Below are 51,657 nucleotides of genomic sequence, written 5' to 3' on the forward strand. Positions count from 1 at the left end.
TCGACTGATCGTCGTCGCCGACGCAGCAGATGTTCCGCGCGCCCTGGGCCAGCAGCCGGAGCCAGAGATACTGGGCGACATTGGTATCCTGGTATTCGTCGACCAGGATGTAGCGGAAGCGGCGGTGATAGTCGGCCAGCACGTCCGGATGGTTGAGGAAGAGCTCGGTCGTCAGCAGCAGCAGGTCGCCGAAATCGCAGGCGTTCAGCGTCTGCAGACGATCCTGGTAGAGCTTGTAGAGGGCCTTCGCCTTGCCGTCGGCGAAGCCCGAATCGCCTTCCTGCACCTTTGCGGGCGTCAGCCCCTTGTTCTTCCAGCCGTCGATGACCGAGGCGAAGGCCCTGGGCGGCCAGCGCTTGACGTCGATGTTCTCGGCCTCCAGCAACTGCTTGATCAGGCGCTGCTGGTCGTCGTCGTCGAGAATGGTGAAACCGGAGGTGCGGCCCACCAGTTCGGCGTGGCGGCGCAGGATGCGGACGCCGATGGCGTGGAATGTGCCCAGCCAGACGCCTTCGACGGCCTGGCCGATGAGCTGGCCGACGCGGTCGTGCATCTCGCGGGCGGCCTTGTTGGTGAAGGTCACCGCCAGCACTTCCCAGGGCCGGGCCTTGCCGAGATTGAGCAGGTGCGCCAGCCGCGTGGTGAGCACGCGCGTCTTGCCGGTGCCGGCGCCCGCCAGCACCAGAACGGGACCGTCCAGGGCCTCCACCGCCTGGCGCTGGGGCGGATTCAGCGTTTCCAGATAGGGGAAGCGCGCCTCGCCGCGTCCGGCCGGCTCCGCGGCGCCGAGATCGAAAGGGTCATCCATGGCCCCTGTATAACAGCCCCAGCCGGACGATTCGAACGCTCACGCCCTCAAAAGGGGCGAATTCAGGATGCGGAGGCGCGCCAGAAGGCGATCGCCTCGTCGATGCCCCGCAGTTCGGCGCATTCGTGCGTCGGCGAGAGCGCATCGGCCAGCGCCCGGACGGTGGGGTCCGCCCGCACCGCCTCGGAAAAGACGATGTCGCCGCCCCGCGACTGGTCCTGCAGGCGAGCGGCCAGGTTCACGGTCTGACCGAAATAGTCGAGCCGGCGGTTGAGCGTCACCGCCAGACAGGCCCCGGTGTGGATGCCGATCTTGACCACCAGCGCCGATTGCTCGCGGAGGTTGAAGGCGTCCATGCCGCGCTGGATGGCGACGGCGCAGGCCAGGGCGTCGCGCGGCTCGGCGAAGGCGGCGAGCACGGCGTCGCCCATGGTCTTCACCACCGCGCCGTCATGGCGGCGGACATGATCGGCGAGATAGACGAAATGGCTGCGCACGGCGGCGTAGGCGGGTGCGTCGCCGGCGCTGCGGTAGAGCCGGGTGGAGCCCTTCAGGTCCGTGAACATCAGCGCCACCTGGCTGATGCCGGCCCCGTCGCCGGGACGCAGTGTGTCGGCGGCGCAGAGGTCGCGGAAGGCGTGCAGCGCGGTTGCGCGTTCCGCCGTCAGCGCATCGATGGCCCAGTCGCGGCGTTCGATCACGGCGTAGCGGGGCGTGCTGTCGTCGTTGCGGAAGGCGATGCGTCCCGGCGGCGCCGGCGCGCCCAGCGTCACCGCATCCTCGGCCAGCGCCACGGTGGGCAGCGCCCCGCCATCGTGCTCGAACTCGGCATAGGGGCCGCCGCGCAGTTCCCGGGCGCGGTAGGGACCCGGCGGCAGTTCGCCCGGCCAGTCCCGCGCCGCGCGGGGATCCAGGCGCACCTGCGCCATGACGTGCGGCGTCGTCATTGGTCCGCCCAGGCAGTATTCGCCGTCATAGACCGGCCGCAGCGCCGGAGCGGGCGTGAAGGTCAGCTCCACATTGCGCGCGAAATCGCGTTCGTAGTCGACATTGCAGGCCGCGCAATGGGCGCGTTCGGGCAGCCTGTCGAGCCCGTCGGCGGCGAGCTTGGCGCCGCGGCAGCGCGGACAGAGGAGGTCCCAGCGCTGCTGCAGCAGGCCCTCGCGCACCGCCTGCAACATGGTTTCGACCATCGCCCGCGGTTCGGCGCCGAGCAGGGGGGCGAGCGCCAGCGGGCGGATACGCACCAGATCGACCTCCTGCGCCGCCAGCACCCAGTCCACCAGCGTCTGCCCCAGGCCGTGACCGTAGGGGCTCGCCTCCAGCCGCCGGACCATGGCGTCGATCCGCATCCGTTCCGCCGCCGACGGCGCGTGCCCCGGCACCCGGTAGGGCACCCTTGCGACCCCCTCGGCCCATTCGGCGACCTGCCCGCAGAGACTGCGGAAATCGTTCTCGGCGCGGGCGAAGAAGCCCCAGTTGAGGATCACCCAGCCGAAGCCGGTGCGCGGCGTCGCGCCCACCTCGTAGTGACAGAGACAGCCGGGACCGTCTTCGCGCGGCTCGAAGGTGACCATGGCGCCGATGGTGGCGAATGGGCCCTTCGAGAACACACGCCAGTGCCAGAACCACTGGCCCATCACCCATTCGACGGGGAACTCCTCCCAGGCCAGCTCGACGCCCTTGACCGCGCCCTCGGCGAACAGCCGGATCGAGCCGTCGGGCTGCGCCTCCTCGCGGATGCGGTGCTTCGGGAACCCGGCCGCCTCGTTGAAACGCGCGGTGTCGGCGAGCGCCGGCCAGACCGTCTCGACGGGGTGATCGAAGGCGTGGGTGAACCTGCGGCGGTAGGTGCGAGGCATGTCGGTCAACATACGGGCCGTCGCCGCAACGGTTCACCGCATTTCTGCGTGATGACCGTCGGGTCCCGCCGCTGCTGTCAGCCTCGGGGGAAGTCCAGCCCCATCTCCCGGTAGCGGGCAGGGTCGTCGAGCCATTTCTCGCGCACCTTGACGAAGGTGAAAAGATGCACCGGCCGCCCCAGCAGTTCCGAAAGCTCCTCGCGCGCCATCCTGCCGATCTGGCGGATGGTCTGGCCGCCGTGACCCAGGACGATGGCGCGGTGGCCCTCGCGGGCGACGTAGATCACCTGGTCGATGCGCACCGAGCCGTCGGGGCGTTCCGTCCAGTTCTCGGTCTCGACGGTCAGCGCATAGGGCAGTTCCTGATGCAGGCGCAGGAACAGCTTCTCGCGGGTGATCTCGGAGGCGAGCAGCCGCTCCGGCATCTCCGAGACCTGGTCCTCCGGATAGAGCCACGGCCCCGGCGGCATGGCCCGGGCGAGGGCCTCGCGGAGATCGGCGACCCCGTCGCCGGTCAGCGCCGAGACCATGAAGACCTCATCGACGAAACCCGTCCGGCCGAGTTCCGCCGTCATGGCCAGCAGGCTGTCCTTGCGCACCAGGTCGATCTTGTTCAACACCACCCAGATCCGGCGGCCCAGCTTGTCGAGACCCGCCAGTATCTCGCGCACATTGCTGTTGAGGCCCCGCTCGGCGTCGATCAGCAGGACGGTCAGATCGGCGTCGGCGACGCCGCCCCAGGCAGCATCCACCATCGCCTTCTCCAGCCGCCGCTTCGGCCGGAAGATGCCTGGCGTGTCGACGAAGGCGATCTGCACCGCGCCCTCCAGGGCGATGCCGACGACCCGGGCGCGCGTCGTCTGCACCTTCGGGCTGACGATCGAGACCTTGGTTCCGACCAGCTGGTTCAGCAATGTCGACTTGCCCGCATTGGGCGCGCCGGCCAGGGCGACGAAGCCGGCCCGGCTCTCCTGCTCTCCGCCGCCTTCCGTCTCAGCCGTCACGGCCGTTCTCCACCTTGCCGAGCAATGTTTCCGCCGCCCGCCGTTCCGCCACCTTCTTCGACGACCCGGTGGCTTCGGCCTCGCCGCGCGCGAACCGCGCCCTGACCGTGAACTCGGGCGCATGATCGGGGCCGCGGGCGGCTACAAGCTCGTATTCCGGCGGCTCGATGCCGTGGGCGTGGGCCCATTCCTGCAATGCCGTCTTGGAATCCTTCGGCGCCTTCTCCAGCCCCGCGATGCGCGCGCGCCAGCGCTCGCCGATGAACCGTTCCGCGGCCGGCAGGCCGCCGTCCAGATAGAGCGCGCCGATCACCGCTTCGCAGATGTCGGCGAGGATGGCCGGCTTCTCCAGCCCGCCGGTCTCGCGCTCGCCGGGCGACATGCGGATGTGTCCGGCGAGGCCCGTCTCCAGCGCGACTTCCGCCAGCGTCTCCTTGCGCACCATCTCGTTGTAGCGCCGCGCCATGTGGCCGGCATTGGCGTCCGGGTATTCGCGGAAGATGGCCATGGCGATGACCAGGCCCAGCACGCGGTCGCCCAGGAATTCGAGGCGCTCGTAGTCGCCGCGCTCGGCGCGGCCGCGCTGCAGCGCCGAAGGGTGCGTCAGGGCTTCCTGCAGCCGCCCGCGATCGGCAAAGGCGTGACCCAGGGCCCGCTCGAGTTCTGCCATCGCCTGCGGAGGTCTATTCAATCACGTCGCCCAGTCTCGAGTACCGGATGTTGGTGACCAGGTTCCAGATCTGCCACCAGCGGAAGTCCGTGTCGATGGAGAAGAATAGCACATCGGCGCGGCCGACGAGATTCTCCGCCGGCACGAATCCCACGCCGCTGTTGCGCACGGAGACCCGGCTGTCGGTGGAGTTGTCGCGGTTGTCGCCCATCATGAAGTAATGCCCCTTGGGCACCGTATAGACGGCGGTGTTGTCCAGGGGCCGGCGGGCACTCTCGTCAAGAGTGAGATAGCTGCGGCCGTTGGGAAGGATCTCGCGGTATTGCGGAATGAAGCGCAGCCGGCCCGTGCCGTCGATGTACTCGAAGTCCTCCACACGCTCGCGCTCCACCGCCTGATCGTTGATGTACAGCACGCTGTCGCGCATCTGTATGCGGTCGCCGGGCATGCCGATGACCCGCTTGATGAAGTCGGTCTCGTTGTCCAGCGGCGTCTTGAACACGGCGACGTCGCCCCGCTCCGGCGCGCTCTGCAGGACGCGGCCGCCGAAAAGGTCAGGGCTGAAGGGAAGACTGTGGCGGCTGTAGCCGTAGGAGAACTTGGAGACGAACAGGAAGTCGCCCACCAGCAGCGTGGGCACCATGGACCGCGACGGAATGTTGAAGGGCTCGAAGGCGAAGGTGCGAAATACCATCGCGATCGCCACGGCATAGATGACGGTCTTGATGGTCTCTTTGAAGCCACCCTTGGATCTGGAAGCCATTAGAACGCCTTGTCTTGCCGGGGGATTGCGTCGTTCGGACGACGCCTGGCGGAGCGACGCCGTGTTGAAGCTGAAAGGCGGCCGTTAGTCAATTGCGATCCGCCGCCGCCGGCCGCGCCTCCAGCACCACATAGGCCAGTGCATAGGGCGCCTCGTCGCTGATGGACAGATGCGCGAAACCTGCCGCGCCGGCGGGACAGAGCCCCGCCAGGGTCGCCGCCGCCTGGCCGCTGAGGATCAGGTCGGGCTTACCGTTGGGACGGGAGATGACCTCGATCTCCTTCAGGCCGGCGAACTCGCCGATGCCCGTGCCGAGCGCCTTGGCCGCGGCCTCCTTGGCGGCATAGCGGCGGGCGAAGCGGGCCGCGGTGTCCGCGCGGCCGCCGCAGGCCGCCTGCTCGCCGCCGGTGAAGCAGCGGTCGAGAAAGCGCTGTCCGAAACGCTCGATGGAGCGCTCGATCCGGCGGATGTCGCACAGATCGGCGCCGATACCGACGATCATGGGCTGCTCATGCGCTGGCGCTGCCCGTGGCGGCGGCGCGCGCCTTGTCCATCAGGCTGCGCATGCGGGTAATGGCGGAGTTGAGGCCGGAGAAGATCGCCTCGCCGACCAGAAAGTGGCCGATGTTGAGCTCGACGACCTGGGGGACCGCGGCCACCGGCGAGACGGTGTCGAAGGTCAGGCCGTGACCGGCATGGACCTCGAGCCCCAGATCGGCGGCGTATTCGGCGGCATGGATGATACGCGCCAGCTCGCCCTCCCGGTCCGCGTCCCCGGCGTCGCAATAGGCCCCGGTGTGCAGTTCGACAACCGGCGCGCCCAGCGCCTTGGCGACGTGGAGCTGTACCGGCTCCGGATCGATGAACAGCGACACGCGGATGCCGGCGTCGACCAGGCTGCGCACGACCGGCGCCAGGTGCCGGTGGTGCGCGGCGACGTCCAGGCCGCCTTCGGTGGTGACCTCCTCGCGCTTCTCCGGCACCAGGCAGGCGGCGTGCGGTTTGTGGCGGAGCGCGATGCCCAGCATCTCCTCGGTCGCCGCCATCTCCAGATTCAGCGGCAGGTCGATCTGGGCGCTGAGACGCTCGATGTCGTCGTCGGAGATGTGCCGGCGGTCCTCGCGCAGATGCGCCGTGATGCCGTCAGCCCCGGCCTCGGCCGCCTGCCGCGCGGCGCGCACGGGATCGGGATGGCCGCCGCCGCGGGCGTTTCGGATAGTGGCGACGTGGTCGATGTTGACGCCGAGACGCAGCCTGCCGGTCATGTTCCAAGCCTCCTGATCCAGCCTGACCGCCGAACCATACATATTTTCGCCGCGGAAGGGGATGGTTGCATTTCCCCCTCCCGGCCGCGATTCCGGTTGCCTTTCACGCGCGCCGCGGCCAAGGCTGCCGCCGGATGCAACCGGGCGGGAGACAGCGCGTGGCGGAGCCTGCGGCGGATACGGAGAAGGCGGCGACGACGCGCTGGGCGGTCGTGCTGACCGCGGTGGGCGCGGGCGTGCTGATTGGCGCGCAGGTCGGCAAGGCGCCGCCGATGATCGCCCAGATCCGCGCCGACCTTGGCCTCGACCTGGTGGCCGCCGGCTTCTTCATGTCGCTGATCAACGGCGTTGCCGTCGCGACCGGCATTCTGGCCGGCGTCTTCGCCGACAATGCCGGCCGCCGCCGCGCGGTGCTGCTGGCGCTGGCGGTTCTGCTGGCGGGCAACGTGCTGGGCGCCACTGCCGCCGGCGCGCCGCAAATCTTCGCCTCCCGGCTCTGCGAGGCATTCAGTTTCGTGGTTATCGTGGTCGCGGCCCCCGGCCTGATCCTGGAGGCGACGGCGCCCCGCGACGTGCGCATGGCCCTGTCGGTCTGGAGCACCTACATGCCGGCCGGCTTCGCCGCGATGATGGCCGCCGCGCCGTTCATCGCCGCGCCGGAGCACTGGCGCACGGTCTGGTGGTTCAATGCGGGTCTGACCGTGGTCTATGCCGCGGTCTTCCTGACCATGACCCGCGGGCTGGGACGGCGGCCGACGGGCGCGGGCCGGCTGCGCGGCCTGGCCGAGGTGGTCCGCCGGCCGGGGCCCTGGCTGATGGGTGTCGCGTTCATGCTCTATACGGTGCAGTGGTTCGGCGTGCTGACCTGGCTGCCGACCATCCTGCAGGGCGTGGGCCTGACCGCCGCGGCGGCGGGCGGCGGCGTTGCCGTGGTGGTGGCCGCCAACATCGCCGGCAATCTCGCCGCCGGCGTGCTGCTCAGCCGCGGCGCGGCGCGCTGGACGATCATCGCCGCCTGCAGCCTGGCGCTGGGCCTGCTCACCCTGGGGATCTACGACAGCGGCCTCGACCCGGCGGTCCGGCTGATCCTGGCGGGCCTGTTCTCCGCCATCGGCGGCGCCATACCCGGCGCGGTGCTCGCCGGCGCGGCGACGCACAGCCCCTCCCCCGCCCAGGTCGGCATCACCAACGGCGTCATCGTCCAGTGCACCAATCTCGGTTCCCTGCTGGGACCGCCAGCGGTTGCGTGGATGGCGGCCATGGCCGGCGGCGACTTCACCGCCGCGCGCTGGCTGACGCTCGCTGCCGGGGTCGCGGGCGTCGCCGTGGCGCTCGCGCTGCGCGGCGTGGAGCGGCGACTGGGAGAGGCCCCGGCCGCCGCGCCGTGATAGAGTGCGGCGCATGATCCGCCCGGCCCTGATCGCGATCGCTGTTCTTCTTTCCGGATGGGCCGCGGCCCGCGCCGAAACCGTCGATGTGGCGATCGTGCTGGCGGTCGACGCATCCTCTTCGGTCAGCCATGGCGAGTTCGGTCTGCAGATGGACGGTATCGCCCAGGCCCTGCGCGACGGGGAAGTGGCGCGGGCGATCGCCGGGGGCCCCAGCGGCCGCGTGGCCTTCACCCTGGTGCAATGGTCGGGCCCCGGCCAGGTCCGCCAGGCGCTGGACTGGCGCGCGGTGGACTCACCGGAGGGGATCGAGACGCTGGCCCGCGACGTGGAACTGACGCCGCGCTATTTCTCCGCCGGCGGCACCGCCATCGGTCAGGCCCTGCTCTATGCGGCCAGCCAGTTCGAGAACCTGCCTTGGCCCGCGGGCCGGCGGGTGATCGACATCTCGGGCGACGGACGCAACACCGACGCGCCCGCCGTCCAGGGCGCGCGCGAGGACGTCATCGCCGGCGGCATCGTCATCAACGGGCTGCCGATCCTGAGCCAGGAGCCCGGTATCGAGCGCTACTACCGCGAGGAGGTGATCGGCGGCTATGGCGCCTTCGTGGAGGTGGCGGCCGACTACGACGCCTTCGCCGCCGCGATGCGCCGCAAGCTGCTGCGCGAGATCCGCACCGACCCGTTGATCTCCCGGCGCCCGCCCGCGCGCGTTGACCGCCCCGGCGGGCTCGACTATTTCGTGGCGGCAGGGGAGAGTCGGCATTCGGGGAGGATGAGATGACGCAGGCGCTGACCGAGGATCAGCTCGCCTTTCAGGATGCCGCGCGCAGCTTCGCGGACGCCGAGATGGCGCCCCATGCCGCGAAATGGGACGCGGAGAAGATCTTTCCCGAGGACACGCTGCGCCAGGCGGCGGCGCTCGGCTTCGCCGGCATCTATGTCGGCGAGGCGCATGGCGGCTCGGCGCTGACCCGCCTGGACGCCGCCATCATCTTCGAGGAACTGGCCGCCGGCTGCACATCGACCGCCGCCTATATCTCGATCCACAACATGGCCGCCTGGATGATCGACCGCTTCGGCGGCGATGCGGTGCGGGAGAAATTCCTGCCGAAGCTCTGCACCATGGAGCACTTCGCCAGCTACTGCCTGACGGAGCCGGGCGCGGGCTCCGACGCCGCCAGCCTCAAGACGAAGGCGGTGCGCGAGGGCGACGAGTACGTCATCAACGGCGCCAAGGCATTCATCTCCGGCGGCGGCCGCGCCGACGTCTACGTCACCATGGTCCGCACCGGCGAAGAGGGCGCGGGCGGGGTCACCTGCCTTGCCATTCCGAAGGACGCGCCCGGCATCAGCTTCGGGGCGCAGGAGCGCAAGATGGGCTGGAATTCCCAGCCGACGGCGATGGTGCTGTTCGACGACTGCCGCGTGCCGGTCGAGAACCGGGTCGGCGACGAGGGTCAGGGATTCCGCATCGCCATGGCGGGCCTGGACGGCGGGCGGATCAACATCGGCGCCTGCTCGCTCGGCGCGGCACGCGCCTGCCTGGAACGGACGGTCGACTACGTGAAGGACCGCAAGCAGTTCGGCCGCGCCATCGCCGATTTCCAGAATACGCAGTTCCGGCTGGCCGACATGGCGACCGAGCTGGAAGCTGCGCGCTACATGATCCGCGGCGCCGCCGCGAAGCTGGACGCCGACGCGCCCGACAAGACCCAGGCCTGCGCCATGGCCAAGCGCTTCGCCACCGACGCGGGCTTCGACATCTGCAATCAGGCCCTGCAGCTGCACGGCGGCTACGGATACCTGATGGACCATCCGATCGAGCGCTATCTGCGCGACTGCCGCGTCCACCAGATCCTGGAAGGCACCAACGAGATCATGCGCGTGGTGATCAGCCGGAAACTGCTCGCGGACTGACGGCCGCAGCCTCCGGACGTCACCCCCGCCTTGTACGGGGGTCCGGAAACGGCGTCGCCGGCGGCACTTCATCAAACCGGATGCCCGCGCGGGGGGCGGGCATGACAACCAGGGGCGAACACATGACCGATACGGATGACGAGATCGTCTTCGGGCGCAAGGGCGCGCTGGGCACCATCCTGCTGAACCGGCCGAAGGCGCTGAACGCCCTGACCCACGAAATGGTCGTGGCGATGCATCCGCAGATCCGGGGCTGGGCGAAGGACGACGGCGTGAAGGCGGTGCTGATCCAGGGCGCCGGCGAGAAGGCCTTCTGCGCCGGCGGCGATATCCGCAAGCTCTACGACGAAGGCCGCGCCGGCGGACAATATCCGTACGACTTCTACCACGACGAATACCGCCTCAACGCCGACATCCACTACTACCCCAAGCCGTGGATCAGCTTTCTGAACGGCATCGTCATGGGCGGCGGCTGCGGCGTGTCGATTCCCGGCAGCCACCGTATCGCCACCGAGAACATCATGTTCGCCATGCCGGAAACCGGGATCGGCCTGTTCCCCGACGTCGGCGGCTCCTTCTTCCTGTCGCGCTGCCCGGGCCGCGTCGGCGAGTATCTGGCGCTGACCGGCGCGCGGCTGAAGGCCGCCGACTGCCTCTACGCCGGCGTCGCAGACCACTACGTGCCGGCGGCGAAGCTGGAGGCGCTGGCCACGGCGCTGGAAGGCACCGACGGCAGCCACGAGCACGTCGGCGCCACCATCGCCGGCTTCGTCGAGGACGCGGGCGCCGCGCCGCTGGCCGAGGTCCGCGACGTGATCGACCGCTGCTTCGCCGGCGCGACTGTGGAGGAGATCGTCGCCGCGCTGGAGTCGGAAGGCGGCGAATGGGCGGCGAAGCAGGCGAAGACCATCCGCACCAAGTCGCCCACCTCCAGCAAGGTGGCGCTGCGCCAGGTGCGCGAGGGCGCCCGCCGCGACTTCCGCGACTGCATGGTCATGGAATGGCGCATGGTGAACCGCATCATCGCGGGCCACGACTTCTACGAGGGCACGCGTGCCACGGTGGTCGACAAGGACCAGTCGCCGAAATGGGATCCGCCGACGCTGGAGGGCGTAACCGATGCGGATGTGGACGCCTATTTCGCACCGCTGGAGAAGGGCGATCTGACCTTCGACTGAAGAACGGCAGGGCCGGATTCCCGGCCGCCGTCTACCCGGCTGTGTTCGTGGCCGATCTGACCTTCGCCAGCACCTCTTCGCACTGCGCCGAGGTCTCTGCGATCCAGGCCCCCGCGGTGCCGTCCGCGCGCCGCGCCGCCAGTTCCTCCGCCAGGCGCTCGCGGCGCCAGGGCACGCCGTCCCAGCCTTCCTCGCGCGTCTGCAGCCGCGCCAGTTCCGCCGCGGTCGCCAGCAGCCTGGCCTGGCCGGCGTTCAGCTCGGCGCGATCCCCGGACCCGGCCTCCGCGGCCATGAGCCCGTGGAAGGCCGCGCAACGCTCCAGTTCGTGCACCGGGGCGACGATCTCCGGTTTCGGCTTGCCGAGAACCGTGTGACCCAGCGTCGAGCGCAGCCGGCCATCAGGCCCGGTCGAGCAGGCCGTGAGCGCCAGCGCCAGGGCCGGCAACATCCAGGACAGGCGTCGCATGATCATTCTCGTCTCCGGTCAGCGGTCGGAAATGCTGCATCCGAATCTGGGACGTGCGCGCCCCGGGCGCAATCGGAACCGCCCGTCCGTCTGCGTCGAAGGGCGGCCCGTTCAGTCCGCCGCGGCCCGTATCGCCACATCGCATGCGTCGATGCGGCCGGAAACCCACTGGCGGGCCTCTCCGGCCGGCGTGTCCGGCGCGAGGGCCTGTTCCAGCTCCGCCGAGAGCCGCGTGTAGTGCCGCTCGAGCGCCGGCGGTTCGGTATGGTCGGTCTTCAGCCGCTCCACATCGGCCGTGGTGGCCAGCAATTCCGACTGGTTCCGGTACATCAGGCCGAGCTGGCGCGACTCCTCGGTATCGCCGCCCAGCCGCGTCGCGTTCTCGGACATCACGCGGAAGAAGGCCGCGCAGCGTTCCAGATCCGCCCGGGAGCCCGGCGCCGCCTCGACGTTCGCTGCCGCGCCGCCGTGAATAGCCAGGCCCGCCGCGAACGCCAGCGGAATGGCCAACTGTTTGTAGCGTCTCATTTTTCGCTCTCCCGTGTTGTTGTTCTCGTTCGTTCGGGGTCCATAGATTGATCTGGGTGTTGCGCCGGCGGCGGCAATCGCAGTGGCCAGCTTGTCCCCGAAAGGTCACGCTCGCCGCGATGTGACCGGCCGAGGCTCCGGCTTCCGCTCCACCGCCCTAGATCATGCCTCCGACGGTCAAGCAGGAAGAGGACGGGCCCCATGAAGATGGCCTCCACGGACATCGCCTTCTCGCCTTCGGTCAAGGCGGCGCAGGCGGCGCGCGGATCGCGCGCAACCTACCGGCGCGTCGAGGACAAGGGCGGCTGGCGCGCCGAGATCGACGACGACCTCGCCGCCTTCATCGCCGCCCGCGACAGCTTCTATCTCGGCACGGTCAGCGCCGACGGTCAGCCCTATATCCAGCACCGCGGCGCCCCGCCGGGTTTCCTCAAGGTGCTGGGACCGGCGACGCTCGCCATCGCCGATTTCGCCGGCAACCTCCAGTACATCACGCTGGGCAATCTGGCGGACAACCCGAAGGCCTTCATCTTCCTGATGGACTACGCCAACCGCCGCCGGGTGAAGCTCTGGGGCAAGGCGCGGATCGTCGAGGGCGATGCGGAACTGGAGGCGCGGCTGGCCGACCCGGCCTACAAGGCGAAAGTCGAACGGGCGCTGGTCTTCGAGGTCAGGGCCTGGGACGTCAACTGCCCGCAGCACATCACGCCGCGCCATGACGAGGCGATGCTGCAGATGGTGAACGGTAAGCTCCTGGAGCGTCTCGCCGCGCTGGAGGCGGAGAACGCCGAGCTGAAGGCGCGGCTGGAAGACTAGGAGCGGCCGCTTTCGCCGGACTCGCGCCACCGTCGCCGAGGGCCTATGCTTTCCACACAAGCCGTTTGTCATTGGGGAGGACGATCATGGCCGACACCGCACCTGCCAAGGCCTGGGAAGACATCACCGAGCCCGAAAGCTATGACTGGAACGCCATTCTGGACGGGCTGAACACCTATCTGCGCCTGCGCACCACGCCGATCGGCATGAAGCTGTTCGAGACCGTCGAGGAGATGGAGGCGATCAAGCGCATCCGCCGCCCGGGCTCGATCCACACCACCGACCAGATCGTCGGCCAGGCGTCCCGTCTTGGCTGGACCGTCGGCATCACCGTCGAGGACCTGGTCGGCGCCCAGTGCGGCGCGGTCATCGGCCTGCATCCGCAGGACGATGAATGGCTGGGCGGCGAGCGCATGAAGGGCGTCTGGTACGAGACCGAAACCGACACCGCGGCCCACCAGGCGGCGATGGAAGTAGTGCCCTATGGCCGCTACAAGGCGATGGCCGTCTCGCCGCTGGCCGCCGGCCGGCTCGACCCGCCGGACATCGCGCTGATCTACGCCACGCCGGCGCAGATGATCCTGTTCATCAACGGCCTGCAATGGGCCGGCTACCGCAAGCTGGAATGGGGCTGCGTCGGCGAGAGTTCCTGCGCCGACAGCTGGGGCCGGGCGCTCAAGACCCGCGAGCCGAGCCTGTCCATCCCCTGCTTCGCGGAGCGGCGCTATGGCGGGGTGATGGAGGATGAACTGCTGATGGCCATCCCGCCGAAATTCCTGCCCAAGGTGATCGAGGGACTGGGCCACCTGTCGGCCAACGGCCTGCGCTATCCGATTCCGCCCTACGGCATCCAGTCGGACGCCCGCGCCGGCCTCGGCGCCTCCTACAGCGACAAGTAACCGCCGCGCCGCCGCCGGGCTTCAGCCACAGGCCCGGCGGATCGCGCCGTGCAGTTTCTCCAGTTCGTCGGCCATGGCGTCGACGCTGCGCGCCCCGGCCTGGAAGATCGCCGTGGCGTTCAGCGCCACCGCGCCGAAGCCCATGTCTTTCAGTTCGGCGGCGCGGGCAGCGACCCGTTCGTGGTCGGCATAGAACGCCTTGCCGGCGTCATCGCCTTCTCTGGGCGGCGGCGCGATCATGGACTGGAAGCCGAGCTTCGCCGGGTCGCGGCCCGCCTTCACCGCCGCTTCCCGGATCCGGTCCATGGCGCTTGCGGCATAGGCGGCGTCCGTCACCCGGCTGGCCAGCCAGCCGTCGCCGACCCGGCCCACTCGGCGGAAGGCGGGGCCGGAATTGCCGCCGACCCACAGCGGCACGCCCGGCGCCTGCGGCGGCTTCGGCTCCATCGCCATCGCATTGACGGTGAAATGCCTGCCGCGGTGGTCGATGCGCTCATCGCGCCAGCAGGCGCGCACCAGGTCGATCGCCTCGTCCATCCGCTCGCCGCGGTCGGCATAGTCGAAGCCCAGCGCCTCGTACTCCGAAGGCTGCCAGCCGACGCCGACGCCGAGCCGCATGCGACCGCCCGACAGCGTGTCGATGGTGCTGATCTGCTTGGCGACCAGAACCGCATCGCGCTGCGGCAGCACGAGGACCTCGGTGCCCAGGCCGACCCGCTCGGTCAGCGCCGCCAGATGCGCCGCCAGGGTCAGCGCCTCCAGGATCGGCATCTTCGCCGGATAGGGCGACGGTTCGCGGCCCTCGACAGGATAGCCCATGACGACATGGTCGAAGATGTCGATGCGGTCATAGCCGATGCGCTCGATGGCCCTGGCCATGCGGGCGACGCCTTCGGGGCCCTCGCGGTAGGCGATGGACGGGAATTCGACGGTCAGTTCCATGCTTCACTCCTCCCTCATTGCCGTCATTGTTTCACGGCCCCGCCTTGCATGTCCGCCCCTTTTTGGCGGATACAGGCATGACATCGAGCCTGAAGGAGCCCCGACGATGTCCAGCCGCGACCGGATCCTGAACAAGGTCCGCGACCGGGCCGCCGGTCTTCCCGGCCGCCAGGACCCGGAAACGCTCACCCGGCGCATGGCCGAACACCGCCCGGGCCTGATCCCGGCGCGCGCCGATCTGCCGGAGCCGGAGCGGCTGGCGCTGTTCCTCGCCAAGTGCGCCGAGCTCGGCGTCACCGTCGACCGGGTGGGCGCAGCCGAACTGGCGCCGGAAGCCATTGCCGGCTGGCTGAAACAGCACAACCTGCCGACGGAGCTGCGTCTCGCGCCCGCCGCCGAGGTGGCGGACCTGCCATGGGCGCGCGCGCCCATGCTGGACGTGGAGACCGGCGCCGCGGACATCGGGGATCAGGTTTCGGTAACCCCGGCGGCGGCGGCCATCGCCGAGACCGGCACCCTGGTCATGACTTCCGATCCCTCGACGCCGGCGACGCTCAACTTCGTGCCCGACAACCATGTCGTGGTACTGCGCCGCGGGCAGGTGGTGCGCGCCATGGAAGACGCCTTCGCAATGATCCGGGAACGGTTCGGCGAGGGCCGCATGCCGCGCACGGTCAACATGATCTCCGGCGCCTCGCGGACCGGCGACGTGGAGCAGAAGATCGTCATGGGCGCCCACGGGCCGCGGCGGCTGCACATCGTGCTGATCGACGACGGCGGGTGAGCGCATGGCGCGCCGCAGAGGTCTCAGCGACGACGACCTGAAGCTCTGGCGGCTGGTCGCCCGGGAGATCGAGCCATCGCGCTCCACCGAGAAGCGGCTGAAGGCGGAGGCGCGCCGCGCAGCCGAAGCCGCCGCGGCGGCAAGCAAGCCGGCGGCGGCTCCTCCGAAGAAACCGCAACCCGCGAAACCGGCTCCGCAGCGGCGTGCGGCCCCCGCCCCAGCGCCGCCCGCGCCGCCGGAACGGCCGGCTGCGCCCGGTCGCGGCCGTCTCGCCGGCGTCGACCGGCGGACGGCGGAACGGCTGCGGCGCGGCCAGTACCCGATCGACGCGCGCCTCGACCTGCACGGCATGACCCAGGCCCAGGCGCATCAGACACTGGCCCTGTTCGTCCGCCAGTGCCACGCCGCCGGCAAGCGCTGCCTGCTGGTGATCACCGGCAAGGGCGGCCGCGTGCGCGAAAGCGCCGACGGTCCCTTCGTCAATCCGGAACCGCCGGGCATCCTGAAACGCCGGGTGCCGGAATGGCTGAAACAGGCTGATCTGGCGCCGCTGGTGCTGGCGACGGCCGCGGCGACGCCCGGCCATGGCGGGCACGGCGCGCTCTACGTGCTGCTGCGCCGGCGGCGGGAGCCGTGACCCCTTTCGGCCAGAGGGTCCGGGAACTGCGCGAGGCGCGCGGCGTCTCGCTCCGCGCCATGGCCGGCGAGCTCGGCGTCACCCCGGCCTATCTTTCGGCCCTGGAGCACGGTCACCGCAGCCGGCCGAGCTGGGCGCTGGTGCAGCGGATCATCACCTATTTCAACCTGATCTGGGACGACGCCGACGAACTGCAGGACCTCGCCCGCATCTCCCATCCCCGGATTGTCATCGACACCGCCGGCCTCAGCCCGGAGGCGACGCGCGTCGCCAACGAACTGGCGCTGCGCATCCGTACCCTGGAGGAGGCGCAACTGACCGAGATCGCCCAGTCACTGGGTCTGGAGGAGGGCCTCGATGGCGGCGAAGCCGGCGAAGGCGGGACCGAGTAAACGCCAATTGCCCGGACCGACGCCGCCCATGGCGTAGACCGGCAACCCTGCGGCGCGCGCGATCGCCCGGGCGCGTTGCAGGCCCAGCGTCCGCCCGCCGGGATGGCTGGCGGTGGGAAAGACCGGGGACAGCAGCACGGCATCCGCCCGGACGCGTTCGGCGCGGCGGATGGCGGCGAGCGAATGCGCCGCCGCCGTGGTGAACCGCCAGGGCGCGATGCGGCCCACCTCGCGTTCGGCCAGATGCAGCCCGTCGGCGTCGACCGCCCGCGCCAGATCGGGATCGTTGGCGATCAGCAGCATCTGGCCCCGCGCCGCCGTGACCTGCCGCAGGCGCTCCGCCCAGGCGCGCCGCTCCGGATGATCCCGGTCGCGCAGGATCACCGCCGCACCGGCCGGCAGGCGGGCCGCCGCCGCGGCCGGATCGGACAGCCGCGCGAGATCGGTCGGCATGATAACCTCGGGCAGGGGAATTCGGCTTGCGGTTCGGGACACCGTCGTCAATCCTCGGGCGCATGTCGGAACTGGACCATAGCATCGCGGCCGGGCTTTCCGAGGTCCGCGAACGCATCGCCGCCGCGGCCCGCGACGCGGGCCGCGATCCGGCCGAAATCACGCTGATCGCCGTCTCCAAGACCTTCGGGGCCGAGCGCATCGAGCCCGCGATCGCCGCCGGCCAGAGGGTGTTCGGCGAGAACCGCCTGCAGGAATCGGAGGAAAAATGGCCGGCGCTGCGGGCCGCTCATCCCGGCCTGGAGCTGCACATGATCGGCGGGCTGCAGAGCCGCAAGGTCGAAGGCGCGGTGGCGCTGTTCGACGTCATCCACACCATCGACCGCGACAAGGTGGCAAAGGCGGCTGCGAAGGCCATGGCCGAGCAGGACCGCCGCCCGTCGGTCATGGTTCAGATCAATACCGGCGAGGAGCCGCAGAAGTCGGGCGTGCCGCCGGCCGAGGCGGACCGCTTCATCGAGGCCTGCCGGGAGGTCCACGGCCTGCCGGTCACCGGCCTGATGTGCATTCCACCGCTGGATGAAGAGCCCGCCCCTCATTTCGCCCTGCTGAAAAAGATCGCGGAGCGGAACGATCTGCGACAGTTGTCGATGGGCATGAGCGCCGATTTCGAGGTCGCGATCGCCTTCGGCGCGACACATGTACGCGTGGGCACGGCGATATTCGGCCACCGCGGCTGAATATCCCGTCGGAGCGCACGCCGCCACTACCTTGCTTCGGGACCGAAAATACTTGAACCTGCCGCCGCGAGACGGCGAAATACGCGCCTGTCGGGCGGTGAATGGTATCGTGCCGCGTACATCTACAATGAAACAGGGAGCGACCTGATGCTCACGCGCAGATCGGCACTTTACGTGATGATCGGAGTTGGCGCCGCGGCGTGGCTGTCCACAGCCGCCGTCGGCCAGGAAGGCGAACCCATCAAGGTGGGCGAGATCAACAGCTACTCGGCCCTGCCGGCGTTCACCGAACCCTACAGGAAGGGCTGGCAGCTCGCCGTGGAGCAGATCAACGAATCGGGCGGCGTGCTGGGCCGGCCGCTGGAGGTCATCAGCCGCGACGACGGCGGCAAGCCGGGCAACGCGGTCACCATCGCCGAGGAACTGCTGAGCCGCGAGAAGGTCGATCTGCTGGCCGGCACGTTCTTCTCCCATATCGGCCTGGCCGTCAGCGACTTCGCCCTGCAGAAGCAGGTGGTCTTCCTGGCCTCGGAGCCCCTGACCGACGCGCTGGTCTGGGAGAAGGGCAACCGCTACACCTTCCGCCTGCGTCCCTCCACCTACATGCAGTCGGCCATGCTGGCGCGGGAGGCCGCGGACAGCGAGGCCAAGCGCTGGGCGTTCGTCGCGCCGAACTACAAATACGGACAGGACGCGGTGGCCGCCTTCAAGAAGCTGCTGAAGGAGCAGAATCCGGAAGTCGAGTTCGTGGGCGAGCAGTGGCCGGCGCTGCGCAAGATCGACGCTGGCGCCACCGTTCGCGCGCTGGAGGCGGCGAAGCCCGACGGCATCTTCAACGTGCTGTTCGGAGCCGATCTCGCCGAGTTCGTCCGCGAGGGCAATCTGCGCGGTCTGTTCAAGGACCGGACGGTCGTCGGCCTGCTCACCGGCGAGCCTGAATACCTGCTGCCGCTGGGCGAGGAAGCCCCGCGCGGCTGGATCGTGACCGGCTATCCCTGGTACGATATCCAGGATCCGGCCCACAAGAAGTTCGTCGCCGACTACCAGGCGCGCTGGGACGAGGATCCGATGACCGGCTCGCTGGTCGGCTTCAATACCATCCTGTCGATCAAGGCGGCCATCGAGGCGGCAGGCTCCACCAAGACCGAACTGCTGGTCCAGGCTTTCCGCGGCCTCAGCGTCGAGACGCCGATCGGCACCATCATCTACCGCAAGGTCGACCACCAATCGACCATGGGCGCCTGGGTCGGCATCACCCGCTGGCGCGAGGGCGGCGGCTACATGACCGGCTGGCGCTACGTGCCCGGACAGGACGTCCTGCCCTCGACGGAGGTCGCCGACGAGATGCGGCCCGACGACAGCGTCGACAGCGTCAAGTAGCGGCGCGGACATCATCGCACGGCCCGCAGGGCCGGTTCCCGGGAACGGGAACCGGCCCTGCGCTTTTGCGCTATGATTGCCATCGGCGTCGGGTTCACACTGGTGTCGCCGACCGGCGCCAGGATGCCGCCGTCACGACCAGGCAGGGGAGATCTCGCCATGACCCGCATTCCGTACCGACCGCTTGTCCTGGGCCTGGCCGCGGCGCTTGTCGCGACCGTGGCGGCGGCGAAGACCGATATCGTCATGGGGATGCAGCAGGAGCCGACGGTGCTCGACCCGACGGTCGACGCCACGGCCGCCATCGACGGGATCTTCGCTCACAACGTCTATGAATCGCTCACCTCGGTCACCGAGAGCGGCGAGGTCGTCCCCGCGCTGGCGGAAGCGTGGACGATCAGTCCTGACGGCCTCGTCTACATCTTCGATCTCGCCGATGACGTGACCTTTCACGACGGCACCGCCTTCGACGCCGCCGACGTGAAATTCACCTTCGACCGGGCCATGGCCGAGGACAGCGTCAACCCGACCAAGGGCATCTTCAAGCCGATCCGGAGCGTCGAGGCGGTCGACCCGGGCACGGTCCGCATCACCCTGTCGGAGCCCGACGCCTTCTTCCTGTTCAACATCGCCCAGGGCGACGCCGCCATCGTCGCGCCGGAGACGGCAGCGACCAACAAGACTGACCCCGTCGGCACCGGCCCTTACCGGTTCGAGGACTGGACCCGGGGCAGCGCGCTGTCCCTGGTGAAGTACCCCGCCCACCGCGACGCAGCGGAGGTGGCGATCGAGAAAGTCACCTTCCGCTTCATCGCCGACGCGGCCGCGGCTGTGGCCGCCCTGATGGCCGACGAACTGGACGCCTTCCCCAGCATGCCGGCGCCGGAGGTGCTGGAGCAGTTCAAGGCCGATCCGCGGTTCGACGTCGTCGTCGGCACCACCGAGGCCGAGGTGATCCTGGCGCTCAACAATTCCCGCCCGCCTTTCGACGACATCCGGGTCCGCCGCGCCGTCAACCATGCGCTGGACCGCAGGTCGATCATCGAGGGCGCCTATTACGGCTATGGCGAGGCCATCGGCTCCTTCTTCCCGCCACACCACACGAGCCATGTGGACCTGACCGGCCGCTATCCCCATGACGTGGAGAAGGCGAAGGCGCTGCTGGCGGAAGCCGGCGCCGGAGATCTGCAGGTCACGCTGCGCACGCCGCATTTTCCCTATGCTCGCCGGTCGGCCGAGATCATCCAGAACCAGCTCGCCAGGGCCGGCATCGCCGTGGCCATCGAACAGGTCGAGTGGGGCTTCTGGATCGGCGAGGTCTACAAGAAGAAGAACTACGACATGACCATCATCGCCCACCCCTCGCCCAACGACATGGGCAATTTCGCGCGCGGGCCGGAATATTTCTACGGCTACGACAATCCGGACTTCAACGCGCTCTACGAGCGGATTCGGACCGAGACGGACCCGGCGAAGCTCGACGCGCTGCTGAAGGAAGGCCAGCGCTTCCTGGCCGAGGATGCGGTGCACGGCTTCCTGTTCCAGTTGCCGAAGCTCGGCGTCTACCGCAAGGAACTTTCCGGCTACTGGGCCTCCTCGCCGGTGCTGTTCGCGCCGCTGAAGGATTTGCGCTGGAACTGAAGCCGCCGGAATGGCACGGCGCGCGCGCGGGCGTTGCCCGCCGCCCCGGTGCGGCCCGGTAAGCCCCGATGGTCCGCTTCCTGCTGTTCCGCCTGGGGACCCTGTTCCTGACGCTGCTGGCGGTATCGTTCGTCGTCTTCTGGGTGATGAACGCCCTGCCCGGCGATCCGGCCATGGTCATTCTGGGCCTGGACGCGACAGAGGACGCCCGGCTGGCGCTGCGACGGGAGCTCGGTCTCGACGCGCCCTTCCTGACCCGCTACCTGGACTGGCTGAGCGGCGTGGTCACAGGCGACTTGGGCGACAGTTACAGCTTCGGCGTGCCGGTAGCCGAGCTGATCGTCGAACGCCTGCCGGTCAGCGCGCCGCTGGCGCTGATCGCCACCGCGGTGACGATAGTCCTGGCGCTGTCTCTCGGCGTCTACGCCGCTTCCCGCCACGGCCGCGCCGGCGATATCGGCGTCATGGCGCTCAGCCAGTTCGGCATCGCCATCCCGGCCTTCTGGCTGGCCATCATCCTGATCATCGTCTTCGCGGTGAACCTCCGCTGGCTGCCGGCCGGCGGCTTTCCCGGCTGGGAAAGACCCGGCGCGGCGCTCGCCGCGCTGATCCTGCCGGCGGTCGCGCTGGCGCTTGTGCAGTCGGCCATCCTCGCCCGGGTGACGCGCTCCAGCGTGCTGGAGGTGATGCGGCTGGACTACGCCACGACCGCCCGCGCCAAGGGGCTGAGCCGCGGCCGCGTCATGCGCGCCCACGTGCTGCCCAACGCCCTCGTGCCGATCATCACCATCATCGGCCTGCAGTTCGCCAACCTGGTCACCGGCACGATCGTGATCGAGAACGTCTACCACCTGCCCGGCCTGGGCCGGCTGATCTTTCAGGCCATCACCAACCGCGATCTGTTCGTGGTCCAGGGCCTGGTGCTGTTCTTCGCCGCCGTGGTGGTGATCGTGAACTTCGCCGTCGACATCCTCTATGTCGTCATCGATCCGCGCCTGCGCGAACGGCGCGCCAGGAGCGGGCCGTGAAACGGCTGGGCCTCTGGACAGGCGCCGGGCTGGTCGGGCTGGTGGCCGCGGCCGCGGCACTGTCGCTGCTGTGGATGCCGCACGACCCGTCGGCGATCCAGGTCTCCCGCCGCTTCCTGCCGCCGTCGGGCGAGCACTGGCTGGGCACGGACCAGCTCGGCCGCGACCTGCTCAGCATGCTGATGGCCGGGGCGCGCAGCTCGGTCCTCGTCGCCCTGCTTTCCGTGGGGCTGGGCGGCAGCGCCGGCGCGCTGCTCGGTCTGCTGGCCTCGGCCAGGGGCGGTCTCGCGGAGGAGGCGGTGATGCGCACGGCCGACCTCGCCTTCGCCTTCCCGGCCCTGCTGTTCGCCATCATGCTGGCGGCGGTCTACGGGCCGTCCCTGACCAACGCGGTGCTGGCCATCGCCTTCATCAACGTGCCCATCTTCGCGCGCATCACCCGCGCCGCGGCCAACCAGGTCTGGGCCAGCGACTACGTGCTGGCGGCGCGGGCCACGGGGCTCACCACCTTCCGCATCACCCTGCGCCACGTCGTCCCCAACGTCGCCGCCATCCTGCTGGTGCAGGCGACCATAGAATTCGCCATCGCCATCCTGGCCGAGGCGGCGCTGAGCTATCTGGGCCTCGGCGTGCAGCCGCCGGTCCCCTCATGGGGCCGGATGCTGGCCGAGTCGCAGACTCTGATCTACCTCGCGCCCCATCTCGCCATCTGGCCGGGGCTCTGCATCGTGGCCGCGGTGCTCGGCTTCAACCTGCTGGGCGACGGGCTGCGCGATGTCACCGACCCCCGGTTGCGGCGCGCCGGGCGCTAGGCGCCGGCGCCTGGCTGCGACCATTGTGCACGGAGATTTTTGATCCAGATCAAATAGTTGGCCCGAGGATCGGTAAATCTACATCGGCCGCGCGTAATTTTGCGCGCATCCAGGAGGGGAATGACCGATGAAGGCACTGATCAACTCCGCCGCGGCGCTGACCATGCTCGCCGTCTCCGCCGCATTGCCGGCCGCGCCGGCGCTGGCCGAAGCGGGCGACCTGCTGGTCCGCTTCCGCGGCATCGCCGTGACGCCGACCGGCGAATCCGGCGGCGTGCAGCCGGCCTTCCCCGGTGGATCGCTGACGGCCCGCACGTCCGTGACACCGGAGTTCGACTTCACCTATTTCGTCACCGACAACATCGCCGCTGAGCTGATCCTCGCAACCAGCCGCCACCAGATCAAGGGCCAGGGGGCACTGGCCGGCGTGGGCAACGCCGCCGACGTCTGGCTGCTGCCGCCGACGCTGACATTGCAGTACCATTTCAATCCGGGCGGCGAGTTCCGCCCCTATCTGGGCGCGGGTCTGAACTATACCGTCTTCTACAACGAGGCGGCGAACTCGAACCTCGTGCGCGCCGTCGGCGCGACCTCGGTCGACGCCACGAACTCGCTCGGCTGGGCGTTGCAGGCCGGAATGGACTACGACCTTGGCGGAAACTGGGTGCTGAATCTGGACGTGAAGTACATCAATCTCGACACCAATGTGAAACTGACGACCGGCGCGGGAATCCAGCGCACCGAACTGAACATCGACCCGCTGATCATCGGCCTGGGCCTGGGTTACCGCTTCTCGCTGTGAAACCCCGTCCCGGCGGCGGCGTCCGGTGGGGCCTGCGCGGACCTTGTTTTCCCGGGCAGCGGCCCGGATTGCCGGCATGCGGCGTTCGGCCGCCGGATCGGTTCATTCCGTGTTAACCTGCGCCATCTTCTCTGGCAGGGAGACAAACGACTGGAGCGATCCGATCCATGACGGCTGACAGCGGCCTCGTCGAACGGCTTCGGCGGGAGCGCGACGAACTCGCCCGCGAACTGGAGCGCGCGCGCGCCGGCGCGACGTTCGCCGAGGCCGTCGAGAACAGCTCCGAGGCGATCGTCGTCTACGACGCCGACGGCCTGCTCGTCGCCTGTAACCAGAACTTCCGCGATCTCTACGGCTATACCGCCGAGGAAGCGAAGCCCGGCGTTCATTTCGCCGAACTCGGGCGGATCGACGTGGAACGCGGCAATGTCGTGGTCGGCGACGAATTCGGCGGCGGCGAGGCCTATCTGCAGCGCAAGGCGGAGTACCGGGCCCGGCTGCAGGGCTCCTTCATCGTCCGCCTGAAGGACGGCCGCTGGATCAAGACCACGGACCGGCCCATGCGCCGCGGCGGCTTCGTCAGCGTCCAGGTGGACGTCACCGACATCAAGAACAATGAGGAGGAGCTGCGTCTCGCCAAGGAGCAGGCGGAGGAGGCCAACCGGCTGAAGTCGGAGTTCCTGGCCAATATCAGCCACGATCTCAGGACGCCGCTGAACTCCATCATCGGCTTCTCCGACATGATCCTGAGTGAGGCCTGGGGCCCCGTCGGACACGAGAAGTACCGGGAGTACATCGACGCCATCAAGTACAGCGGCGAACTGCTGCTGGGGCTGGTCGGCGACATCCTCGACACCGCCAGGCTGGAGAGCGGGCGCTACCGTCTGGACGAGACGGAGGTCGACCTGCCGGCGCTGTCGCGCGCCCTGGCGGCAACCTTCGAGCCGGTGGTGGCTTCGAAGGATCTCGACCTTGCCGTCGAGGCGGCGCCCGGCTTCCCGGCGACGGCGCGCGCCGACGAGCGGGTCGTGGCGCAGGTCGTCAACAACCTGGTCGCCAACGCCTGCAAGCACACCGGTCCGCGCGGGCGCGTGCGCGTTCAATGGTCGCTCCGCCCCGGCGGCCGAGTACGGCTGACCGTCCGCGACAACGGCCCCGGCATGCCGCCGGCCCTGGTGGCCAAGGTCGGCGAACCGTTCCTGCAGCCCGGCGCCTATGTGGCCCAGGACGGCCCCCGTGGCACGGGCCTCGGCCTGTTCATCTGCAAGCGCTTCGCGGAGATCATGGGCGGCGTCATGGAGATCTGTTCCAGCCCCGGCGCCGGCACCGCGGTCAGCGTGGAGTGGCCGCTGAGCGAGACCGCCGAAAGGCGCGCGAAGAGCGGCTGAATCGCAGCTCCGAGCGTCAATTTTCCGTTGGCTTGACCTGAATCAAGCCGTGGCCTGGCTACAGCCTTATCCTTTTCCAGTGTGAATATGTGAAATGACCGGTTCCTGCCGGTTCGACCTCCTGGAGAATTTCCGATGGACCCAACCGCCTCCATGCAGCCGGCCATGCCCCGGCTGAACGAACCCGCCCCGGACTTCACGGCCAGGACCACCCATGGCGAGAGATCCCTCTCTGACTATCGCGGCCGCTGGCTCGTGCTGTTCTCGCATCCGGCCGATTTCACGCCGGTCTGCACGACCGAGTTCATGGCCTTCGCGCGGAACCATGACCGCTTCAAGGCGCTGAATTGCGACCTGCTCGGTCTTTCGATCGACAGCACCTTCGCGCACATCGCCTGGGTGCGCTCGATCGAGAAGAACTTCGGCGTCAAGGTGCAGTTCCCCATCATCGAGGACCTGTCCATGAAGGTCGCGCAGGCCTATGGCATGATCCAGCCGGGCGCGAGCGACACGTCGGCGGTCCGCGCCACCTTCATCATCGACCCCGAAGGCATGCTGCGCGCCATGGTCTACTACCCGATGACCAACGGCCGCTCCATCGACGAGTTCCTGCGCGTGCTGGAAGCCCTGCAGACCAGCGACAAGCACGGTGTCGCGACGCCGGAGAACTGGAAGCCCGGCGACAAGGTCATCGTTCCGCCGCCGCAGACCCAGGAAGCGGCGGAGAAACGCGAAAAGGAAGGCTACGAGTACGTCGACTGGTACTTCTCCAAGAAGGACGTGGCCTGAACATCGACCGGCGGCGCGGGCATCGCTTCCGCGCCGCCCTTTTTCCCGCAGGAGAACAACATGGCGAACGGCCAGAGCCGCCCGAGGCTGATGCCCTGGGTCATCGGCGTCATCATCATCATCATCGCCGACATCTTCATCGCCACGCGCATGCTGTCGGCGGAATGCGAAGCCCCCGGATTCGCGGAGTTCCTCGTCCTGATCGTCGTCCCGGCGGTCTACCTGGCGCTGATGTTCCTCACCTTGCGCAGCCAGAACGGCAACACATAGGACCGGGGCCAGGGTCATGTCGCTGTCCCCGGCGACCCTCAGGGCCGTCCACGAGGCGCTGGATGACGAGTACAAGGCGCGCGCCACCTATCGCGCGGTGATCGACGCCTTCGGGCCGGTGCGTCCCTTCGTCCACATCGTCGAAGCCGAGGAACGCCATGCCCGGGCGCTGATCGCCTTGCTCCGCCGGCACGGGGCGGCGGTGCCCGATGACCCCTGGCCGGCCCGGGTCCCGGCGCCGGCCTCGATCGATGCGGCGTGCAGGGCGGGCGTGGAGGCCGAGATCGAGAACGAGGCGATGTACGCGCGTCTGCTGGCGCAGATCGACGCCCCGGATGCGGTCCGCATCATGCGCCGCCTGCAGGCGGCGTCCCGCGACAACCATCTCCCGGCCTTCCGCCGCTGTCTTGCCCGCGAGCACGACGGCAAGGGGCCGCAGGACGGCAAGGGACGGAAAGTGGGCCGGCGACACCGCTGGCGCGGCGGCGGCTGAAGGAGTTTCCGTGCGATGACGGGCAGTATCTGGGTTCCGCTCGCCGCCAGCCTCGTGGCCTGCGCCGTGACGGCAGCGGGCATCGTGGCGGTCCGCAGCTTCCGGGAACGCGCCGAGCGGCACAGCGGCTACTTCGTCTGTTTCGCCGCCGGGGTGCTTATCGCGGTCTCGGTCCTGCACATCGTTCCCAAGGCCGGGGAGATGACCGAGTCAGCGCCGTATCTGATCCTCGGTGGCTACCTGCTCATGCACGCCCTGGACCGTTTCCTGACCGCCTATGTCTGCGACCGCACGGACCATGCGGACGCCACCCTCGGCCTCGTGCCCCTGATCGGAATCGGCCTGCATTCCCTTCTGGACGGGGTCGTGTACGCCGTCAGTTTCACGGTCAGCGCATTTACCGGCGTTCTGGTCGCTATCGGGATGGTGCTGCACGAGTTTCCGGAGGGCGTGGTGACTTACACCCTGCTGCGGGCCGGCGGCATCCCATCGCGGCGGGCATTGCTGCTCGCGCTGGCCGCCGCGGCGTTCACCACCCCGCTCGGCGTCCTTGCCTCCTACCCCTTCGTCAGCCGCATTGGCGCCCCCCTGCTCGGCGGCCTCCTTGCCCTGTCCGCGGGCATGCTGATCTATGTGGGCGCGACGCACCTCCTGCCGCAGGCGTTGCGCGAACAGGGACGCTACAGCGTGACCGCCCTGCTCGCCGGCGTTGCCGTGGCGATCGGCATCGCCATCAGCGGAGGCTGAAGCGTGGCCGAACGCATCGACACAGGAAAACCCTGGGTGCGCGGCGATGGTGCGAGCGAACGGAGTGTCGGTCGGATATGACTGCGGATGAACGGCGAACGAACGGGATGGCGCCCGGGTCCGCCCCCCATGCGACACCCGTCGAGGCCGTCCTTGCGGCGGTCGACGGGCACGCGGCGGGCCTCACGGAAGCCGACGCGACGCGGCGCCTGCAGCGATATGGCGCCAACACGCTGACGGAGCCGCCACGGCGAGGGCCCGTTCTCCGCTTCCTCGCCCACTTCCACAACGTACTCATCTATGTCCTGCTGGGTTCGGCGGCGATCACCGCAGGTCTCGGTCATTTCGTCGATACGGGCGTCATCCTGGCCGTCGTGATCGCCAATGCGGTGATCGGCTTCGTTCAGGAAGGTCGGGCCGAACAGGCGATGAGCGCCATTCGCCGGATGCTCGCGCCGCAGTCCTCCGTCCTTCGAGATGGCGAACGCCGCAGCGTCGACAGCGCCGCGCTGGTGCCGGGCGATATCGTGCTGCTGGAGGCGGGCGACAGGGTGCCGGCGGACTTGCGGCTGACCGAGGCGGCCGGCCTGCGGATCGACGAGGCGATCCTCACCGGCGAATCTGTTCCTGTCGACAAGGGGACCAGACCCGTCGCCGCCGATGCGCCGGTAGGCGACCGCGCCGGCATGGCCTTCAGCGGCACGCTCGTTGCCGCCGGCGCCGGCCGCGGGGTCGTGGTCGCCACGGGCGGGGCGACCGAAATCGGCCGCATCAGCGGGATGCTTTCCAGGGTCGAGACGCTGACCACGCCGCTGGTCGGGCAGATGAACGCCTTCGCCCGCTGGCTGACAATGCTGATCCTTCTGATCGCGGCCGTGCTCCTGGTCTATGGCTATTTCGTCGGCCATCTGCCATTTGCGGAACTCTTCATGGCCGTCGTCGGCCTATCCGTAGCGGCGATTCCGGAAGGGCTGCCGGCGGTGCTGACCATCACCCTGGCCGTGGGCGTGCAGGCAATGGCGCGGCGCAATGCGATCGTCCGCCGCCTGCCCGCTATCGAGACCCTCGGCTCCGTATCGGTCATCTGCACGGACAAGACGGGGACGCTCACTCGCAACGAGATGATGGTGGCGACCCTCGCGGGCGCAAGCCACACCTATTCCGTGGCCGGCAGCGGCTATGCCCCCGAAGGCAGGATCTGCCTCGCCGACGCGGACATCGACCCCGCGGAGCATACACGGCTGATCGAGTTCGCCCGCGCGGCCGCCCTCTGCAATGACGCTGCCGTGCGTCGCCATGAAGACGGCTGGCGAGTCGAGGGCGATCCGATGGAAGGCGCGCTCAAGGCGCTCGCCGGCAAGATCATGCGCCAGAGCAACGGCGATCCGTTCGCCGGCTGGCGACGCTCCGACGCCATTCCCTTCGATGCCCGGCACCGCTACATGGCCGTCCTCCACCACGACCACGAAGGACATGCCTTCATCCACGTGAAGGGGGCGCCCGAAAGCGTTCTTGCCATGTGTTCGGCCGAGCGGGCTGCGGACGGCGAGGACGCCCCCCTGGATCCGGACCGCTGGCGCAGACGGATCGACGACATCGCCGCCCGGGGCCAGCGCGTGCTCGCACTGGCCGTGCGCCCGGTGCCGCAGGAGCACGTCGTTCTGAATACGGCGGATCTCGACGGAGAACTCGTGCTGATCGGTCTGGTGGGCCTCATCGATCCCCCTCGCCCCGAAGCCGTCGATGCGGTCGCGGAGTGCCATGGCGCGGGCATACGCGTGAAGATGATCACCGGGGATCACGCGGGCACGGCGGCGGCGATCGCCCGGCAGATCGGGCTCCGGAACCCCGATGCAGTACTGACCGGCGCAGACATCGAGGGCATGAACGATGCCGAACTCGCAGCGGCCGTCGCTGACACCGATGTCTTCGCCAGGACCAGCCCGGAACACAAGTTGCGGCTCGTGACCGCATTCCAGTCGAAAGGACTGACCGTCGCCATGACCGGCGACGGCGTGAACGATGCCCCGGCGCTGAAGCGCGCGGATGCCGGCATCGCCATGGGACGCAAGGGGAGCGAGGCCGCGAAGGAAGCATCCGATCTGGTGCTCGCCGACGACAACTTCGCCTCCATCGTCGCGGCGGTCCGCGAGGGACGCACCGTCTATGACAACATCAAGAAGGTCATCAGCTGGACGCTGCCGACCAGTGCCGGGGAATCGATGACCATCGTGGTCGCGCTGTTTCTTGGCATGGCCCTGCCGATCACGGCCGTGCAGATCCTATGGGTCAATCTGATCACGGCCACGACGCTCGGGATCGCGCTCGCCTTCGAACCTACCGAGCGGAACACCATGAAACGTCCGCCCCGTTCCCGCGACGCGCCGCTGCTGAGCGGCGAACTGGTTTGGCACATCATTCTCGTCTCGGTGCTGTTCCTTGCCGCCGTCTTCGGCATCTACGCCTATGCCATCGACAGCGGGCACGCCCCGGATCTCGCGCGAACGATGGCGCTTAATACCCTCGTCGTGCTGGAAATCTTCCATCTCTTCTTCATCCGGAACATCTACGGCACGTCTCTCACCTGGAAGGCGGCGAAGGGCACGCCGGTCGTCTGGGCCTGCGTGGCGACCGTCGTCCTCGCCCAGTTCGCGGTGACCTATGTGCCGCCGCTTCAGCAGGTTTTCGGCACACGTGCCGTGCCCCTGTTCGACGGCATGCTCATCGTGGCAGTGGGCGCCGTGTTCTTTGCCGTCATCGAGTTCGAAAAACAGCTGCGACTCGCCGTGCGCCGCATGAGATGAGTCCTCGCCGATGCCACCGATAGGCTGCGCATGGTCATTACCGAAGGCATACGCGGCATCGCAGCGGCGACCGCGCGGCCTGCCTTGAGGCTGGACTTCCCGCCCATTTCCCGCACGGGCGCTGCGCGGGATCGCAGGCAGCGTCGGAACCGTCACGCCATGACGATTCGAAGCGCCATCAGCGGCGCCCCATTGCGTCGGCGATTGTAGAATGAATGGCGCGCCGGGGAGGATTCGAACCCCCGACCCCCAGATTCGTAGTCTGGTGCTCTATCCAGCTGAGCTACCGGCGCCTGGGCCGTGTTGGCCGTGCGCCCGGACGCTGCCCGGGCGAGGCCGGACCTATACGCGATGCCTTTCCCCTTGGCAAGCGCGCTTTTGAAAGCTATGCCCCTTAGCCAACAAGGGTTTCTTGTGGCCTCTCGACGCCTCCGGTAACATCTGGGGTGATTCGCAGTACGGTCAAGTGTGGGTGGTGTTTCGATACCGAGATGGTCGACAAAGCCTTAGCGAAACGACAGTGATAGGCGGACAGACACGAATGTTGATGACCGGCCTGCGGGCCCTCGCATTGGGCGGTGCGATCGCGATCGCGGGCTGCTCGTCCGACGACATCTGGCCCAGCCTTGCCGGATCCGGCGATCAATCCACCGCAGCCAAGCCGGCGCGCGCGACGCAGCCGACCGCTACACCCATCGTGGCTCCCGCGGGGACGACGGCGGTGGGCCAGCCGGCTCTCGGCGACGGCGTCTTCAGGGCGCCCGGCACCTCGCCGCTCACGGACACCGGCACGGTCGTGGGCGCCAAGGTGAACCAGCTCGCCCGGGAACTCGCGGAACTCCAGACCCGCCTCAACCAGCGCAACGCGCGGCTGCAGCAGATCCGCCAGTCCACGATCGACAACGCCCGCGACTATCACGGCTCGGTCGGCGCCATCGAGGCGCGGCTGCAGGTCGGCACCACGCCCGGCAATCCCGAGCTGATCGCGCAGTGGAACCAGGCGCAGGACCAGCTCGATCAGGTAAGCCGCGACATCGCCGAGATGAATCAGCTCGCCAACGACGTGGCCTCCGATTCCAGCCTCGCCGCCTTCCTGCTCGAATCGGCCCGCGCCACCTACGGCATCTCCGGCGCCGTCGATCAGGATCACCAGAATCTCTCGGTGCTGGAGGACGACATCAACAAGACGCAGGTTGTCGTCGACCGCCTGCTGAACGAGATCTCGGAGGACGTGAGCCGCCAGACCGCCTATGTCGGCAACGAGCGGCGCAATCTCAGCGCCCTCGCCCTGGCGATCAAGAACGGCGAGCTCTACGGCGCCAGCCTCGCCTCCCGCGCCTACCTGCCGTCCAACGCGGCGCTCAACGCGCGCAACGTCACCCCGCAGCCGGCAACCGGCCGGCCCCTGGTGGTGATCCGCTTCGACCGCCAGAACGTGCAGTACCAGCAGGCGCTCTATACCGCCGTCAGCCGGGCCCTGGACCAGCAACCCTCGGCCAATTTCGATCTGGTCGCGGTTTCGCCCAGCCAGGGCTCGCCCGCCGACGTGGCGCTGTCGCGCTCGACGGCGCGCAAGCGGGCCGACGAGGTGCTCCAGGTCCTGACCGGCATGGGCCTGCCCGCCGACCGGATCGCCCTGGCGTCGACCACCAATGCCGGCGCCCGGGCGCCCGAGGTCCATATCTACGTCCGCTGATCTGCCGGGGACCGCCACTGGCGGCTCCGGCCGCGAACCGGTCTGGCGGCATCATCTGATGCGCGAGGGCGAACGCCCCGACCTCGCTCTCGCGGCGTATGACGGTGATGCGGCGAAGGCGGTGCTCGTCGCCGACGCGGAGCCCCGCTTCCACCGTTTCGCCGGGGCGGACGTGCTGGTTCTCAGGGGCATCAATCTCAACACCGGCGACCGCCCCGAAGACATGGTCTCGCTGCGGATCCTGATCGCCAATGGCCGCGTCGAGACCCTGGCGCGCCGCCCCGTCCGCGCCGTCGAAGCGACCCAAAGCTATGCCGCCGCCCATCCGGAAGCGCGCGCGGGCGAGATCGTGCTGCACCTGATCGAGAGCCTCGTCGCCCGGCTGAACGACAACGTGGACGAACTCTCGGACAAGCTGGACGAACTCGAGGACCGCATCGAGTCTCCCGGTCCCAATCCGGAACCCCAGCACCTGGCGCGGCTCCGGCGGCGGGCCATCTGGCTGCACCGCTTCTGCCATCCCCAGGCGCGGGCGCTGGACGACGCCGCCGCCGCCCATCCCGAATGGCTGGACCGCGCCGGCCGTGTGCGGCTGAACGAACAGCGCCACGCCATGGCCCGGATCGTCGCCGACCTCGCGGTACTGCGCGACCACAGCCGCATCCTGCAGGAACGCTCCGATCAGGAACTCAGGGAGCGGGCCCGCCGGACCTCATTCGCACTGACCCTGATCGCGGGCGTGTTCCTGCCCCTCAACCTGGTGGGCGCGCTGTTCGGCGCCAATGTCGGCGGCATCCCCTTCGCCGACGATCCGCTGGGGTTCTGGTATCTGCTGGGCAGCCTGCTGGCGCTGGTCGCGGTGGAACTCGCGCTGCTCCGCTGGCTGCGCTGGATCTAATCCGTCAGCAACGCGAGACAGCCTGTCTCGTCCAGAAGCGGATCCAGCCGCCCGCGGTCCCCCGGCGAGAGCCGCGCCAGCAGGGATTTCAGCCGCGTATAGCACTTCGCCTGATAACGGAACGGCGTCTGGGCGTAAGGCTTGCCGAAGATCTCCAGGCGGATCTCCTCCGCGCCATCCTCGATGCCGCGCAGATTGGCGGCAAGGAAGGGCAGATAGGCCTCGCCGCAGAGGCGGAGCAGTCCCGTCACGGCTTCGGGCAGCGGCGCGTCGGCGTCCATCCACTCGCCTTCCAGACCGGACAGGTCGTCGACGTGGCGGGTCCAGTGCAACACCGTCGGCGCCTCGCGCCGGATCGTGGCCCGGCCCGTGGGATCGTCCGACAGGGTCTTGAGTTGCCCGAAAAGGCCGAAATCGCCGAGCGACGGCCGCCCGCCGAACAGGAAGGAACGGTAGCCGAGCCGCGTCTCCAGCGCGCGCAGCAGGCGATGGAAGCTTTCCTCGATCACCGGCTTGTTCTCGTCGGTACAGCCCACCAGCGCCATGCGCCCGACCTGACGGTCGCGGATCCAGTCGGCGAACTGACGCCGCTTCTCCGCCGCGCCCTCGCCGGAGGGCGTGTTGTCGCAGGCGATCCAGAAAGCCGCGTATTCGCGGTCGTCTTCGTAGTGCCAGCGATAATGGAACATGGCCTTGGTCAGCCACTCGTCGGCCATGTCCTCGATCAGATCCGACAGGAACCGCTGGACCGGATCGGCCGGCAGGATCGAACGCGCGGTCTCCAGTTCCTCGAGTTCGTACGCCATGGGCGTGGAATCGAGGCGCCAGACGCCGTCCTGCGGAAATTTCATCATCGGGATCAGCCGCGGCTTCACGTTCGCGGTCTCGGGGTCATTGCCCGGGGTCTGCTGAATCCAGATATGGTGAATGCGCCGATAGCGCAGGATGGCTCTCATCTTCATGGAATAGGGCGATCCGTTCTGCCCCATGATCCGGTATGCGTCGCTCACGCTGTCCCTCCCCGGCCGCACTGTTATAGTCGTTCGATCACTCAAACTAGCAGGAATGGAGCGGCCGCAAAGCCATGCCGGAGACGTATCGTATATTCGGTTCCGAACTCTCGCCCTACTCGGTCAAGATCAGGTCCTGGTTCCGCTACAAGGGCCTGCCGCACGTCTGGACGCCGCGGACCGAGGCCAACATGGCCGAGTTCGAGAAATACGCCGCGCTGCCGCTGATCCCGCTGGTGGTGACCCCCGAGGACGAGGGGATGCAGGATTCCACGCCGATCATCGAGTCGCTGGAGAAGCGCCACCCGCAGCCGCCGACCGATCCGGCGGACCCCAGGCTGAGGTTCCTCTCCCGCCTGATCGAGGAATATGCGGACGAATGGGGCAACAAGCCGATGTTCCATTACCGCTGGGCCTTCGCCGCGGACGCGGAGAGCACCGGGCTGCGCATTGCCCGGCAGATGCTGGGCGACGACGCCGGCGACGAAGCAGTCAGGAACCGGGCCGTGGCCATCGTGGAACGGATGATGCCGCGGCGGAGCTTCGTCGGCTCCTCGGCGGAGACGGCCGGCGAGATCGAGGCCTCGCTGGAATCGCAGCTCCAGTTCCTGGAGGCGCGCCTGGACGGCCGCGACTTCCTGATGGGTTCGCGGCCCTGCCTGGGCGATTTCGGACTGTTCTCCCAGCTCTACGAAGCCTCGACCGACCCGACCGCGGGGTCGCTCATGCGCGACATCGCGCCGGGGACGCTGAAATGGATCGAGCGGATGCTGGACCCGACCGACGCCGGCGAGTGGGAAAGCTACGAGCAGACGGCGGAGGGCCTGCGGCCGCTGCTGGAGCGCGAGATCGGCGGACGGTTCCTGCCCTGGAGCGACGCCAATGCCGAAGCGCTGGCCCGCGGCGACAACGTGCTGGAGGTGGAACTGCCGAAAGGCCCCTTCCGCCAGCAGCCGCAGAAGTACCACGCGCGTTCGCTGAAGGTGCTGAAGGACAGATATGCGGCGGTCGCCGGCGACAGGGCTCTCGACGGCCTGCTGGCGGACACCGGCTGCCTGGACTGGCTCAGGAAACCGATGCCTTCCTAGTCCTGGTCCCGCTCGGCCTCGTGGTGGGCGGTCATGCCGAGCGCCGATTTGTAGAGCTCCAGAACCGCTTCCTGTTCCTGGCGGTCGCCGTTCTCCATCTTCCGCAGCCGCACAACCTGGCGCATGATCTTGGTGTCGAAGCCGTGGGCCTTGGCTTCGGCGTAGACCTCGCGGATATCCTGGCCCATCGCGGCCTTTTCCTCCTCCAGGCGCTCGATGCGTTCGATCAACTGGCGCAACTGATCCGCGGCGATGACGTCGCTCATGACTGGTTCCCCGATGGCTGGACGATTTGCAGGCGGCGGACATTAGCGAGGCAGCGGACGGCGCTCAACCGAGAAGTCCGTAAAGCGCGATGGCCGACAGGAAAACCATGGCGACGCGGCGGTAGAGCCGCTCCGACGACTGCCGGAACAGCCGGCCGCCCAGCCACGCGCCGGCCAGGTAGGGCGGGCAGAGCAACGCGCCGAGCACGGCGTACTCCGCGATGAACGCGCCGCCCAGCCACAGCGCGAACGGCGTGATCGCCTCCAGGATGGCGAAGTAGACGATGATGTTGGCGCGCACCCGCCGCGCCGGATCGTCGCCGGCCATCATGTAGATCAGCACCGGGGGACCGCCCACGCTGGTCGACGTGAGCAGCGCGCCCGACGCCGCGCCGACGCCGATGGTCACGGGCAGGCGCTTCGGCCCCCGATAGCGCCAGCCGACCGCCAGCACCAGGACGAAGAGCAGCACCAGGCCGGCGACGAACCTGGCGATGATCTCGGGCTCGACCGTGACCAGAGCCCAGATACCGAGAGGCATGCCGACGAGCGCCGCCAGGGTCACCGGACCGACGAAGCGCCACTGCACGTCGGGCAGAGCGCGCGGCACGAGCTGCACGCTGACCGCCACCTCCATCACCGCGATCGCCAGCACCGCCGTCGCCGGGCCGTAGAAATGCGCCAGCAGGGGCGAGAGCACCATGGCCGAGCCGAAGCCGGCGAAGCCCCGCATCAGCCCGGCCATTGCGGCGAAGCCCGCCATGATCCAGAACAGGGCGTCGAACTCGGGCATCCGATTGTCTCCGGCGCGCGTAGGAATGTCCCGGTGGCCCGTCCGGGACGGCAAGGGCGGCAATGTCGATCACGAAAAGGGCGCGATGACGATGGAACGGACGCATATGCCCGAAGGGCATCCGGAGATCAATCAGGGCCGGATCGGCGTCTTGCTGGTCAATCTCGGCACGCCAGACGGCGCGGACGTCCCCTCCGTGCGCCGCTATCTCAGGGAGTTCCTCGGCGATCCGCGGGTGATCGAGGTGCCGCGCGCCATCTGGTTCGTCATCCTCAACCTGTTCATCCTCACCCTCCGCCCGCCGAAGACGGCGCGCGCCTACCGCAAGGTCTGGGTGATCGAAACCGACGAGGGACCGCTGCGCTACCACACCCGGCGGCTGACCGAGGCGCTGGCCGGCCGCTTCGAGGGCGGCCGCGTCGCCGTCGACCACGCCATGCGCTATGGCAATCCGTCGATCCCGGACGTTTTGACACGGCTCAAGGCCGGGGGCTGCGACCGCATCCTGGTGGCGCCGCTCTACCCGCAGTACAGTGCTACGACCACGGCGACCGTCGTCGACAAGGTCGGCGAGGCGCTCCGCGGCATGCGCTGGCAGCCGACCATCCGCGTCGTCCCGCCCTATTACGACGATCCCGCTCATATCGAGGCGCTGGCGAAATCGATCGAGGCGGATTTCGCCGCCCATGGCCGCCCGGATGCGCTGGTCGCCTCCTTTCACGGCCTGCCGAAGGACTATTTCGAGAAGGGCGATCCCTATCACTGCCACTGCGCGAAGACCGCGCGCCTGCTGCGGGAGCGGCTGGGCATGGGGAGCGAGGACTTCCGCCTGACCTTCCAGAGCCGCTTCGGTCCGCGCGAATGGCTGCAGCCCTACACCGACGAGACACTGGCGGCCCTGCCGGCCGAGGGCGCGCGCTCGGTCGCGGCGGTCATGCCGGGCTTTCCCGCCGACTGCGTCGAGACCCTGGAGGAGATCGCCATCGAAGGCCGCAAGACCTTCGAGGACGCCGGCGGCACGGCCTTCCGCACGATCCCCTGCCTCAACGATTCGGACGTCCATGTCGACATGATGGAGACCATCGTGCGCCGCGAACTGGGCGGCTGGCTCTAGCGTTCGTTGATCAGATCGAGCGGGTAGATCGGCCGGCGCACATGCTGGTAGTCGAGCAGACGGTTGTCGGAGGTCGTCACCCCCACCCCGTCCAGCGTCAGCGTCGCCTTCGCCAGCGGCGCGAAGCCCGCGCGGTAGTGGATGCGCGACTTCAGAAGCAGGTACTTCTTGTGCTCGGGCTGGATGCCCACCGAGGTGAAGACGCCGGTGTCCCACGGTTCGTGATGCCGGCTGACGATCACGATCTGCATCCTGCCCGTATCCAGCACCGCGGTCGGTCCCATGCGCACGGTCACGCCGGTGTACATCGGCCCGCGGCAGACCCATTCGCCGTCGGTCAGGGTCTTCACCTTGCCGGTGATCTCCAGCGGCGCGCCCTCCCGGCCGATCGAGGGCATGTCGGTCCTGCCGCCGAGGCTGAGCGTCACCGTGCTGCCGATGCCGGCGCGCTGCATCTCCTGCACCGCCTGCGGGTCGTAGACGGCCGCGACGGCGACGTCCTCCAGCCCCTGGTTCAGCACCTCGGCGATCACCGTCATGACGTCCTGAGTCGCGCCCGAGCCGACATTGTCGGCATGGTCCAGCAGGATGACCGGCCCGTCGTACTCCATCGCCTTCGCCTCGGCGACGGCCTCCTCGAGCGGATGATGCTCGTAGACGAAGTCCGCCCGGCGGGTCCAGGCCGCTTCCAGGATCTCGTCGCGGATTTCCGCGGCCAGCGCCGGATCGTTGTCGGTGACGATGACGACCGATGTGCCCGACTGGGGCATGTCGGCCAGCGCGAAGCCGCCGAACACGGTCGCCGCCAGAACGCCGGGGCGGCGCTCTGCGCCGCGGCACATGGCGATCAGGGTCTTCATCGGCTCGTCGTCCGTGCCCTGGCGCAGCGTCTGGGAGAGCAGCGGCAGGTTGCCCCAGCGCATCACGGGACGGACCTTGCCGTCGAGGGTGTCGAACAGCACGCGGCCGATCTGCTCGCCGACCTCGTGCATGTCGACATGGGGATAGGTCTTGTAGCCGATCAGCGCGGTGCAGTTGTCGACCATGCGGGCGGTCAGGTTGCAGTGCAGGTCGCAGGTCACCGCGATCGGCAGGTCCGGCGCCACCGCGCGGATGCGTTCCAGCAGCAGCCCCTCGCCGTCGAAGTCGTGCTCGGCCACCATGGCGCCGTGCAGGTCGAGCAGCGCCGCATCGCAGCCGTCCTTCACGGCGTCGACGATGGCGCCGGCCATGGTCTCGTAGGCTTCCCGCTGCACCGGCCCGGACGGCATGGCCTCGGCGGCGACGGGGGTGACGATCTCGCAGCCGCGCGCCTTCGCCAGCTCCAGATAGGCGCCGAAGGGCATGGCCGTGCCTTCGTAGTGCGCCCGGGCCTCGTCGCCCAGGAAGCTGCCCCAGCCGGTGAACCGCGCCCAGTCGGTCACCACCGGCGAGAAGGTGTTGGTCTCGTGCTTCATCATGGCGATGACGACGCGCATGGCTGACGGCTCCCCTGTCCTGTCCCGACCATCAGCATAAAGAAAAAGCCCGGTGGCGGACCACCGGGCTTTCCCGTTCGATGCTTTCGCGTCGTCTACTCGTTGCCGCCGCCGAAGAGGTGCAGCAGGAACATGAACATGTTGACGAAGTTCAGGTAGAGCGCGACGGCGTCCATCACCGCCGAGCGGGTGGCCACGTCGCCTTGCATCCGATGCTGGATGTAGGTCGACTTGATGCGCTGGGTGTCGAAGGCGGTCAGACCGGCGAAGATCAGCACGCCCAGAACGGAGATGACGAAGCTCATCATCGTCGATTCCAGGAACATGTTGACCACCATCGCGATGATGATGCCGATCAGGCCCATGATCAGGAAGCTGCCCATGCCCGACAGGTTCTTCTTCGTCGTGTAGCCGTAGAGGCTGAGGCCGCCGAAGGCCGCCGCGGTGATGAAGAAGACGCGCACGATGTCGGCGGACGTGTAGACGAGGAAGATCGTCGACAGCGACAGGCCGAACAGCGCCACGAAGGCCCAGTACATGCCCTGCAGCACCGGCGTCGAGATCTTGTTGAAGGCGAAGTTCATCGCCAGCAGCAGACCCAGCGGCGCGAACATCACGACATAGGCGAGACCGGAGCCGAAGATGGTCTGCATGACCGCCGGCGAACTGGAGGCCAGCATGGCGACCACGGCGCTGACCAGCAGGCCGGACGCCATGTAGTTGTAGACCCCCAGCATGTACTTGCGGAGGCCAGCATCCATCTCCGCCGTCTGCGTCTGCGTCTGCGCGCGACCGGAGTAGCGAGTGTCGGCTTTCAGGGCCATGGGGCCGAAGCTCCTTTGTGCGGGTGTTGATTTCTGTCACAAATATCGGCGCAAACGGCATTTGAATCAAGTTGTCGCAGTGCGAAATCGACCGGGGAGGCCGTTCACATGAGCGTTGAATCAGTCAAGGTCGCAGAGAACCGCCGCCGGGAAAGCTTCGGCCGCTGCTTCGAAGACTTCGAAACGGGCGTGATCTACGAGCACCGGCCCGGCCGCACCGTCTCCGAAAGCGACAACACCTGGTTCACCCTGCTGACCATGAACCAGCACCCGCTGCACTTCGACCATGCCTATGCGGCGAAGACCGAGTTCGGCCGCCCCATCGTCAACTCGGCGCTGACACTCTCGATCGTCACCGGCCTGTCGGTCTCCGACGTCAGCCAGAAGGCGATCGCCAATCTCGGCTGGACCGACATCAGGATGCCGGCGCCGGTGTTCCACGGCGACACGCTGACCGCCGAATCCGAAGTGCTGGAGAAGCGCGAGAGCGCCTCGCGCCCGACCCAGGGAATCGTCACGGTCGAGACCCGCGGCTTCAAGCAGGATGGCACGCTGGTGATCAGCTACCGCCGCACCGTGCTGGTGCCGAAGCGCGGCCACGAGGTGGAATAGAGTCGCGGCGTCAGGCGGCCTCGATGTCCAGCTTCTCGTCGCGGCGGCGCAGCAGATGGACGAAGGGGATGGCGATCAGCACCATCCACGCCTTGCCGAGAACCTGGCCCAGCAGATAGTCCTGATTGCCGAAGGCAACCTGCAGGAAGATCACGCTGTCGATGACCAGGCCGACAAGGGAACTGGCCACCACGGCCAGAATCAGCCCGCGCTTCTGCAGCGGCGTATAGACGGCGAGATCGGCGGCCTCGGAAATGAAGAAGGCCAGCGCCGAGGCCACGACCAGCGCCGGCGGCGCGAAGACGGCCGAGAGCGCCGCGCCGGCGACGACGGCGCCGAAGGCCCAGCCGACGCCGAGACGGCGCTGCACCATGTCCCGCAGCACCAGCGCCAGGCCGATCATCAGCACGCCGCTCGGCGCCTCCACGCCCGGCGCCACGGGGATCAGGCACGGCCCGTTCGGCACGCAGACCGTGCCCACATTGCCGATCAGCCAGTTGGCGGCGGGAATGCAGAGTCCGAAGGCGGCGAGAAACACATATCCCTCGATCCGGCGGCGGTTTTCCATGACGGCGGTCTCGTTCAACTCAAATGCGGCGGTTCACGCCCGGTCGGCGGCGCCTCGATACTCCCGATAGCCCCTGCGGCGCAAGTCGCAGGCCGGGCAGCCGCCGCAGCCCATTCCCCAGTCGTGGCGGGTTTCCGCGTCGCCCAGATAGCAGCTCAGGGTCCGCTCCCGGACCACCTCCACCAGCATCCGCCCGCCGAGATCCTCGGCCAGCCGCCAGGTGCCGGCCTTGGTCAGCCACATCAGCGGCGTTTCCAGCACGAAACGCCGGTCCATGCCGAGATTGAGCGCAAGCTGCATGGCCTTGATCGTGTCGTCGCGGCAGTCGGGATAGCCCGAGTAGTCCGTCTCGCACATGCCGCCGACGATGCGGCGCAGATCCCGGCGATACGCCACCGCCGCGGCGAAGCTGAAGAAGATCAGGTTGCGCCCCGGCACGAAGGTCGTCGGCAGGCCGTCGTCGCGCAGGGCGATCCCGCTTTCGCGGGTCAGCGCCGTCTCCGAGATCTCGCCCAGGACGCCCAGGTCGACCATGTGGTCTTCGCCAAGCCGGCGCTCGCCCTCCGGCATCGCCACGGCCACGCCATTGCGCACGTCGCGCCGGACGTCCAGTTCGGCGCGGTGACGCTGACCGTAGTCGAAGCCCACCGTCTCCACCCGGCCGAAGCGCGCCAGCGCCCAGGCCAGGCAGACCGCCGAATCCTGCCCGCCGGAGAACAGCACCAGCGCGCCTTCGTCGTTATCCGTTTTCATTCGCCAGTCCCTTCAGACGGTACAGCGCGTCCAGCGCCTCCCGGGGGCTCATGTCGTCGGGCAGGATCTCCGCCAGCGCCTGTTCCACCGCCGACGGCCCGGCGGGCTGCGGCGTTTCCGGCTGGGCGGCCATGGCCGCGAACAGCGGCAGGTCGTCGGCGATGGCGACCGCCTTGCGCCCCTGCCCCGATTCCTCGAGGCGCTTCAGCACCGCCTCTGCGCGGCGCACGACCGCCGGCGGCAGGCCGGCCAGCTTCGCCACCTGGACGCCATAGCTGCGATCGGCTGCGCCCGGAATCACCTGGTGGAGGAACTGGACCGTGCCCTGCCACTCCATCACCCGCATGGTGCGGCAGGTGACCTGCTCCAGCTTCTCCGCCAGCGCCGTCAGTTCGTGATAATGCGTGGCGAACAGCCCGCGGCTGCGGTTGGTTTCGTGCAGCCCCTCGACGGTCGCCCAGGCGATGGCGAGGCCGTCATAGGTCGCCGTGCCGCGGCCGATCTCGTCCAGGATAACCAGGGAGCGCTCGCCGGCCTGGTTCAGGATCGCCGCCGTCTCGACCATCTCCACCATGAAGGTGGAGCGCCCGCGCGCCAGATCGTCGGCGGCGCCGACACGGCTGAACAGCCGGTCCACCGCGCCGATGCGGGCCGAAGCGGCGGGCACGAAGCCGCCCATCTGGGCCAGGATGGCGATCAGCGCGTTCTGGCGCAGGAAGGTCGACTTGCCCGCCATGTTGGGGCCGGTCATCAGCCAGAGCCGTCCGGTTTCGGGGCCGAGATCGCAGTCGTTCGGCTGGAACCCGCCGGCCTGCTCGCCCGCAGCCAGCGCCTCCACAACCGGATGCCGTCCGCCCTCGACGCGGAATTCCAGGCTCCGATCGACCGTCGGGCGGACATAGCCGGCCGTCCGCGCCAGCTCGGCGAGGGCCGCGGCGACGTCCAGCCGCGCCAGCGCCTGCGCAGCCCTGGCGAGTTTCCGGCTTTCCGCCAGCACCTTGTCCGACAGTTCGGCGAAATGCCGCCCCTCCAGCGCCTGCGCCCGGTCGCCGGCGGAACGGATGCGCCCCTCCAGTTCGCCCAGCTCGGTCGTGGTGTAGCGCATGGCCTGGGCCATGGACTGGCGGTGTATGAAGCTGTCGTCCATGCGCTCGGCATGGCGCTGCGGGATCTCGACGAAATATCCGAGAACGTTGTTGTGGCGTACCTTCAGCGCGTTCACACCGGTCCGATCGACGTATTTCTTCTGCAGCGCGGCGATGTGCTGTCGGCCCTCGTCGCGCAGCGTCCGGATCTCGTCCAGCGCCGCGTCGTAACCTTCACGGATGAAGCCGCCGTCGCGGGCGAGCAGCGGCGGATCATCGTCCAGCGCCGCGGTGAGCGCGTCGGCCAGGGCGCCGTGCCCCTCCAGGGCCGCGGCCTCGGCCAGGATGCCCGCCGGCCCGGCCTTGCCGAGCAGGCCGCGCGCATGGCCGCAGGCTTCCAGCGCGTCGCGGATGGCGGCGAGATCGCGCGGACCGCCGCGGCCGAGCCCGAGGCGGGAAAGCGCGCGTTCGATATCCGGCGCGCGGCGGATGGCCTCCCGGAAGTCGTCGCGCAGGCGGTCAGCGTCATGGAAGAACTGCACCATGTCCAACCGGGCGTCGATCGCCTCCGGGTCGGTCAGCGGGCCAGCGAGGTCGGCGGCGAGCCGCCGCCCGCCGGCGCCGGTGACGGTGCGGTCGATGACCGACAGCAGGCTGCCGCGCCGTTCGCCCGAGAGCGTCTCCACCAGTTCCAGATTGCGCCGCGTCGCCTGGTCCAGCCCCATGGCCGCGCCGGGTTCCTCGCGCTGTGGCGGTCCGAGCGGCGGCAGCTTGCCCTTCTGGGTCAGTTCCACATAGTCGACCACCGCGCCCAGCGCGGCGATCTCGGCCCGGCCGAAGGAGCCGAAGCCGTCCAGCGCGCCGACCGCGAAGACCGCTTTCAGCCGCTTCTCGGCGGAGGTGCTGTCGAACCTTGCCGCAGGCAGAACGGTCAGCGCCTGATCCCAGCCGGCCAGCGGTCCCTCCGGCCCGAGCCGTTCCAGCAGGTTGTCGGCCACCAGGATTTCGCCCGGGCCGAGACGCGCCAGATCGGCGCCCAGTTGGGCCTCCCCGCTCGCGCTCGCGATCAGTTCGCCGGTCGACATGTCCAGCCAGGCGAGGCCGATCTGCCCGCCCGAGCGCGCGACGGCCAGCAGGTAGTTGTTGCGCCTGGCGTCAAGCAGGGCGTCCTCGGTCAGCGTGCCCGCAGTGACGAGGCGAACCACGTCGCGCTTCACCACCGACTTGGCGCCGCGCTTCTTCGCCTCCGCGGGGTCCTCGACCTGCTCGCAGACCGCGACGCGGTGACCGTCGCGAATCAGCCGCGCCAGATACTGGTCGGCAGAGTGCACCGGCACGCCGCACATGGGGATATCGTCGCCCAGGTGCTTGCCGCGTTTGGTCAGCGCGATATCCAGGCTCGCGGCGGCCTTCTTCGCGTCGTCGAAGAACAGCTCGTAGAAATCGCCCATGCGGTAGAACAGCAGGGAATCCGGGTGCGCCTCCTTGATCTCGAGGTACTGCGCCATCATCGGTGTGACTTCGCCCGCCGCCATGCCGGGGAACATAGACGATTCTCGAAGCCCCGGAATGCCCATTCCGGCGTTGCCGGCCCCGGCCCTCCGTGCCAATCTCCGCCGCCATGACGATCGAATATGATGACCCCATAGTCTTCTCGGGCGCGCCGCTGGACCGCGCCGAGAACCGCCGCAAGGACGGCGACTGGCTTGGCGAACGGATCATGGATCCGGAAAGCCGCTTCCTGCCGATGTCGCGTCTCCGCGCCCTGATCGACCTGGACGGCGGCGCCGAAATCGGCTGGCGTTCGCCGCTGGAAGCGATCGACCTGCTGGAGAACGCGCGCCCCATTCTGCTGGGCGAGCGCGACGGCCGCGCCCACTTCGCCATCGAGGCCGACACGCGCAGGACGCCGGGCGACGCCGCCTGGAACAAGCGCGGCAAGTTCATCGACGTGCGCTCTGTGGCGCCCAGCCTGCCGACCGGTGAGGCGGCGATCCTGGCGCAGGCCCGCTCGATGATCGACTGGCACCAGCGCCACGGCTTCTGCGCCGTCTGCGGCCAGCCGTCAGAGATGCGGGACGCCGGCTACATGCGCCAGTGCAGCGACGAGGCGTGCAACGCCCAGCATTTTCCCCGCACCGACCCCGTGACCATCATGCTGGTCTTCCATGGCGACAACTGTCTGCTGGGCCGCCAGCCGCGTTTCCCCGAGGGCTCATACTCGGCTCTGGCCGGTTTCATGGAGCCCGGCGAATCGATCGAGGAATGCGTCCGCCGCGAGATCTGGGAGGAAGCCGACATCCGGGTCGGCAAGGTCCGCTATGTCGCCTCGCAGCCCTGGCCCTTCCCCTCCAGCCTGATGATCGGCTGCTTCGCCGAAGCGGAAACCACCGCGATCAAGATCGACCCGAACGAGCTGGAAGACGCGAAGTGGTTCAGCCGCGACCAGGTCCGGGAGATGATCGAGAACTGCGATTCGAACGAAGGGCTGCGCATGCCGCCCCGGCTGTCGCTGGCGCACCAGCTTGCGCGCCGCTGGCTGGCGGGGGTGTAGGGCTGTTTGAAAGTTGTCATGCCCGCCCCAGTGCGGGCATCCGGACCGACGACATGGGCTGGCCGTCTCGGTGTAGCCGACAACGCCGCAGACCGGATCCCCGCACAAGGCGGGGATGACAAGCAGGATGGAGGACGAAAGGCAATGGTCGAAGCGGCGCTTAAGGAACGCATACTGGCGGAGGTCGAACAGGGCTTCGACGCGCAGGTGAAGTTCACCCAGGACCTCGTCCGCTTCCCCTCCCAGCGCGGCCAGGAGCACACGGCGCAGGACTTCCTCTACCGCGCCTTCGCCGAGCGGGACCTGGCCATGGACCGCTGGTCCATCGACGTGGGCGAGATCGAGGATCATCCGGGCTTCTCGCCGGTCACCGTCTCCTACGACAATGCGGTCAACGTCGTCGGCGCCTGGCGCCCGAAGTCGGAGAAGGGGCGCTCGCTGATCCTCAACGGCCATGTCGACGTGGTGCCCGTCGGTCCGCTCGACATGTGGACGACGCCGCCCTACGAGCCGCGGATCGAGGGCGACTGGCTCTACGGCCGCGGTTCCGGCGACATGAAGGCGGGCATCGCCGCCAACCTCTTCGCCTTCGACGCGCTCCGCCGCGCGGGGGTCGAGCCGGCGTCGACGGTCTACATGCAGTCGGTGACCGAAGAGGAGTGCACCGGCAACGGCGCGCTGTCCTGCCTGGTGCGCGGCTATCACGCCGACGCCGTCCTGATCACCGAACCGACCCACGACCAGCTCGTCCGCGCCAATGTCGGGGTGCTCTGGTTCCAGGTGGAGGTGCGCGGCCGGCCTGCCCATGTCTACGAATCCACCGTCGGCTCCAACGCCATCATCGCAGCCTACAAGCTGATCCAGGCGCTGAAGGAACTCGAGGCGGAAATGAACGCGGAAAAGGGCGATCACCCCCATTTCGAGGACGCCACGCACCCGATCACCATCAATATCGGCAAGATCGCCGGCGGCGACTGGGCCTCGTCGGTGCCCGCCTGGTGCCGCTTCGACGTGCGCGCCGGCATCTATCCCGGCACCTCGGTCGAGGAGGCGAAGCGTCGCCTGGAAGGCGCCATCCGCGGCGCGGCGCTGGACGACCCGTTCCTCTCCAATCATCCGCCGAGCTTGACCTATAACGGCTTCGCCGCGGAAGGCTATGCGCTGCCGCCCGGCTCCGACGCGGAAGCCTGCCTGGCCGACGCGCACCGGCAGGTCCGGGCGGCCGAACTGGGCGACGCCACCATGCCCGCCTATCTCGATGCCCGCGTGGCCATGCTCTACGACGACACCCCGGCGCTGGTCTACGGGCCGAAATCCGAGCACATCCATGGCTTCGACGAGCGGGTCAGCCTGAAGTCCACGCTCGACGTGACCAAGACCGTGGCCCTGTTCGTCGCCGACTGGTGCGGGGTGGAAGGTACGTCGTGAGAAAGTTCCTCGCCAAAGGCTCGGTGTACTTTCTCACGGAAGGTTCAGGCAGCGTCGCCGCAAGGGCGGCCTTGCGGCGACGCTGAAGTCAGAACGACAAGTCGCCGCCGCGACGAGCCGCCTCGAGCGACGGCGACGCAACGCCATCCGAAGAAAAGTACACTGAGCGAAGCGAAGGACTTTTCTTCGATATGCCTTGGGGGAGGATGAAATGGGTAGTCTGGACGGCAAGGTGGCGCTGGTCACCGGCGCGGGGCGCGGCATCGGCCGCGCCGTGGCGCTGAAACTGGCGGCCGAGGGCGCTGCGGTCTTCGTCAACGATCTGGACGCCGAGCCCATGGGCGAGGTGATGCACGAGATCAGGGAGCAGGGCGGCCGCGCCGCGGGGCTGGCGGGCTCGGTGACCGCCGCCGGCATGGCCGACGATCTGGTCCAGGGCGCGCTGCAGTCGCTCGGCGGACTCGACATCATCGTCAACAACGCCGGCTATATCTGGAACACCACGATCCAGAACCACACCGACGAGCAGATCCAGGCGATGCTGGACGTCCATGCGGCGGCGCCGATGAAGGTGCTGCGCGCCGCCGCGCCGCACTTCCGCGAACGTCACCGCGCCGAGCAGGCCGAAGGCCGGACCGTCACGCGCAAGGTGGTCAACATTTCCTCCATCGCGGCGTATTACGGCATGGCCGGCGGCGTCTCCTACGCCGCGGGCAAGGGCGCGGCGATCGGCATCACCACGGCGATGGCCCGCGAATGGGGCCGCTACAACGTCACGGTCAACGCCATCGCCTTCGGCCTCATCGACACGCGGCTGACCCAGCGGTTCGAGGCCGGCCAGCAGGCGTCGATCAAGGTCGGCGACAAGGACCACAAGGTCGGGTTTCCCGAAGCCATGACCGACGATCTGGTCCGCCAGATCCCGCTGGGCCGCATGGGCACGCCGGAGGACGCCGCCGGCGGGGTCTACCTGCTCTGCACGCCGGAGAGCGACTACATCTCCGGACAGATCCTGGTGGTCGGCGGCGGGCTGACGACGGGCTGAGCCGGGGTCGTCCTCAACCGTCCTTCCAGCGCTTCACCAGCGCGTTCTCGATGTCGAAGAGGTCGAGCACCCGGCCGATCGTGTGATCGATCATGTCGTCCAGGCTCTGCGGCTTCGCATAGAAGGCGGGCACGGGCGGCATGATGATGGCGCCGGATTCGGAGGCCTGGGCCATCATCCTGAGATGTCCGGTGTGCAGCGGCGTCTCCCGGACCAGCAGCACCAGCCGCCGGCGCTCCTTGAGCACCACGTCGGCGGCGCGGGTCAGCAGGTTCGAGGTGGCGCAGGTCGCGACTTCAGACAACGTCCGGATCGAGCAGGGCGCCACCACCATGCCGGCGGTGCGGTAGCTGCCCGAGGCGATGGCGGCGCCGATATCGCCCACCGGATAGGCGACGTCCGCCAGCCTGCGGACCTGCTCGGCCGTCCGGTCGGTCTCGTAGGCGATGGTCATGGCCGCCGCGCGGCTCATCACCAGATGCGATTCGACCGGCGTCCCGCGCAGGGCCTCCAGCAGCCGGATGCCGTAGACCGCGCCCGAGGCGCCCGACATGCCGACGATGAGGCGAACGGGCGCGTTCAAGGGTTCAGACCTAGAAGATCTTGCCCGGGTTCATGATGTTCTGCGGGTCGAGCGCCTTCTTGATCTCCCGCATCACCGCCACCGCGTCGCCGTGCTCGGCAACCAGGAACTTCATCTTGCCGGTGCCGACGCCGTGTTCGCCGGTACAGGTGCCGCCCATGGCCAGCGCGCGCATGACCATGCGGTCGTTGACCTGCTCGGCGCGGCGGAAGCCTTCCTCGTCGCCCTCCTCGAAGACGAAGGCGAGGTGGAAGTTGCCGTCGCCGACATGGCCGACGATGGGCGCGGTGAGCTCGTTCTCGACGATGTCCTTCTTGGTCTCCAGGATGCACTCGGCCAGGCGCGAGATCGGCACGCAGACGTCCGTCGCCCAGATGGAGGCGTTCTTCTTCAGCGACTTGGCAGCGTAGGCGGCGTCGTGGCGCGCCTGCCAGAGGCGGTTGCGGTCCTCGGGCCTTGTGGTCCACTGGAAATCGGCGCCGCCGAAATCCTCGCAGATCGCGCCGACCGTCTCGGCCTGTTCCTTCACGCCCGTCTCCGAGCCGTGGAACTCCAGGAACAGCGTCGGCTGGACCGGATAGTCATAGCCGGAATAGCGGTTGACCGCGTCCATCTGCACCTCGTCCAGCAGCTCGATGCGCGCGATCGGCACGCCGGCCTGGATGGTGGTGATGACCGTGTTCACCGCGGCCTCGAGATCGGGGAAGGAAACCACCGCCGAACTCATCGCCTCCGGAATGCCGAAGAGACGGAGCGTGATCTCCGTGATGATGCCCAGCGTGCCCTCGGAGCCGACCATCAGCCGGGTCAGGTCGTAGCCCGCGGCTGACTTCCGCGCCCGGCGGTTGGTCTTGATGATCCTCCCGTCGGCCATGACCACCGTCAGCGCCAGCACGTTCTCGCGCATGGTGCCGTAGCGCACGGCGTTGGTGCCCGAGGCCCGGGTCGCGGTCATGCCGCCGATCGAGGCGTCGGCGCCCGGGTCGATGGGGAAGAACAGCCCGGTGTCGCGCAGGTATTCGTTCAGCGCCTTGCGGGTGACGCCCGCCTGCACGGTGCAGTCCAGGTCCTCGGCATTGACCTCGAGGACCTCATTCATCTGCGACATGTCGATGGTGACGCCGCCGTCGGCGGGGATGACGTGGCCCTCCAGCGAGGTGCCGACGCCATAGGGAATGATCGGCGCGCCGTGGCGGGCGCAGATCTTCACGATCTCCGCGACTTCCTCGGTCGCATGCGCGAAGCAGACGGCGTCCGGGAGGGCGGCGTGGTGATAGCTCTCGTCATGGCCATGATGCTCGCGCACCGCCGCGGCGGTGCTGACCCGGTCGCCCAGCAGCGCCTTCAGCTCCTCGACGACGCCCGCGATCTTCTCCGCCGGCAGGCCCATGGGACGATCCTCCGATTGCCTTGGTTCTGCGCCGACAATAGGTGTCGGGCCGCTTTTCCGCAATTGCGCGCGCCGTGGCGGCGACTAAATTGACCTCAATGAACGAGTCCGCCCCAGAACACGATTTCGTCCTGCGTCCGCACCGCTCGCTGGGCCCTCGGGGCTTCCTGGTGGTGATGGCCCTGATCGGCGGGGTGAGCTTCACCGCCGGCACGATCTTCATGGTCAAGGGCGCCTGGCCCGTGATGGGCTTCTTCGGTCTCGACGTGCTGCTGGTCTGGTTCGCCTTCCGCATGAGCTACCGCGCGGCGCGCCAGCGCGAGCGCGTGGTGATCGACAACGGCACGCTGACGGTGATGCGCCGCCGCCCCGACGGGCGGGTGCAGAGCTGGAGCTTCCCGTCCTACTGGTCCAGGACGGACATGGAGACCGACACCGCCGGCGGGCGGAAGCTCTATGTCGGCAGCCACGGCCGCCGGGTCCGGATCGGCGCCTTCCTCCCCCAGACCGAACTGGTCGAGTTCCGCCACACGCTGGACGACGCGCTGCAGCTCTCCCGCGCCGCGAAGCCCTTCGCCTGAAACGATCATGCGTTCGGTGTCATGCCCGCCATCGTGCGGGCATCCGGTTATCCGGATGACTCGCGAAGCCGCTCCGGACCCCCGCACGGAGGCGGGGGTGACACGTTGAGCCGGCGCAGTCAGGCGGCGGGGCGGGCCATGCGCTGCGCCGTCGCCTCCTCGTTGGCGACATAGGCCCTGATCGCCTCCTCGCCGGTCATGGCCGTGTCGGGATCGAGCCCGTCGCCATGGCGGATCAGGTTGAGCGCGAACCAGCCCATGCCGGCCTTGGGCGGGCGGATCTCCCGCTCCCAGGCGCCGACGCTCTCGGCCCCGGCCAGCAGTCGGTCGGGCGCGTCGGTTTCCACGCACATGGGCCGGCCCAGGCCGATCATGTCCAGCGCGCCCGACGCCAGCGCCTGCTCCATCGAGGCGCGGCTGCGGAAGCCACCGGTGACCATCAGCGGCAGCTTCGTCACCGCGCGGATCTGCTCGGCGTATTCCATGAAATAGGCCTCGCGCTTCACCGTGCTCTCGGCCACCGATTTCCCCTCGCTGGTCTTCGAGCCCATCATCGACGGCTCCTCGTAATTGCCGCCGGAGATCTCCAGGTGATCCAGGCCGGCCTGTTCCAGCCACTGCACCACCTGCAGGCACTCGTCATTGTCGAAGCCGCCCTGCTGGAAGTCCGACGAGTTCAGCTTTGCCCCGATGGGGAAAGCAGGGCCGCAGGCGGCGCGGATGGCGCGCACGATCTCCAGCAGCAGCCGCGCCCGGTTCTCCAGACTGCCGCCCCATCTGTCGGTGCGCCGGTTGACCAGCGGGGTGAGGAACTGGCTCAGCAGATAGCCGTGCGCCGCATGCACCTGAACGCCGGAAAAGCCCGTGTCCTGCGCCACCTTCGCCGCATGGGCGAAGCGGGCGATGACGTCGTCGACCTCGTCGGCGGTCAGCGCGCGCGGCGGCGCGAAGGCGCTCTCGGGCAGGTTCAGCTTCACGGCGGACGGCGCCACCGGCTGCTCGCAGACCCGGCGCGGCGTCTGCCGGCCCGGATGGTTGAGCTGCATCCACAGCTGCGTGCCGTTGGCCGTCCCCGCCTCGGCGTAGGCGCGGAGCCGGGCCAGCGCCTGCGCGTCCTGCGGGCCGTCGATGACCACATTGCCCGGCCGCTCCAGATAGCGCCGGTCGACCTGGACATTGCCGGTGACCACCAGCCCCGCGCCGCCCTCGGCCCAGCGGCGGTAGAGGCGGACATGACGCTCGGTGGCGCGGTGCTCGGGGTCGGCCAGACCCTCGGTCAGCGGCGCCTTGCCGAAGCGGTTCTTGATGACGGCCCCGCAGGGCAGGGTGAGCGGGCTGGCCAGCGTGACGGCGTTCATCTGTCGGAAATCCTCCCCAGGACATTGCGGCCCGATCAAGCCGGGCGGAGAAGCCGAGGTCAAGTGGAGAGGGAGAACGCCGTACCATTGCAGCGCGAAAAACCCGGCACGCTTAAGGTCGGGCCGGTATAAATACCCCTGTCATGCGCGATGCCCAGCCAGGGAGCATGACAGATGCCGGCCATCCCGACCCCGCCGAGGCCCACCTTCACCCGCCCTTTTCGCCCCGCTCACTGGGTTTCGGCGAAGACGCCGATGCGGGATGGCGACATCGTGGGCGCGCAGCGGGCGCTGGCGGATCTGGGTCATTACCGGCCCTGGCCGGATCTCGGCTTCCAGCCGGTCGCCGAGCGGCGGCTGTTCCAGGGGCTGAAGGCGTTCCAGAAGTCGAAGGGTCTGGAGCCGGACGGCGTGATGGACCCGGCGGGCCCGACGGTGCAGGCGCTGGACGCGGCGCGGCATGCGAAGGCGACGGCCGGCGCGAAGCGGCCGGCGCGGGACCTGCTGGGCCGGGGCGCCAACCTGCCGCTCGATCTGCCGGTCGGCGAGGGCGGCGCCAACCGCGAGGCGGACGTGAAGGCGGCCAAGGCGGCGCTGGGTCTGCTGGGCTACTACCCGCCCGAGAAGGCGCGCCGTCCCGACGGTCGGACGGGCACCGCCGACGGCCATGATTTCGAGTTCGGCCTGGGCGCCTTCCAGCGCCGCTTCGGGCTCGAGGCCGACCGGCGGATGGACCCGTTCGGGCCGACCCAGGCGAAGCTGGACGAGCTGCTGCAGCCGGCCCTCGACCGCGCCTTCGGCTTCGACATCGAGAACCCCGCATCCATCCCCGCGCGGCTGAACCGCTGCTGATCTCCGCCGACC

53 protein-coding genes and 1 tRNA gene (1 of these 54 only partly in view) are annotated in these 51,657 nt (G+C 68.7%); 31 read left to right on the forward strand and 23 right to left on the reverse strand.

Annotated elements, in window-relative coordinates; translation table 11 throughout:
- The 7 genes from CWC60_RS04180 to CWC60_RS04210 all read right to left on the reverse strand — a co-directional run.
- Positions 1-808, reverse strand: the beginning of a protein-coding gene (locus CWC60_RS04180; RefSeq protein ID WP_109792750.1) for an ATP-dependent helicase. 1,502 nt of this gene lie to the left of the window's left edge; only the first 808 of its 2,310 coding nucleotides appear in the window; its start codon is at positions 806-808; its stop codon lies off the left edge, out of view.
- Between the two features lie 62 nt (positions 809-870).
- Complete coding sequence (locus tag CWC60_RS04185) at positions 871-2,670, reverse strand: adenylate/guanylate cyclase domain-containing protein (RefSeq protein WP_241147894.1); 1,800 nt, start codon at positions 2,668-2,670, stop codon at positions 871-873.
- A 77-nt stretch (positions 2,671-2,747) separates the two neighbouring features.
- Positions 2,748-3,674 carry a GTPase Era gene (era, locus tag CWC60_RS04190; protein WP_109792752.1) on the reverse strand — a complete coding sequence of 309 codons (927 nt, stop codon included), beginning with the start codon at positions 3,672-3,674 and terminating at the stop codon, positions 2,748-2,750.
- The gene (gene rnc / locus CWC60_RS24045) at positions 3,664-4,365 is read right to left on the reverse strand and encodes a ribonuclease III (RefSeq protein ID WP_241147892.1); all 702 of its coding nucleotides are present in this window, start codon (positions 4,363-4,365) and stop codon (positions 3,664-3,666) included. Before rnc ends, era begins: the two co-directional genes overlap by 11 nt.
- The gene (lepB, locus tag CWC60_RS04200; RefSeq protein ID WP_109792754.1) at positions 4,358-5,107 is read right to left on the reverse strand and encodes a signal peptidase I; all 750 of its coding nucleotides are present in this window, start codon (positions 5,105-5,107) and stop codon (positions 4,358-4,360) included. Before lepB ends, rnc begins: the two co-directional genes overlap by 8 nt.
- Positions 5,108-5,195: 88 nt before the next feature.
- A complete protein-coding gene (acpS, locus tag CWC60_RS04205; RefSeq protein WP_109792755.1) occupies positions 5,196-5,609 on the reverse strand; it encodes a holo-ACP synthase in 414 nt (137 codons plus the stop codon).
- A 7-nt stretch (positions 5,610-5,616) separates the two neighbouring features.
- Complete coding sequence (locus tag CWC60_RS04210; protein WP_109792796.1) at positions 5,617-6,372, reverse strand: pyridoxine 5'-phosphate synthase; 756 nt, start codon at positions 6,370-6,372, stop codon at positions 5,617-5,619.
- 158 nt (positions 6,373-6,530) lie between these two features.
- On the opposite strand from CWC60_RS04210, the gene CWC60_RS04215 reads away from it, so the two are divergent.
- The 4 genes from CWC60_RS04215 to CWC60_RS04230 all read left to right on the forward strand — a co-directional run bounded on the left by CWC60_RS04215 (position 6,531) and on the right by CWC60_RS04230 (position 10,858).
- The gene (locus tag CWC60_RS04215) at positions 6,531-7,760 is read left to right on the forward strand and encodes an MFS transporter (protein ID WP_164516357.1); all 1,230 of its coding nucleotides are present in this window, start codon (positions 6,531-6,533) and stop codon (positions 7,758-7,760) included.
- A 13-nt stretch (positions 7,761-7,773) separates the two neighbouring features.
- On the forward strand, positions 7,774-8,544 hold the full coding sequence (locus CWC60_RS04220; protein WP_109792757.1) for a DUF1194 domain-containing protein: 771 nt from the start codon (positions 7,774-7,776) through the stop codon (positions 8,542-8,544).
- The gene (locus tag CWC60_RS04225; protein ID WP_109792758.1) at positions 8,541-9,680 is read left to right on the forward strand and encodes an acyl-CoA dehydrogenase family protein; all 1,140 of its coding nucleotides are present in this window, start codon (positions 8,541-8,543) and stop codon (positions 9,678-9,680) included. Before CWC60_RS04220 ends, CWC60_RS04225 begins: the two co-directional genes overlap by 4 nt.
- Positions 9,681-9,802: 122 nt before the next feature.
- A complete protein-coding gene (locus CWC60_RS04230; RefSeq protein ID WP_109792797.1) occupies positions 9,803-10,858 on the forward strand; it encodes an enoyl-CoA hydratase/isomerase family protein in 1,056 nt (351 codons plus the stop codon).
- A 31-nt stretch (positions 10,859-10,889) separates the two neighbouring features.
- Here CWC60_RS04230 and CWC60_RS04235 read toward each other — a convergent pair whose 3' ends face one another.
- Both CWC60_RS04235 and CWC60_RS04240 read right to left on the reverse strand, forming a co-directional pair.
- Positions 10,890-11,330 (reverse strand): hypothetical protein, encoded by a 441-nt coding sequence (locus tag CWC60_RS04235; protein ID WP_109792759.1) that lies wholly within the window; start codon positions 11,328-11,330, stop codon positions 10,890-10,892.
- A 105-nt stretch (positions 11,331-11,435) separates the two neighbouring features.
- Entirely contained in the window at positions 11,436-11,852 is a 417-nt protein-coding gene (locus tag CWC60_RS04240; RefSeq protein WP_109796311.1) for a hypothetical protein, read from the reverse strand.
- Positions 11,853-12,053: 201 nt separating this feature from the next.
- Between CWC60_RS04240 and CWC60_RS04245 the strand changes: the two genes are divergently transcribed.
- Both CWC60_RS04245 and CWC60_RS04250 read left to right on the forward strand, forming a co-directional pair.
- Entirely contained in the window at positions 12,054-12,668 is a 615-nt protein-coding gene (locus tag CWC60_RS04245; RefSeq protein WP_109792761.1) for a pyridoxamine 5'-phosphate oxidase family protein, read from the forward strand.
- 86 nt (positions 12,669-12,754) lie between these two features.
- Positions 12,755-13,567, forward strand: coding sequence for a DUF169 domain-containing protein (locus CWC60_RS04250; RefSeq protein ID WP_109792762.1), 813 nt, complete (start codon positions 12,755-12,757; stop codon positions 13,565-13,567).
- A gap of 21 nt (positions 13,568-13,588) precedes the next feature.
- Here CWC60_RS04250 and CWC60_RS04255 read toward each other — a convergent pair whose 3' ends face one another.
- Positions 13,589-14,509: a TIGR03619 family F420-dependent LLM class oxidoreductase gene (locus CWC60_RS04255; RefSeq protein WP_109792763.1), complete on the reverse strand. Its 921-nt coding sequence runs from the start codon at positions 14,507-14,509 to the stop codon at positions 13,589-13,591.
- A 106-nt stretch (positions 14,510-14,615) separates the two neighbouring features.
- Here CWC60_RS04255 and CWC60_RS04260 point away from each other — a divergent pair, with 106 nt between their 5' ends.
- Genes CWC60_RS04260 through CWC60_RS04270 form a run of 3 tightly spaced genes read left to right on the forward strand, consistent with a single transcriptional unit; the run spans position 14,616 to position 16,322 of the window.
- On the forward strand, positions 14,616-15,293 hold the full coding sequence (locus CWC60_RS04260; RefSeq protein WP_109792764.1) for a LutC/YkgG family protein: 678 nt from the start codon (positions 14,616-14,618) through the stop codon (positions 15,291-15,293).
- A gap of 4 nt (positions 15,294-15,297) precedes the next feature.
- Positions 15,298-15,930, forward strand: coding sequence for a Smr/MutS family protein (locus tag CWC60_RS04265; protein WP_109792765.1), 633 nt, complete (start codon positions 15,298-15,300; stop codon positions 15,928-15,930).
- Positions 15,927-16,322, forward strand: coding sequence for a helix-turn-helix domain-containing protein (locus CWC60_RS04270; RefSeq protein WP_109792766.1), 396 nt, complete (start codon positions 15,927-15,929; stop codon positions 16,320-16,322). Before CWC60_RS04265 ends, CWC60_RS04270 begins: the two co-directional genes overlap by 4 nt.
- Here CWC60_RS04270 and CWC60_RS04275 read toward each other — a convergent pair.
- Positions 16,263-16,775 carry a thiamine phosphate synthase gene (locus CWC60_RS04275; RefSeq protein WP_109792767.1) on the reverse strand — a complete coding sequence of 171 codons (513 nt, stop codon included), beginning with the start codon at positions 16,773-16,775 and terminating at the stop codon, positions 16,263-16,265. The genes CWC60_RS04270 and CWC60_RS04275 overlap by 60 nt on opposite strands.
- Positions 16,776-16,837: 62 nt before the next feature.
- Between CWC60_RS04275 and CWC60_RS04280 the strand changes: the two genes are divergently transcribed.
- The 12 genes from CWC60_RS04280 to CWC60_RS04335 all read left to right on the forward strand — a co-directional run bounded on the left by CWC60_RS04280 (position 16,838) and on the right by CWC60_RS04335 (position 29,669).
- A complete protein-coding gene (locus CWC60_RS04280; RefSeq protein ID WP_109792768.1) occupies positions 16,838-17,515 on the forward strand; it encodes a YggS family pyridoxal phosphate-dependent enzyme in 678 nt (225 codons plus the stop codon).
- 147 nt (positions 17,516-17,662) lie between these two features.
- Entirely contained in the window at positions 17,663-18,895 is a 1,233-nt protein-coding gene (locus CWC60_RS04285; protein ID WP_109792769.1) for an ABC transporter substrate-binding protein, read from the forward strand.
- 159 nt (positions 18,896-19,054) lie between these two features.
- The gene (locus CWC60_RS04290) at positions 19,055-20,536 is read left to right on the forward strand and encodes an ABC transporter substrate-binding protein (protein WP_109792770.1); all 1,482 of its coding nucleotides are present in this window, start codon (positions 19,055-19,057) and stop codon (positions 20,534-20,536) included.
- A gap of 68 nt (positions 20,537-20,604) precedes the next feature.
- The gene (locus tag CWC60_RS04295; protein WP_109792771.1) at positions 20,605-21,564 is read left to right on the forward strand and encodes an ABC transporter permease; all 960 of its coding nucleotides are present in this window, start codon (positions 20,605-20,607) and stop codon (positions 21,562-21,564) included.
- Positions 21,561-22,376 (forward strand): ABC transporter permease, encoded by an 816-nt coding sequence (locus tag CWC60_RS04300; protein ID WP_206419760.1) that lies wholly within the window; start codon positions 21,561-21,563, stop codon positions 22,374-22,376. The genes CWC60_RS04295 and CWC60_RS04300 overlap by 4 nt, the downstream gene beginning before the upstream one ends.
- A 127-nt stretch (positions 22,377-22,503) precedes the next feature.
- Positions 22,504-23,178, forward strand: a complete 675-nt coding sequence (locus CWC60_RS04305; RefSeq protein WP_109792772.1) for an OmpW/AlkL family protein — start codon at positions 22,504-22,506, stop codon at positions 23,176-23,178.
- Between the two features lie 167 nt (positions 23,179-23,345).
- Positions 23,346-24,566, forward strand: coding sequence for a sensor histidine kinase (locus CWC60_RS04310; protein ID WP_109792773.1), 1,221 nt, complete (start codon positions 23,346-23,348; stop codon positions 24,564-24,566).
- Between the two features lie 135 nt (positions 24,567-24,701).
- Complete coding sequence (locus CWC60_RS04315; protein ID WP_109792774.1) at positions 24,702-25,355, forward strand: peroxiredoxin; 654 nt, start codon at positions 24,702-24,704, stop codon at positions 25,353-25,355.
- A gap of 60 nt (positions 25,356-25,415) precedes the next feature.
- The gene (locus CWC60_RS04320) at positions 25,416-25,625 is read left to right on the forward strand and encodes a hypothetical protein (protein ID WP_109792775.1); all 210 of its coding nucleotides are present in this window, start codon (positions 25,416-25,418) and stop codon (positions 25,623-25,625) included.
- Between the two features lie 16 nt (positions 25,626-25,641).
- On the forward strand, positions 25,642-26,118 hold the full coding sequence (locus tag CWC60_RS04325; protein WP_109792776.1) for a ferritin-like domain-containing protein: 477 nt from the start codon (positions 25,642-25,644) through the stop codon (positions 26,116-26,118).
- 15 nt (positions 26,119-26,133) lie between these two features.
- Positions 26,134-26,865 carry a ZIP family metal transporter gene (locus CWC60_RS04330; protein ID WP_109792777.1) on the forward strand — a complete coding sequence of 244 codons (732 nt, stop codon included), beginning with the start codon at positions 26,134-26,136 and terminating at the stop codon, positions 26,863-26,865.
- A 107-nt stretch (positions 26,866-26,972) separates the two neighbouring features.
- Entirely contained in the window at positions 26,973-29,669 is a 2,697-nt protein-coding gene (locus tag CWC60_RS04335; RefSeq protein ID WP_109792778.1) for a cation-transporting P-type ATPase, read from the forward strand.
- A 216-nt stretch (positions 29,670-29,885) separates the two neighbouring features.
- Here the strand turns inward: CWC60_RS04335 and CWC60_RS04340 are convergent.
- Positions 29,886-29,962: transfer RNA gene (locus CWC60_RS04340), tRNA-Arg, on the reverse strand.
- A gap of 248 nt (positions 29,963-30,210) precedes the next feature.
- On the opposite strand from CWC60_RS04340, the gene CWC60_RS04345 reads away from it, so the two are divergent.
- Both CWC60_RS04345 and CWC60_RS04350 read left to right on the forward strand, forming a co-directional pair.
- On the forward strand, positions 30,211-31,365 hold the full coding sequence (locus CWC60_RS04345; RefSeq protein ID WP_109792779.1) for a hypothetical protein: 1,155 nt from the start codon (positions 30,211-30,213) through the stop codon (positions 31,363-31,365).
- 58 nt (positions 31,366-31,423) lie between these two features.
- Positions 31,424-32,263, forward strand: coding sequence for a CorA family divalent cation transporter (locus CWC60_RS04350; protein WP_164516358.1), 840 nt, complete (start codon positions 31,424-31,426; stop codon positions 32,261-32,263).
- Here CWC60_RS04350 and CWC60_RS04355 read toward each other — a convergent pair.
- Positions 32,260-33,273, reverse strand: a complete 1,014-nt coding sequence (locus CWC60_RS04355; RefSeq protein WP_109792781.1) for a glutathione S-transferase C-terminal domain-containing protein — start codon at positions 33,271-33,273, stop codon at positions 32,260-32,262. The two genes, CWC60_RS04350 and CWC60_RS04355, sit on opposite strands and share 4 nt — an antisense overlap.
- A 74-nt stretch (positions 33,274-33,347) precedes the next feature.
- On the opposite strand from CWC60_RS04355, the gene CWC60_RS04360 reads away from it, so the two are divergent.
- Positions 33,348-34,361, forward strand: coding sequence for a glutathione S-transferase family protein (locus CWC60_RS04360; protein ID WP_109792782.1), 1,014 nt, complete (start codon positions 33,348-33,350; stop codon positions 34,359-34,361).
- Here the strand turns inward: CWC60_RS04360 and CWC60_RS04365 are convergent.
- Both CWC60_RS04365 and CWC60_RS04370 read right to left on the reverse strand, forming a co-directional pair.
- Positions 34,358-34,627: a DUF2312 domain-containing protein gene (locus tag CWC60_RS04365; protein ID WP_109792783.1), complete on the reverse strand. Its 270-nt coding sequence runs from the start codon at positions 34,625-34,627 to the stop codon at positions 34,358-34,360. The genes CWC60_RS04360 and CWC60_RS04365 overlap by 4 nt on opposite strands.
- A gap of 64 nt (positions 34,628-34,691) precedes the next feature.
- Positions 34,692-35,420, reverse strand: a complete 729-nt coding sequence (locus CWC60_RS04370; RefSeq protein ID WP_109792784.1) for a sulfite exporter TauE/SafE family protein — start codon at positions 35,418-35,420, stop codon at positions 34,692-34,694.
- A 25-nt stretch (positions 35,421-35,445) separates the two neighbouring features.
- On the opposite strand from CWC60_RS04370, the gene hemH reads away from it, so the two are divergent.
- Positions 35,446-36,534, forward strand: coding sequence for a ferrochelatase (hemH, locus tag CWC60_RS04375; RefSeq protein WP_206419761.1), 1,089 nt, complete (start codon positions 35,446-35,448; stop codon positions 36,532-36,534).
- On the opposite strand, the gene CWC60_RS04380 is transcribed toward hemH, so the two are convergent.
- Positions 36,531-38,012, reverse strand: a complete 1,482-nt coding sequence (locus CWC60_RS04380; protein ID WP_109792785.1) for a M81 family metallopeptidase — start codon at positions 38,010-38,012, stop codon at positions 36,531-36,533. The genes hemH and CWC60_RS04380 overlap by 4 nt on opposite strands.
- A 95-nt stretch (positions 38,013-38,107) precedes the next feature.
- On the reverse strand, positions 38,108-38,836 hold the full coding sequence (locus CWC60_RS04385; protein ID WP_109792786.1) for a Bax inhibitor-1/YccA family protein: 729 nt from the start codon (positions 38,834-38,836) through the stop codon (positions 38,108-38,110).
- A gap of 108 nt (positions 38,837-38,944) precedes the next feature.
- Here CWC60_RS04385 and CWC60_RS04390 point away from each other — a divergent pair, with 108 nt between their 5' ends.
- Positions 38,945-39,448 (forward strand): MaoC family dehydratase, encoded by a 504-nt coding sequence (locus CWC60_RS04390; protein ID WP_109792787.1) that lies wholly within the window; start codon positions 38,945-38,947, stop codon positions 39,446-39,448.
- 10 nt (positions 39,449-39,458) lie between these two features.
- Here CWC60_RS04390 and CWC60_RS04395 read toward each other — a convergent pair whose 3' ends face one another.
- The 3 genes from CWC60_RS04395 to mutS are packed head-to-tail and all read right to left on the reverse strand — an operon-like array spanning position 39,459 to position 43,401.
- Entirely contained in the window at positions 39,459-40,016 is a 558-nt protein-coding gene (locus CWC60_RS04395) for a VUT family protein (RefSeq protein ID WP_109792800.1), read from the reverse strand.
- A 33-nt stretch (positions 40,017-40,049) separates the two neighbouring features.
- The gene (gene queC, locus CWC60_RS04400) at positions 40,050-40,769 is read right to left on the reverse strand and encodes a 7-cyano-7-deazaguanine synthase QueC (protein WP_109792788.1); all 720 of its coding nucleotides are present in this window, start codon (positions 40,767-40,769) and stop codon (positions 40,050-40,052) included.
- Entirely contained in the window at positions 40,756-43,401 is a 2,646-nt protein-coding gene (mutS, locus tag CWC60_RS04405) for a DNA mismatch repair protein MutS (protein ID WP_206419762.1), read from the reverse strand. Before mutS ends, queC begins: the two co-directional genes overlap by 14 nt.
- A gap of 74 nt (positions 43,402-43,475) precedes the next feature.
- On the opposite strand from mutS, the gene nudC reads away from it, so the two are divergent.
- The 3 genes from nudC (at position 43,476) to CWC60_RS04420 (ending at position 46,881) form a co-directional block, all read left to right on the forward strand.
- The gene (gene nudC / locus CWC60_RS04410; protein WP_109792789.1) at positions 43,476-44,408 is read left to right on the forward strand and encodes an NAD(+) diphosphatase; all 933 of its coding nucleotides are present in this window, start codon (positions 43,476-43,478) and stop codon (positions 44,406-44,408) included.
- 144 nt (positions 44,409-44,552) lie between these two features.
- Complete coding sequence (locus CWC60_RS04415; RefSeq protein ID WP_109792790.1) at positions 44,553-45,836, forward strand: ArgE/DapE family deacylase; 1,284 nt, start codon at positions 44,553-44,555, stop codon at positions 45,834-45,836.
- Positions 45,837-46,047: 211 nt separating this feature from the next.
- Positions 46,048-46,881, forward strand: coding sequence for an SDR family NAD(P)-dependent oxidoreductase (locus CWC60_RS04420; protein WP_109792791.1), 834 nt, complete (start codon positions 46,048-46,050; stop codon positions 46,879-46,881).
- Between the two features lie 13 nt (positions 46,882-46,894).
- On the opposite strand, the gene CWC60_RS04425 is transcribed toward CWC60_RS04420, so the two are convergent.
- Positions 46,895-47,464: a UbiX family flavin prenyltransferase gene (locus tag CWC60_RS04425; protein ID WP_277422312.1), complete on the reverse strand. Its 570-nt coding sequence runs from the start codon at positions 47,462-47,464 to the stop codon at positions 46,895-46,897.
- Positions 47,465-47,474: 10 nt separating this feature from the next.
- Positions 47,475-48,854, reverse strand: a complete 1,380-nt coding sequence (locus CWC60_RS04430; protein ID WP_109792792.1) for an FAD-binding oxidoreductase — start codon at positions 48,852-48,854, stop codon at positions 47,475-47,477.
- Positions 48,855-48,952: 98 nt separating this feature from the next.
- On the opposite strand from CWC60_RS04430, the gene CWC60_RS04435 reads away from it, so the two are divergent.
- Positions 48,953-49,435, forward strand: coding sequence for a DUF2244 domain-containing protein (locus CWC60_RS04435; protein ID WP_109792793.1), 483 nt, complete (start codon positions 48,953-48,955; stop codon positions 49,433-49,435).
- Between the two features lie 119 nt (positions 49,436-49,554).
- On the opposite strand, the gene CWC60_RS04440 is transcribed toward CWC60_RS04435, so the two are convergent.
- Positions 49,555-50,793 (reverse strand): NADH:flavin oxidoreductase/NADH oxidase family protein, encoded by a 1,239-nt coding sequence (locus CWC60_RS04440; RefSeq protein ID WP_109792794.1) that lies wholly within the window; start codon positions 50,791-50,793, stop codon positions 49,555-49,557.
- 255 nt (positions 50,794-51,048) lie between these two features.
- Between CWC60_RS04440 and CWC60_RS24250 the strand changes: the two genes are divergently transcribed.
- Entirely contained in the window at positions 51,049-51,645 is a 597-nt protein-coding gene (locus CWC60_RS24250; protein WP_164516359.1) for a peptidoglycan-binding domain-containing protein, read from the forward strand.
- The last annotated feature ends 12 nt before the right edge of the window (positions 51,646-51,657 follow it).

Source organism: Minwuia thermotolerans (assembly GCF_002924445.1).
Classification (GTDB): Bacteria; Pseudomonadota; Alphaproteobacteria; order Minwuiales; family Minwuiaceae; genus Minwuia; species Minwuia thermotolerans.

Excerpts from the sequence above, each read along its gene's own strand:
- CWC60_RS24250 (WP_164516359.1), top strand. The coding sequence starts at position 51,049 with ATGCGGGATGGCGACATCGTGGGCGCGCAGCGGGCGCTGGCGGATCTG.
- CWC60_RS04440 (WP_109792794.1), bottom strand. The coding sequence starts at position 50,793 with ATGAACGCCGTCACGCTGGCCAGCCCGCTCACCCTGCCCTGCGGGGCC.
- CWC60_RS04420 (WP_109792791.1), top strand. The coding sequence starts at position 46,048 with ATGGGTAGTCTGGACGGCAAGGTGGCGCTGGTCACCGGCGCGGGGCGC.
- queC (WP_109792788.1), bottom strand. The coding sequence starts at position 40,769 with ATGAAAACGGATAACGACGAAGGCGCGCTGGTGCTGTTCTCCGGCGGG.
- CWC60_RS04240 (WP_109796311.1), bottom strand. The coding sequence starts at position 11,852 with ATGAGACGCTACAAACAGTTGGCCATTCCGCTGGCGTTCGCGGCGGGC.
- CWC60_RS04435 (WP_109792793.1), top strand. The coding sequence starts at position 48,953 with ATGAACGAGTCCGCCCCAGAACACGATTTCGTCCTGCGTCCGCACCGC.
- CWC60_RS04275 (WP_109792767.1), bottom strand. The coding sequence starts at position 16,775 with ATGCCGACCGATCTCGCGCGGCTGTCCGATCCGGCCGCGGCGGCGGCC.
- CWC60_RS04325 (WP_109792776.1), top strand. The coding sequence starts at position 25,642 with ATGTCGCTGTCCCCGGCGACCCTCAGGGCCGTCCACGAGGCGCTGGAT.
- CWC60_RS04360 (WP_109792782.1), top strand. The coding sequence starts at position 33,348 with ATGCCGGAGACGTATCGTATATTCGGTTCCGAACTCTCGCCCTACTCG.
- CWC60_RS04395 (WP_109792800.1), bottom strand. The coding sequence starts at position 40,016 with ATGGAAAACCGCCGCCGGATCGAGGGATATGTGTTTCTCGCCGCCTTC.
- CWC60_RS04305 (WP_109792772.1), top strand. The coding sequence starts at position 22,504 with ATGAAGGCACTGATCAACTCCGCCGCGGCGCTGACCATGCTCGCCGTC.
- CWC60_RS04380 (WP_109792785.1), bottom strand. The coding sequence starts at position 38,012 with ATGCGCGTCGTCATCGCCATGATGAAGCACGAGACCAACACCTTCTCG.
- CWC60_RS04345 (WP_109792779.1), top strand. The coding sequence starts at position 30,211 with ATGTTGATGACCGGCCTGCGGGCCCTCGCATTGGGCGGTGCGATCGCG.
- CWC60_RS04335 (WP_109792778.1), top strand. The coding sequence starts at position 26,973 with ATGGCGCCCGGGTCCGCCCCCCATGCGACACCCGTCGAGGCCGTCCTT.
- CWC60_RS04265 (WP_109792765.1), top strand. The coding sequence starts at position 15,298 with ATGGCGCGCCGCAGAGGTCTCAGCGACGACGACCTGAAGCTCTGGCGG.
- CWC60_RS04250 (WP_109792762.1), top strand. The coding sequence starts at position 12,755 with ATGGCCGACACCGCACCTGCCAAGGCCTGGGAAGACATCACCGAGCCC.
- CWC60_RS04370 (WP_109792784.1), bottom strand. The coding sequence starts at position 35,420 with ATGCCCGAGTTCGACGCCCTGTTCTGGATCATGGCGGGCTTCGCCGCA.
- acpS (WP_109792755.1), bottom strand. The coding sequence starts at position 5,609 with ATGATCGTCGGTATCGGCGCCGATCTGTGCGACATCCGCCGGATCGAG.
- CWC60_RS04310 (WP_109792773.1), top strand. The coding sequence starts at position 23,346 with ATGACGGCTGACAGCGGCCTCGTCGAACGGCTTCGGCGGGAGCGCGAC.
- mutS (WP_206419762.1), bottom strand. The coding sequence starts at position 43,401 with ATGTTCCCCGGCATGGCGGCGGGCGAAGTCACACCGATGATGGCGCAG.
- nudC (WP_109792789.1), top strand. The coding sequence starts at position 43,476 with ATGACGATCGAATATGATGACCCCATAGTCTTCTCGGGCGCGCCGCTG.
- CWC60_RS04210 (WP_109792796.1), bottom strand. The coding sequence starts at position 6,372 with ATGACCGGCAGGCTGCGTCTCGGCGTCAACATCGACCACGTCGCCACT.
- CWC60_RS04280 (WP_109792768.1), top strand. The coding sequence starts at position 16,838 with ATGTCGGAACTGGACCATAGCATCGCGGCCGGGCTTTCCGAGGTCCGC.
- CWC60_RS04220 (WP_109792757.1), top strand. The coding sequence starts at position 7,774 with ATGATCCGCCCGGCCCTGATCGCGATCGCTGTTCTTCTTTCCGGATGG.
- CWC60_RS04295 (WP_109792771.1), top strand. The coding sequence starts at position 20,605 with ATGGTCCGCTTCCTGCTGTTCCGCCTGGGGACCCTGTTCCTGACGCTG.
- CWC60_RS04430 (WP_109792792.1), bottom strand. The coding sequence starts at position 48,854 with ATGGGCCTGCCGGCGGAGAAGATCGCGGGCGTCGTCGAGGAGCTGAAG.
- CWC60_RS04230 (WP_109792797.1), top strand. The coding sequence starts at position 9,803 with ATGACCGATACGGATGACGAGATCGTCTTCGGGCGCAAGGGCGCGCTG.
- CWC60_RS04260 (WP_109792764.1), top strand. The coding sequence starts at position 14,616 with ATGTCCAGCCGCGACCGGATCCTGAACAAGGTCCGCGACCGGGCCGCC.
- CWC60_RS04185 (WP_241147894.1), bottom strand. The coding sequence starts at position 2,670 with ATGCCTCGCACCTACCGCCGCAGGTTCACCCACGCCTTCGATCACCCC.
- CWC60_RS04225 (WP_109792758.1), top strand. The coding sequence starts at position 8,541 with ATGACGCAGGCGCTGACCGAGGATCAGCTCGCCTTTCAGGATGCCGCG.
- CWC60_RS04245 (WP_109792761.1), top strand. The coding sequence starts at position 12,054 with ATGAAGATGGCCTCCACGGACATCGCCTTCTCGCCTTCGGTCAAGGCG.
- CWC60_RS04385 (WP_109792786.1), bottom strand. The coding sequence starts at position 38,836 with ATGGCCCTGAAAGCCGACACTCGCTACTCCGGTCGCGCGCAGACGCAG.
- CWC60_RS04285 (WP_109792769.1), top strand. The coding sequence starts at position 17,663 with ATGCTCACGCGCAGATCGGCACTTTACGTGATGATCGGAGTTGGCGCC.
- lepB (WP_109792754.1), bottom strand. The coding sequence starts at position 5,107 with ATGGCTTCCAGATCCAAGGGTGGCTTCAAAGAGACCATCAAGACCGTC.
- CWC60_RS04365 (WP_109792783.1), bottom strand. The coding sequence starts at position 34,627 with ATGAGCGACGTCATCGCCGCGGATCAGTTGCGCCAGTTGATCGAACGC.
- CWC60_RS04235 (WP_109792759.1), bottom strand. The coding sequence starts at position 11,330 with ATGATCATGCGACGCCTGTCCTGGATGTTGCCGGCCCTGGCGCTGGCG.
- CWC60_RS04415 (WP_109792790.1), top strand. The coding sequence starts at position 44,553 with ATGGTCGAAGCGGCGCTTAAGGAACGCATACTGGCGGAGGTCGAACAG.
- hemH (WP_206419761.1), top strand. The coding sequence starts at position 35,446 with ATGTCCCGGTGGCCCGTCCGGGACGGCAAGGGCGGCAATGTCGATCAC.
- CWC60_RS04390 (WP_109792787.1), top strand. The coding sequence starts at position 38,945 with ATGAGCGTTGAATCAGTCAAGGTCGCAGAGAACCGCCGCCGGGAAAGC.
- CWC60_RS04290 (WP_109792770.1), top strand. The coding sequence starts at position 19,055 with ATGACCCGCATTCCGTACCGACCGCTTGTCCTGGGCCTGGCCGCGGCG.
- CWC60_RS04350 (WP_164516358.1), top strand. The coding sequence starts at position 31,424 with ATGCGCGAGGGCGAACGCCCCGACCTCGCTCTCGCGGCGTATGACGGT.
- CWC60_RS04330 (WP_109792777.1), top strand. The coding sequence starts at position 26,134 with ATGACGGGCAGTATCTGGGTTCCGCTCGCCGCCAGCCTCGTGGCCTGC.
- CWC60_RS04320 (WP_109792775.1), top strand. The coding sequence starts at position 25,416 with ATGGCGAACGGCCAGAGCCGCCCGAGGCTGATGCCCTGGGTCATCGGC.
- CWC60_RS04315 (WP_109792774.1), top strand. The coding sequence starts at position 24,702 with ATGGACCCAACCGCCTCCATGCAGCCGGCCATGCCCCGGCTGAACGAA.
- CWC60_RS04255 (WP_109792763.1), bottom strand. The coding sequence starts at position 14,509 with ATGGAACTGACCGTCGAATTCCCGTCCATCGCCTACCGCGAGGGCCCC.